The organism is Vibrio sp. Y20_XG_PY13, assembly GCF_024181925.1.
In the GTDB taxonomy this organism is placed as follows: domain Bacteria; phylum Pseudomonadota; class Gammaproteobacteria; order Enterobacterales; family Vibrionaceae; genus Vibrio; species Vibrio parahaemolyticus.
In genome coordinates this window covers 1-57,671 of the sequence record NZ_JAMZAL010000012.1, presented here as the reverse complement: position 1 = coordinate 57,671, position 57,671 = coordinate 1, and the positions used below count along the sequence as shown (strand labels likewise).

At 44.8% G+C, this 57,671-nt stretch carries 55 protein-coding genes; 44 read left to right on the top strand and 11 right to left on the bottom strand.

The annotated features are described in order from the left end of the window. Positions 1 to 468 precede the first annotated feature (468 nt). Positions 469 to 1,197 carry a redoxin family protein gene (locus NL646_RS20700; RefSeq protein WP_015297397.1) on the bottom strand — a complete coding sequence of 243 codons (729 nt, stop codon included), beginning with the start codon at positions 1,195 to 1,197 and terminating at the stop codon, positions 469 to 471. Positions 1,198 to 1,367: 170 nt separating this feature from the next. Between NL646_RS20700 and oxyR the strand changes: the two genes are divergently transcribed. Further along, positions 1,368 to 2,276: a DNA-binding transcriptional regulator OxyR gene (oxyR, locus tag NL646_RS20695; RefSeq protein ID WP_253664631.1), complete on the top strand. Its 909-nt coding sequence runs from the start codon at positions 1,368 to 1,370 to the stop codon at positions 2,274 to 2,276. A 56-nt stretch (positions 2,277 to 2,332) separates the two neighbouring features. Here oxyR and NL646_RS20690 read toward each other — a convergent pair whose 3' ends face one another. Then, the gene (locus tag NL646_RS20690; protein ID WP_005480476.1) at positions 2,333 to 4,903 is read right to left on the bottom strand and encodes a penicillin-binding protein 1A; all 2,571 of its coding nucleotides are present in this window, start codon (positions 4,901 to 4,903) and stop codon (positions 2,333 to 2,335) included. A gap of 142 nt (positions 4,904 to 5,045) precedes the next feature. On the opposite strand from NL646_RS20690, the gene pilM reads away from it, so the two are divergent. The 14 genes from pilM to rplI all read left to right on the top strand — a co-directional run bounded on the left by pilM (position 5,046) and on the right by rplI (position 16,260). Beyond that, positions 5,046 to 6,062 (top strand): type IV pilus biogenesis protein PilM, encoded by a 1,017-nt coding sequence (pilM, locus tag NL646_RS20685; RefSeq protein ID WP_140114780.1) that lies wholly within the window; start codon positions 5,046 to 5,048, stop codon positions 6,060 to 6,062. Then, the gene (locus tag NL646_RS20680; protein ID WP_005480484.1) at positions 6,046 to 6,624 is read left to right on the top strand and encodes a PilN domain-containing protein; all 579 of its coding nucleotides are present in this window, start codon (positions 6,046 to 6,048) and stop codon (positions 6,622 to 6,624) included. The genes pilM and NL646_RS20680 overlap by 17 nt, the downstream gene beginning before the upstream one ends. After that, a complete protein-coding gene (locus tag NL646_RS20675) occupies positions 6,617 to 7,210 on the top strand; it encodes a type 4a pilus biogenesis protein PilO (RefSeq protein ID WP_005480482.1) in 594 nt (197 codons plus the stop codon). Before NL646_RS20680 ends, NL646_RS20675 begins: the two co-directional genes overlap by 8 nt. After that, positions 7,200 to 7,715, top strand: a complete 516-nt coding sequence (locus tag NL646_RS20670; protein ID WP_025525190.1) for a pilus assembly protein PilP — start codon at positions 7,200 to 7,202, stop codon at positions 7,713 to 7,715. The genes NL646_RS20675 and NL646_RS20670 overlap by 11 nt, the downstream gene beginning before the upstream one ends. A gap of 31 nt (positions 7,716 to 7,746) precedes the next feature. Next, positions 7,747 to 9,495 (top strand): type IV pilus secretin PilQ, encoded by a 1,749-nt coding sequence (locus tag NL646_RS20665; RefSeq protein ID WP_253664630.1) that lies wholly within the window; start codon positions 7,747 to 7,749, stop codon positions 9,493 to 9,495. A gap of 188 nt (positions 9,496 to 9,683) precedes the next feature. Then, the gene (aroK, locus tag NL646_RS20660) at positions 9,684 to 10,202 is read left to right on the top strand and encodes a shikimate kinase AroK (RefSeq protein ID WP_005381319.1); all 519 of its coding nucleotides are present in this window, start codon (positions 9,684 to 9,686) and stop codon (positions 10,200 to 10,202) included. 31 nt (positions 10,203 to 10,233) lie between these two features. Further along, positions 10,234 to 11,334, top strand: coding sequence for a 3-dehydroquinate synthase (aroB, locus tag NL646_RS20655; RefSeq protein WP_253664629.1), 1,101 nt, complete (start codon positions 10,234 to 10,236; stop codon positions 11,332 to 11,334). Positions 11,335 to 11,386: 52 nt separating this feature from the next. Then, positions 11,387 to 12,904 carry an SPOR domain-containing protein gene (locus NL646_RS20650; RefSeq protein WP_029831593.1) on the top strand — a complete coding sequence of 506 codons (1,518 nt, stop codon included), beginning with the start codon at positions 11,387 to 11,389 and terminating at the stop codon, positions 12,902 to 12,904. Between the two features lie 69 nt (positions 12,905 to 12,973). Next, the gene (locus tag NL646_RS20645) at positions 12,974 to 13,813 is read left to right on the top strand and encodes a Dam family site-specific DNA-(adenine-N6)-methyltransferase (RefSeq protein WP_005486862.1); all 840 of its coding nucleotides are present in this window, start codon (positions 12,974 to 12,976) and stop codon (positions 13,811 to 13,813) included. Between the two features lie 101 nt (positions 13,814 to 13,914). After that, positions 13,915 to 14,586: a ribulose-phosphate 3-epimerase gene (gene rpe, locus NL646_RS20640; protein ID WP_005496581.1), complete on the top strand. Its 672-nt coding sequence runs from the start codon at positions 13,915 to 13,917 to the stop codon at positions 14,584 to 14,586. 243 nt (positions 14,587 to 14,829) lie between these two features. Beyond that, positions 14,830 to 15,219, top strand: coding sequence for a 30S ribosomal protein S6 (gene rpsF / locus NL646_RS20635; RefSeq protein ID WP_005381299.1), 390 nt, complete (start codon positions 14,830 to 14,832; stop codon positions 15,217 to 15,219). A gap of 8 nt (positions 15,220 to 15,227) precedes the next feature. Next, complete coding sequence (priB, locus tag NL646_RS20630; RefSeq protein ID WP_005467185.1) at positions 15,228 to 15,530, top strand: primosomal replication protein N; 303 nt, start codon at positions 15,228 to 15,230, stop codon at positions 15,528 to 15,530. A 16-nt stretch (positions 15,531 to 15,546) separates the two neighbouring features. Beyond that, positions 15,547 to 15,774: a 30S ribosomal protein S18 gene (gene rpsR / locus NL646_RS20625; protein ID WP_000090472.1), complete on the top strand. Its 228-nt coding sequence runs from the start codon at positions 15,547 to 15,549 to the stop codon at positions 15,772 to 15,774. A 33-nt stretch (positions 15,775 to 15,807) separates the two neighbouring features. Continuing rightward, a complete protein-coding gene (gene rplI, locus NL646_RS20620) occupies positions 15,808 to 16,260 on the top strand; it encodes a 50S ribosomal protein L9 (RefSeq protein WP_005480442.1) in 453 nt (150 codons plus the stop codon). Positions 16,261 to 16,344: 84 nt separating this feature from the next. On the opposite strand, the gene NL646_RS20615 is transcribed toward rplI, so the two are convergent. After that, entirely contained in the window at positions 16,345 to 17,109 is a 765-nt protein-coding gene (locus NL646_RS20615; RefSeq protein WP_005455861.1) for a DUF481 domain-containing protein, read from the bottom strand. A gap of 311 nt (positions 17,110 to 17,420) precedes the next feature. On the opposite strand from NL646_RS20615, the gene NL646_RS20610 reads away from it, so the two are divergent. From NL646_RS20610 to NL646_RS20600, 3 genes are read left to right on the top strand one after another with little or no spacing between them, the layout of a single operon-like run. Beyond that, a complete protein-coding gene (locus NL646_RS20610; protein ID WP_005455859.1) occupies positions 17,421 to 18,821 on the top strand; it encodes a replicative DNA helicase in 1,401 nt (466 codons plus the stop codon). A gap of 13 nt (positions 18,822 to 18,834) precedes the next feature. Beyond that, positions 18,835 to 19,911, top strand: coding sequence for an alanine racemase (gene alr, locus NL646_RS20605; RefSeq protein ID WP_021484673.1), 1,077 nt, complete (start codon positions 18,835 to 18,837; stop codon positions 19,909 to 19,911). A 3-nt stretch (positions 19,912 to 19,914) separates the two neighbouring features. Then, the gene (locus NL646_RS20600) at positions 19,915 to 21,111 is read left to right on the top strand and encodes a BamA/TamA family outer membrane protein (protein ID WP_229618633.1); all 1,197 of its coding nucleotides are present in this window, start codon (positions 19,915 to 19,917) and stop codon (positions 21,109 to 21,111) included. Positions 21,112 to 21,165: 54 nt separating this feature from the next. Here the strand turns inward: NL646_RS20600 and NL646_RS20595 are convergent, their stop codons facing one another. Next, positions 21,166 to 21,585, bottom strand: a complete 420-nt coding sequence (locus NL646_RS20595) for a secondary thiamine-phosphate synthase enzyme YjbQ (protein WP_005496585.1) — start codon at positions 21,583 to 21,585, stop codon at positions 21,166 to 21,168. A 306-nt stretch (positions 21,586 to 21,891) separates the two neighbouring features. On the opposite strand from NL646_RS20595, the gene pgi reads away from it, so the two are divergent. Continuing rightward, positions 21,892 to 23,544 carry a glucose-6-phosphate isomerase gene (pgi, locus tag NL646_RS20590; protein ID WP_029784682.1) on the top strand — a complete coding sequence of 551 codons (1,653 nt, stop codon included), beginning with the start codon at positions 21,892 to 21,894 and terminating at the stop codon, positions 23,542 to 23,544. Positions 23,545 to 23,650: 106 nt separating this feature from the next. On the opposite strand, the gene NL646_RS20585 is transcribed toward pgi, so the two are convergent. Further along, complete coding sequence (locus tag NL646_RS20585; RefSeq protein ID WP_253664628.1) at positions 23,651 to 24,112, bottom strand: chemotaxis protein CheX; 462 nt, start codon at positions 24,110 to 24,112, stop codon at positions 23,651 to 23,653. Between the two features lie 9 nt (positions 24,113 to 24,121). After that, on the bottom strand, positions 24,122 to 24,586 hold the full coding sequence (zur, locus tag NL646_RS20580; RefSeq protein ID WP_005381268.1) for a zinc uptake transcriptional repressor Zur: 465 nt from the start codon (positions 24,584 to 24,586) through the stop codon (positions 24,122 to 24,124). A 609-nt stretch (positions 24,587 to 25,195) separates the two neighbouring features. Here zur and repA point away from each other — a divergent pair. Together repA and NL646_RS20570 are read left to right on the top strand one after the other, a co-directional pair. Next, the gene (gene repA, locus NL646_RS20575) at positions 25,196 to 26,164 is read left to right on the top strand and encodes a plasmid replication initiator RepA (protein WP_253664627.1); all 969 of its coding nucleotides are present in this window, start codon (positions 25,196 to 25,198) and stop codon (positions 26,162 to 26,164) included. Between the two features lie 681 nt (positions 26,165 to 26,845). Next, complete coding sequence (locus NL646_RS20570) at positions 26,846 to 27,073, top strand: pyocin activator PrtN family protein (RefSeq protein WP_170826434.1); 228 nt, start codon at positions 26,846 to 26,848, stop codon at positions 27,071 to 27,073. Between the two features lie 1,201 nt (positions 27,074 to 28,274). Here the strand turns inward: NL646_RS20570 and NL646_RS20565 are convergent. Beyond that, positions 28,275 to 28,844 carry a competence protein CoiA family protein gene (locus NL646_RS20565; RefSeq protein ID WP_031841443.1) on the bottom strand — a complete coding sequence of 190 codons (570 nt, stop codon included), beginning with the start codon at positions 28,842 to 28,844 and terminating at the stop codon, positions 28,275 to 28,277. 764 nt (positions 28,845 to 29,608) lie between these two features. On the opposite strand from NL646_RS20565, the gene NL646_RS23375 reads away from it, so the two are divergent. Further along, the gene (locus tag NL646_RS23375; RefSeq protein WP_017788943.1) at positions 29,609 to 29,737 is read left to right on the top strand and encodes a hypothetical protein; all 129 of its coding nucleotides are present in this window, start codon (positions 29,609 to 29,611) and stop codon (positions 29,735 to 29,737) included. Between the two features lie 131 nt (positions 29,738 to 29,868). Continuing rightward, the gene (locus NL646_RS20560; protein ID WP_236615190.1) at positions 29,869 to 30,819 is read left to right on the top strand and encodes an integrase domain-containing protein; all 951 of its coding nucleotides are present in this window, start codon (positions 29,869 to 29,871) and stop codon (positions 30,817 to 30,819) included. A 299-nt stretch (positions 30,820 to 31,118) separates the two neighbouring features. Here the strand turns inward: NL646_RS20560 and NL646_RS20555 are convergent, their stop codons facing one another. After that, positions 31,119 to 31,595, bottom strand: a complete 477-nt coding sequence (locus NL646_RS20555; RefSeq protein WP_021823482.1) for a hypothetical protein — start codon at positions 31,593 to 31,595, stop codon at positions 31,119 to 31,121. A 363-nt stretch (positions 31,596 to 31,958) separates the two neighbouring features. On the opposite strand from NL646_RS20555, the gene NL646_RS20550 reads away from it, so the two are divergent. From NL646_RS20550 to NL646_RS20540, 3 genes are all read left to right on the top strand, one after another. Further along, complete coding sequence (locus tag NL646_RS20550) at positions 31,959 to 32,267, top strand: hypothetical protein (protein WP_017788947.1); 309 nt, start codon at positions 31,959 to 31,961, stop codon at positions 32,265 to 32,267. Next, on the top strand, positions 32,267 to 32,521 hold the full coding sequence (locus NL646_RS20545) for a hypothetical protein (protein WP_148534087.1): 255 nt from the start codon (positions 32,267 to 32,269) through the stop codon (positions 32,519 to 32,521). The genes NL646_RS20550 and NL646_RS20545 overlap by 1 nt, the downstream gene beginning before the upstream one ends. 68 nt (positions 32,522 to 32,589) lie before the next feature. Continuing rightward, positions 32,590 to 32,871 (top strand): hypothetical protein, encoded by a 282-nt coding sequence (locus NL646_RS20540; protein ID WP_017788949.1) that lies wholly within the window; start codon positions 32,590 to 32,592, stop codon positions 32,869 to 32,871. 42 nt (positions 32,872 to 32,913) lie between these two features. Here the strand turns inward: NL646_RS20540 and NL646_RS20535 are convergent, their stop codons facing one another. Together NL646_RS20535 and NL646_RS20530 are read right to left on the bottom strand one after the other, a co-directional pair. Continuing rightward, on the bottom strand, positions 32,914 to 33,627 hold the full coding sequence (locus NL646_RS20535; protein ID WP_253664626.1) for a hypothetical protein: 714 nt from the start codon (positions 33,625 to 33,627) through the stop codon (positions 32,914 to 32,916). Positions 33,628 to 33,690: 63 nt separating this feature from the next. Further along, positions 33,691 to 34,548, bottom strand: a complete 858-nt coding sequence (locus NL646_RS20530) for a hypothetical protein (RefSeq protein ID WP_148534088.1) — start codon at positions 34,546 to 34,548, stop codon at positions 33,691 to 33,693. Between the two features lie 222 nt (positions 34,549 to 34,770). Between NL646_RS20530 and NL646_RS20525 the strand changes: the two genes are divergently transcribed. From NL646_RS20525 to NL646_RS20475, 11 genes are all read left to right on the top strand, one after another. After that, on the top strand, positions 34,771 to 36,141 hold the full coding sequence (locus tag NL646_RS20525) for a conjugal transfer protein TraH (protein WP_029789951.1): 1,371 nt from the start codon (positions 34,771 to 34,773) through the stop codon (positions 36,139 to 36,141). Next, positions 36,142 to 39,597 (top strand): conjugal transfer protein TraG N-terminal domain-containing protein, encoded by a 3,456-nt coding sequence (locus NL646_RS20520; protein WP_253664625.1) that lies wholly within the window; start codon positions 36,142 to 36,144, stop codon positions 39,595 to 39,597. A 361-nt stretch (positions 39,598 to 39,958) separates the two neighbouring features. Next, a complete protein-coding gene (locus NL646_RS20515) occupies positions 39,959 to 40,300 on the top strand; it encodes a hypothetical protein (RefSeq protein WP_148534090.1) in 342 nt (113 codons plus the stop codon). Between the two features lie 89 nt (positions 40,301 to 40,389). Further along, positions 40,390 to 40,638, top strand: coding sequence for a hypothetical protein (locus NL646_RS20510; protein ID WP_077672958.1), 249 nt, complete (start codon positions 40,390 to 40,392; stop codon positions 40,636 to 40,638). Positions 40,639 to 40,788: 150 nt separating this feature from the next. Next, a complete protein-coding gene (locus tag NL646_RS20505) occupies positions 40,789 to 41,409 on the top strand; it encodes a hypothetical protein (RefSeq protein ID WP_000128321.1) in 621 nt (206 codons plus the stop codon). Further along, entirely contained in the window at positions 41,399 to 41,956 is a 558-nt protein-coding gene (locus tag NL646_RS20500; RefSeq protein ID WP_001277754.1) for a FlhC family transcriptional regulator, read from the top strand. Before NL646_RS20505 ends, NL646_RS20500 begins: the two co-directional genes overlap by 11 nt. 90 nt (positions 41,957 to 42,046) lie before the next feature. Further along, a complete protein-coding gene (gene traN / locus NL646_RS20495) occupies positions 42,047 to 44,827 on the top strand; it encodes a conjugal transfer mating pair stabilization protein TraN (protein WP_253664624.1) in 2,781 nt (926 codons plus the stop codon). Between the two features lie 624 nt (positions 44,828 to 45,451). Continuing rightward, positions 45,452 to 46,003: a recombinase family protein gene (locus NL646_RS20490; protein WP_029789943.1), complete on the top strand. Its 552-nt coding sequence runs from the start codon at positions 45,452 to 45,454 to the stop codon at positions 46,001 to 46,003. Positions 46,004 to 46,045: 42 nt separating this feature from the next. Further along, positions 46,046 to 46,867, top strand: coding sequence for an ABC-three component system protein (locus NL646_RS20485; RefSeq protein WP_029789942.1), 822 nt, complete (start codon positions 46,046 to 46,048; stop codon positions 46,865 to 46,867). Then, positions 46,864 to 47,091 (top strand): ABC-three component system middle component 6, encoded by a 228-nt coding sequence (locus NL646_RS20480; RefSeq protein ID WP_029789941.1) that lies wholly within the window; start codon positions 46,864 to 46,866, stop codon positions 47,089 to 47,091. Before NL646_RS20485 ends, NL646_RS20480 begins: the two co-directional genes overlap by 4 nt. After that, positions 47,082 to 48,800 (top strand): DUF2326 domain-containing protein, encoded by a 1,719-nt coding sequence (locus tag NL646_RS20475; protein WP_029789940.1) that lies wholly within the window; start codon positions 47,082 to 47,084, stop codon positions 48,798 to 48,800. The genes NL646_RS20480 and NL646_RS20475 overlap by 10 nt, the downstream gene beginning before the upstream one ends. Positions 48,801 to 48,901: 101 nt before the next feature. Here the strand turns inward: NL646_RS20475 and NL646_RS20470 are convergent, their stop codons facing one another. Further along, a complete protein-coding gene (locus NL646_RS20470; RefSeq protein ID WP_029789939.1) occupies positions 48,902 to 49,996 on the bottom strand; it encodes a site-specific integrase in 1,095 nt (364 codons plus the stop codon). A gap of 160 nt (positions 49,997 to 50,156) precedes the next feature. Here NL646_RS20470 and dusA point away from each other — a divergent pair, with 160 nt between their 5' ends. The 7 genes from dusA (at position 50,157) to NL646_RS20435 (ending at position 57,156) form a co-directional block, all read left to right on the top strand. Beyond that, the gene (dusA, locus tag NL646_RS20465) at positions 50,157 to 51,137 is read left to right on the top strand and encodes a tRNA dihydrouridine(20/20a) synthase DusA (protein WP_253664623.1); all 981 of its coding nucleotides are present in this window, start codon (positions 50,157 to 50,159) and stop codon (positions 51,135 to 51,137) included. 163 nt (positions 51,138 to 51,300) lie between these two features. Then, complete coding sequence (gene pspG, locus NL646_RS20460) at positions 51,301 to 51,516, top strand: envelope stress response protein PspG (protein WP_005496590.1); 216 nt, start codon at positions 51,301 to 51,303, stop codon at positions 51,514 to 51,516. A gap of 101 nt (positions 51,517 to 51,617) precedes the next feature. Then, a complete protein-coding gene (locus tag NL646_RS20455; RefSeq protein ID WP_005455819.1) occupies positions 51,618 to 52,277 on the top strand; it encodes a TIGR04219 family outer membrane beta-barrel protein in 660 nt (219 codons plus the stop codon). Positions 52,278 to 52,428: 151 nt separating this feature from the next. Further along, positions 52,429 to 52,659 carry a hypothetical protein gene (locus NL646_RS20450; RefSeq protein ID WP_005455817.1) on the top strand — a complete coding sequence of 77 codons (231 nt, stop codon included), beginning with the start codon at positions 52,429 to 52,431 and terminating at the stop codon, positions 52,657 to 52,659. 117 nt (positions 52,660 to 52,776) lie between these two features. Next, complete coding sequence (locus tag NL646_RS20445) at positions 52,777 to 54,648, top strand: assimilatory sulfite reductase (NADPH) flavoprotein subunit (protein WP_253664622.1); 1,872 nt, start codon at positions 52,777 to 52,779, stop codon at positions 54,646 to 54,648. Further along, on the top strand, positions 54,648 to 56,384 hold the full coding sequence (cysI, locus tag NL646_RS20440) for an assimilatory sulfite reductase (NADPH) hemoprotein subunit (RefSeq protein ID WP_253664621.1): 1,737 nt from the start codon (positions 54,648 to 54,650) through the stop codon (positions 56,382 to 56,384). Before NL646_RS20445 ends, cysI begins: the two co-directional genes overlap by 1 nt. Further along, positions 56,377 to 57,156 (top strand): phosphoadenylyl-sulfate reductase, encoded by a 780-nt coding sequence (locus tag NL646_RS20435; RefSeq protein WP_005477371.1) that lies wholly within the window; start codon positions 56,377 to 56,379, stop codon positions 57,154 to 57,156. The genes cysI and NL646_RS20435 overlap by 8 nt, the downstream gene beginning before the upstream one ends. The last annotated feature ends 515 nt before the right edge of the window (positions 57,157 to 57,671 follow it).

The window sequence follows — 57,671 nt, the reverse complement described above, 5'->3', positions numbered from 1 at the left end:
GCCCAAGATTAGCAGAAGATGAATAGGCTTTACCATGTGCGCTTGTTAGGTGGTACGGACCCAAAAATGGAAAATTAGCTTTGATGAAATTTTGTAGCACGTAACTGGTGTATGGTGCCGCGTCAGCCGAAAATAGGAAAAGATAATGTCGACAGAACTGAGAGTAGCACTAGGACTTGCCGGGGGATTTTTCACCATTGGGTTCACCGCGATTGTGCTAGTGAGTCGTTATGCGATGATGTAATCCATTAAACTCTAGTCCAGAAAAAAGCCTCGTATCTGCGAGGCTTTTTTGTATTTGGCTTGGGAATAGAAACAAGACGTTATGATGAACAAAAAGTGTTGTATTTAAAATCGTTGATTCAGGTAGTAGAACGATTTAAGAACGAAGGACTTAGATTTGAGCGGGAGAGACAGGGTGGCCTCCGAGTCAAAGACGCCGGAGACCGGGGGGAGGCTATGGACAGGTTAGCCTAGGTAAGTTTCTAGCTCTTCGCTACCACCGATGTGTTTACCGCCGATGAATACTTGCGGGACGGTCGTACGGCCTGTAATAGCACGAAGACTGACGGAAGTTGCATCTTTCCCCAAAATGACTTCTTCATATTGAAGACCGTGATCAATCAAGTTTTGTTTGGCTTTCATACAGAAAGGACAACCAGGCTTGGTAAATACAGTGATCGATTCCTGAGTTCTGTACTCTGGTGCGATGTAGTTCAGCATAGTGTCTGCATCCGAGACTTTGAACGGATCTCCTGGCTCATTTGGCTCGATGAACATCTTCTCAATCACGCCATCTTTTACCAACATGCTGTAACGCCAAGAACGTTTACCAAAACCGATGTCATTTTTGTCCACGAGCATGCCCATGCCATCGGTGAACTCGCCATTACCATCTGGAATAAAGGTGATGTGCTCGGCTTCTTGGTCGTGTTTCCAAGCGTTCATAACGAATGTGTCGTTTACCGAAATACACAAAATTTCATCAACACCGTGTTCTTTGAACACAGGGAATAGCTCGTTGTAACGAGGTAAGTGGCTAGAAGAACAAGTCGGTGTAAACGCTCCAGGCAAACTGAATACGATCACGGTTTTGCCTTTGAATAGATCATCCGAGGTAACGTTCACCCAAGTATCACCTTGGCGAGTCGGGAAAGTAACCTGTGGTACGTTTTGACCTTCTTTAGATACAAACATATTGATTCCTTTAAAATATTCGAGTGAAGCGTTTAGAGCGTGACTTGTCGTTTGGCTCTGATTCGTTTTGTTGAGCCCATTATTGTAAAAATCCTTTGATAGCTCTAATCGTTTGATGCTATGGTTTTGATAGACATTGACTATCATCAAATAGAAGCGAATCGTGTGTTATGAATATTCGGGATTTTGAGTACTTAGTCGCACTGGCGGAGCACAAGCATTTTCGCAAAGCGGCAGAGGCGTGTTTTGTCAGTCAGCCAACGCTTAGTGGTCAAATACGTAAGCTGGAAGATGAACTCGGCACGGCATTGTTAGAAAGAAGCAGCCGCCGAGTGTTATTCACCGACTCTGGCTTACAGCTGGTGGATCAAGCTAAATGCATTCTGAGTGAGGTGAAAACCTTTAAAGATATGGCCAGCGGACAGAGTGGGGCAATGACCGGTCCAATGCACATCGGTTTTATTCCGACGGTTGGGCCGTACTTATTGCCTAAAATTCTTCCACAGCTGAAAGAAGAGTTCCCTGAGCTTGAGCTGTTCCTGCATGAGGCTCAAACTCATCAGTTGGTTCGTCAGCTAGAGGAAGGGAAGCTGGACTGCTTGGTATTGGCTTCTGTGGCGGAAACTGCCCCATTTAAAGAGATTGAAGTGTACAACGAACCGCTTAGTGTTGCTGTACCATGTGGTCATGAATGGGCACAGCTCGACCAGGTTGATATGTTAGAGCTCAATGGGAAGACCGTGTTGGCTTTAGGTGATGGGCATTGCTTACGCGACCAAGCGTTAGGTTTCTGCTTTGCGGCAGGAGCAAAAGATGATGAGCGCTTTAAAGCCACCAGTTTAGAAACTTTGCGTAATATGGTTGCTGCGGGAGCGGGTATTACTTTGTTGCCTCAGCTTTCTATTCCAGCCGAAAAACAAAAAGATGGCGTTTGCTACATTCCTGCCGTCAACCCTACGCCTTCACGCAGCATTGTTTTGGCGTACCGCCCTGGCTCTCCGTTGCGTGCTCGTTTTGAAGCATTAGCAGCGAAAATCAAAGCAATTCTAGAGTCGCAGCCATCTTCTATGGCCGCGTAACGTTATAAAAAAGGGGGAGAGCCAACGCTCTCCCCTTATCTTTTCTTTCGTTTGGTTTAGAACAACTCTTCCGTTGTGCCACCAGAACCGCTTGAATAAATGCTGTCTTCGAGGCTGTTACCAACGTATTCGGTTGGCTCCGTGCCTTTCTCAAAGTATTCAAACATGGACGTGCTATCCACTTTATGAGTCAGCAGACCGCTGTTGCGATCGATGCGAACGCGCACGATGTCATCTGGAATATTCTTGCCTTGTTCTGGCTTGCCTTCCAATGCTACTTGCATAAAGTCAATCCATGCTGGCTCTGCTGTTTTCGCTCCTGATTCAGCACCAGATACTTGGCCTTGACCCAAATTGCTGTTCACCGTCGTGCGGCCTAACGCGCGTGAGTGATCATCGAAGCCCACCCATGCAATAGCAACCACGCCCGGACCATAACCGTTGTACCATGCATCTTTTGAATCGTTAGTCGTACCAGTTTTACCACCAATATCACGACGCTCAAGTTTTTGCGCACGCCAGCCGGTACCGTTCCAGCCAGTTCCTTCACGCCAGTTGCCGCCACCCCAGATGTTGCTGTACATCATTTCACGCATCAAGAATGCGTTTTGTTCAGAGATCACTTGTGGTGCGTATTTTGGTTCATCATTTTCTAGTGCGTTCTCTGGAGCTTGGCCATCAACGGCAACGTCTTGCTCACCGAACTCACTGGCAAAGCGATCCATTTCTGGTTGTGGGCTCATTTGTGGGCAATCTTGATGACAAACGCTCTTAGGGTTGGCTTTAAACAAAACTTCGCCAAATGCATCTTCAACGCGTTCTACGTAGAACGGCTCAACATAGTAACCGCCGTTTGCAAAAACCGAGTAACCTTGCGCCACTTTCATTGGCGTTAAGCTACCCGCACCCAAGGCGATAGTTTCTGAGCGAGGCACTTCGTTGATATCGAATCCAAAGCGAGTTAGGTACTGACGAGTTTCATCCAGACCTACTTCACGTAAGGTACGAACCGCCATTACGTTTTTCGATTGCGCTAAGCCAATGCGAAGGCGAGTTGGACCACCGTAAGTTGGAGGTGAGTTCTTTGGTCGCCATGCCGATCCTGAACCTGCGTCCCATTTGTTGATTGGCGCATCGTTGATCAGAGTTGCTAACGTTAGGCCTTTATCGATAGCGGCTGAGTAAATAAATGGTTTGATACTAGAACCAACCTGACGCACGGACATGGTTGCGCGGTTAAACTTGCTGTGAACAAAGTTAAAACCACCTACCAGTGACAAAATGCCGCCATTTTCAGGATTCATCGCGACAAATGCGGTGTTCGCGCTAGGCACTTGGCTTAGCTTCCAGCTGCTTTGAGTGTTGCCATCTTCATCGGTGGTCGTTAGCTCGCGAACCCAAATTTGTTCACCTGCAGCTAAAACCTCTTGTGCAGATTTTGGTGTTGAACCTTGACGGTTATCGGTGAGGAATTTGCGTGCCCAGTTTATGCCAGTCCAAGGGATGGTTTGTGCGTCGTTATTTTTCACAACAACTTGCGCCGTTTTGCCTTCCACTTTTGTCACGACAGCAGGGTAAAGATCGCCGTAAGTTGGCTGGCCTTTTAGATGCTTCTCAATTTGTTCTGCATCCCAAGCGGCTTCCCCTTCTTTCCACAACACTTTTTCTGCGCCGCGGTAACCATGACGCTCGTCATAAGCCATTAGGTTGTTTACCGCAGCCTTATTGGCAGCGTCTTGCAGTTTAGAGTCAACCGTCATGTAGATATTCAAACCCGACGTATAGGCTTTCTCTTCACCGTACTCTTTTACTGCCCATGCACGTGCAAGCTCGGCAACGTAAGGCGCAGACACTTCAATTTCTGCACTGTGGTAACGAGCAATGATTGGTTCGTTACGTGCTTCATCGAATTGTTCTTGCGTAATGTATTTTTCATCGAGCATACGCATTAGCACAACGTTACGACGTTTTGTTGCACGTTCTAGCGAGTAAATTGGGTTCATGGTTGAAGGGGCTTTTGGCATCCCCGCAAGTGTCGCAATTTCACTAAGCGAGAGCTCATTTAGGCTCTTACCAAAATACACCTGAGCTGCTGCACCAAAACCGTATGAGCGATAGCCAAGGAAGATCTTGTTAACGTAAAGTTCCATGATCTCTTGTTTGCTCAGCAGTTGCTCAATGTGAATGGCAATGAAGATCTCTTTGATCTTACGCATTAGTTTCTTCTCGTTGGATAAGAAGAAGTTACGCGCTAGCTGCTGAGTGATGGTACTCGCGCCTTGCTTTGCTGAGCCGGAAAGAGCAACCACGACAGCTGCACGAGTAATACCGATTGGATCGATACCAGGGTGCTCGTAAAAACGGCTGTCTTCGGTGGCGATCAGTGCGTGAATTAGATCTTGAGGAATTTCATCGTAAGTAACAGGAATACGACGCTTTTCACCAAACTGTGCGATCAGCTTCCCGTCTTGACTAAATACCTGCATAGGTGTTTGTAATTCAACGTCTTTTAGAGTTGCAACGTCTGGCAATTCAGGCTTCACGTACTGATAGAAGCCAAAAATTGTGGTGACTCCAAGAATTATGCAAATCAATGTTAAAAATAATAAACGCTTTATGAACTTCACCGGAGAATCCCTGATTGGTTGAGGCTGTGTAACGGCAAACCCTTGTACTCTTAGGTCAAAAATTTAGCACATAGAGATATTAACTCTTATTTGGGTGCTAATAACAACCTTTGCGCGAAGAAATTTCGGAGCGAGAGTAGAGATGGATAAGCTAATCGTTACCGGCATAGATATTGGCCATAACAGCCTCAAAGCCGTAGTACTTAAACCCATTGGCGATCAATACGCCTTATTGGGTTACAAAGAAATATTACTTAAGGAAGGTATTGTCGCTGAAAATAACACTATAAATCATCAAGAAATTGTAAAGACCCTAAAGCAGATGAAAAAAGAGCTGCCTTTTGGGGCCAAGCGAGTGGCAATTTCTGTTCCAGACAACTCAGTTATTAGCAAGAAACTGCAAATCGAACAAAGCCTTGATGAGAGCGAAATCGAGTTTGCGGTGGTACAAGCTTTTTCTCATCAATCTCCTTTTCCTGTGGAAGAATTGAGTTTGGATTTCGTACGCCTTCGTGCGGAAGAAGCGATGCGTGGAACGGACAGTTATCAAGTATTCGCTACGCGCAAAGATGTGGTTGAAAGCCGAGTTGAGGCGTTACAACAGTCTGGTTTAAAGCCTGTGTTGGTTGACGTGCACTCTCAAAGCCTAGGTCATATCTGGAAGCTTGCCGCAGAGCGTTTTCCTGAAAAAAACAAATACTGTTTGTTAGACATCGGCTCGCTAGCGAGTTCATTCACCATGTTTACCGAGCAAGGCGAACTGTTTCATAAGGAGTTTGCGTGCGGTACTCGTATTTCAATGGGGACGTCACAAGAAGACTTACTCTCTGATGATGCTCAAGCCAAAACGGAACAGTTCAATCGTCAAGTGGTTGAGCGCGTAAAACGTCAAATGCAGCTCTATACCTCGATCAATGGTTCGCAAAACATCAAAGGCATTTGGTTATCGGGCGAGGGGGCATCGACGCCAATGTTGGCAGAAGAGCTCTCGCATCAGTTGGCATTGGAGTGCGAGTTGCTAAACCCACTCGGACTGTTTGAAATGAAAGTGTCGAAACGCAAGCGACGAGCGGCTGATTGGCAACATTTTTCGACAGCTGCAGGGCTGGCGGTCCGTGGCATTCATTGGTTAGGAGGTGTGCGTGCTTTATCGCATTAACTTATTGCCTTGGCGCGAAAATCAAAGGGAAGAGCATCGTCGTCGATTTGTCGGTTTAGTGGTATTGGGCGTCATGGTGGCGTTGGGGATTCAGTGGGGCGTTGGCAAATATTATGAGTATCAACAAGATCTTCAACAAGAGCGACTCGACTATCTAACAACGTACATTTCCGATCTAGATAAGCGGATAGAAGCGATGAAGATCGCGGAGCTTGAACACAGCAAAATCTTGGAACGCTTGAAAGTTGTGGAAGCGTTGCAAAATGGTCGGAATAAAACCACTGATTTTATGAACCTCATGCCTGCTGTTATTCCAGAAGGCGTGTATGTCGACAAGATCAAAATGAACGATCTAGAAATTGAAATCTCAGGTATTTCAGACAGTACACCTCGGCTAGCAACCATGCTCGATAACATGGAGCGTTCTGCCAAGCTACTGGACGTTGAAATGCACTCTATCGTGCACGGAAAAGCCCGTTTCGGTAAAGAGTTTCAGACCTTTAAAGTGTCCTTCATGTTTAACACGGTAGAAGAGCAGAAAGAGGGAAAACAACATGGTTAATTGGCAAGATCTAGAAATGGATGAGATTGCTGAATGGCCATTACTGCCTCAGCTTGTAGTGATCTGCCTGCTTGTTCTTCTTATCCAAGGGTTTGGTTATTGGTTTTACTTAAAGCCAGAAGAGGCTCGCTTGAACAATTTGATTCAAGAGGAGCAAACATTAAAAGTGGCATTGCGCATAAAAGCTAACAAGGTAGCTGCATTGCCTCAGTTGCAATCTCAACTGGACGAGCTTACTACGCGTTATGAGTTGCTGTTGCAACAACTACCGGCACAAAAAGAGTTGGCCACAATGTTGGCGTCGGTAAACGAACTCGGTATCGACAACAAGTTAACGTTTACTCGCATCGATTGGGGAGAAAAGCAATCTGAAAACTTCCTGTATCGATTGCCACTAAATATCGAGCTAACAGGTGATTTCCACGATATCGGTCGTTTTTCACAGGCCATTGCCACACTGCCACGAATCATCACCTTTAAAGATGTGACTTGGCAGCGTGTCAGCCAAGAGAGTGAAACTTTGCACTTCCGAGTGAGAGCAAACACTTATCAGTTCAAGCCTGAGGAAAAGAAAGATGAGAAATAAATCTTTGCTGACGGTGTTGGTAAGCGCTCTATTGGTCGGGTGCCAGGCGAATGATGAATCATTAACGGATTTTATTCGCGGTGTTGAGAGCCAGGCCAGGCGAGATGTGGAGAAGCTCAAACCTTCTGACAAATACATCGCAGTGGCGTATGCCCCAGAAGTGATGCGTGCTCCTTTCGAATTGCCCAAAGAGGCGACCATCGCGACTCAACCTGTGGCGAGAAAAGATTGTTGGCAACCGCCGAACCGAGCGAGATCTGGCAAGTTAGAAAAATTCCCACTCAGCCAACTTCGTTTAAAAGGAGTGATGGGTATGGGGAACACCGTTTCTGGTTTAGTTCAAGCCCCGAATGGCACGGTTTACAAAGTGAAACCAGGTCAATACCTCGGGCGTAATAACGGTAAGGTCACCCATGTTACCCACTCCTATTTATTGATTAATGAAACCTTGCCCGATGGTTTGGGGTGCTGGCAAAAACGTAAAGTTAAGTTGGCTTTGAGATAGATATAGCTGCATTTATTTTTGATATTGAGTAATGAAAATGAGACAAGGATTAACACTTACACCAAGGATGCTTACTGGGCTCTTCTCCTTATGGTTGTTTTTACTTCTAGCCCCTTTAGCAGCAGCAGAAGATGTACAGTCTAATGCGCTCAAGAGCATCGACTTTCGCACTAACAAAAGCAAAGATGCCGTGATTGTGGTGGAGCTTGCATCCCCGGCGGCTATTGTTGATGTTAAACGTGTTCAAGAAGGATTAAGTATTGATTTAATGAACACGTCGGTAAAAGACGAACAGCTTTACCTTCTCGACGTGAAAGATTTCGCGACGGTGGTGGAAAGTGTGGAAGTGTTCCGCGATACCTCCACCACACGATTAGTTGCGTATATCGATGAAGAATACACGCATGACTATCGTTTGACGGGGCGTTATCTTGAAATCACTGTCAGCAAGCTTAAACCAAATGAAAAAGTGCCAGACAAGAGCATCTTAGAAAAAGAAGGCAAGCTGATCTCGATTAACTTCCAAGACATTCCTGTGCGTAACGTTTTGCAGCTGATTGCAGATTACAACCAGTTTAACTTGGTGGTTTCGGATTCAGTCGAAGGCAACCTTACACTGCGTCTTGATGGTGTGCCGTGGCAACAAGTGCTCGACATCATCTTGCAAGTGAAAGGGTTAGATAAGCGTGTTGATGGCAACGTGATTTTGGTCGCTCCAACCGATGAGCTGGATTTGCGCGAGAAGCAGCAGTTAGAAAAACAAAAGCTGACGGAAGAAATGGGGGAACTTTCATCAGAAATCATCAAAGTCAATTTTGCTAAAGCTTCGGATATTGCAGAGATGATCAATGGTGAAGGCAATATTAGCATGTTGTCAGAGCGTGGCAGTATGACCATTGATGAGCGAACCAATTCGCTATTAATCAGAGAATTGCCAGAGAACATCGCCGTTATTCGCGAAATCATTGAATCGCTCGATATCCCAGTCAAACAAGTACAAATTGAAGCCCGAATTGTGACCATCAGTGAAGGTAACATGGACGAGTTAGGTATTCGTTGGGGCTTCACATCTATTAATGGTAATAACACCGTTGGTGGCTCTATTGAGAACAACCTAGCGACAATCGGTTTGTACGAAGGTGGTGGTGATGGCGAAGGTGAAGAGGGTGGTGATGGTGTTGGTATCGATGATTTTCTTAATGTGAATTTAGCCGCGACCAACCCGAATGCGGCGAGCATTGCGTTCCAAGTGGCAAAGTTAGGTTCTGATACATTATTGGACTTAGAGCTGTCTGCATTGCAGCAAGAATCAAAAGCAGAAATCATTTCGAGCCCACGATTGATCACGACCAATAAGAAGCCCGCGTACATTGAACAAGGTACCGAAATTCCTTATCTAGAATCTTCATCGAGTGGTGCAACGTCAGTGACCTTTAAAAAAGCGGTGTTGAGCTTGAAGGTGACACCGCAGATCACACCTGACAATCGTTTAGTGTTGGATCTGAGTGTGACCCAAGACCGACCTGGTAAGGTAGTGAAAACGGGCACAGGAGAGGCAATGGCAATTGATACGCAGCGCATTGGTACCCAAGTTCTGGTGAATAATGGTGAGACGGTTGTGCTCGGTGGTATTTTTCAGCACAGCATTACTAACTCAGTGGATAAAGTGCCATTGTTGGGCGATCTTCCGCTATTAGGCGCACTTTTCCGCCGAAGTTACGAAAACGTTGGCAAAAGTGAGTTGCTAATTTTCGTTACGCCTAAGGTCGTTATTCAGTAGTGGCTATCAAGTAAATAGGCGATTAGATCAAAAATAAAGTTGCATTAGTGGCACCATGCTTGGATAATTTCGGGTCTTATCACGAATTATCTGTGAGGAACTGGTGCCACAAGCCTTGTAGAACAGCGGTTTAGCTGTGTTTTCTTGTGGCGATCTTATTGAATCAATGTTGTAAATTACTGCTAAACATGGCTGAGAAACGTAATATTTTCCTTGTTGGCCCAATGGGCGCCGGCAAAAGTACAATTGGTAGACATCTAGCACAGCAACTGCATATGGAGTTTGTTGACTCCGATACAGTGATTGAAGAACGCACTGGTGCAGACATCTCTTGGGTTTTTGATGTAGAAGGTGAAGAAGGCTTCCGTAAGCGTGAAGAAGCGGTACTTGAAGATCTGACTCAAGAACAAGGCATCGTGCTGGCAACTGGCGGCGGCTCTGTGAAAAGCAAAGAGAACCGTAACCGTCTTTCTGCTCGCGGTGTAGTTGTTTACCTAGAAACGACAATTGAAAAGCAACTTGCACGTACTAACCGTGACAAGAAGCGTCCTCTACTTCAAACGGACAACCCTCGTGAAGTATTGGAGCAATTAGCTGAAGAACGTAACCCGTTATACGAAGAAGTAGCGGATTACACTGTTCGCACTGACGATCAAAGTGCAAAAGTGGTAGCCAACCAGATCGTAAAAATGCTAGAAGAGAGATAAGTACTTATCTTCTTTTAATTGGAGCACACCGATGGAACGGATTACGGTCAATCTAGCAGAGCGTAGCTACCCAATCTCTATAGGCGCCGGGTTGTTTGAGGACCCGGCGTACCTTTCTCAAGTTCTCTCAAACAAAAATACCAATCAAAAAGTCGTTGTGATCAGTAATGTCACAGTGGCACCTTTGTATGCCGATAAAATCCTTCATCAACTAAAACAACTTGGTTGTGATGCTTCGTTACTTGAGTTGCCTGATGGCGAGCAGTACAAAAACCTGGATGTGTTTAACCAAGTCATGAATTTCCTGCTAGAGGGAAGTTATGCTCGTGATGTGGTCATTATCGCCCTCGGTGGTGGTGTAATCGGAGATCTCGTCGGTTTTGCTTCAGCCTGTTATCAGCGAGGTGTGGACTTTATCCAAATTCCAACGACGTTGTTGTCCCAAGTGGATTCTTCCGTTGGCGGCAAAACAGCAGTCAATCATCCGCTAGGTAAAAACATGATTGGTGCATTTTACCAACCGAAAGCGGTGATCATCGATACCAACTGTTTATCGACGCTACCTGAGCGTGAATTTTCTGCTGGTATAGCTGAAGTGATCAAATACGGCATTATTTATGATGGTGCATTCTTTGATTGGCTGGAAGAAAATTTAGACCGTTTATACACGTTGGATGAAGATGCGCTTACCTATGCCATTGCACGTTGCTGCCAAATTAAAGCTGAAGTGGTTGCACAAGACGAAAAAGAGTCTGGAATTCGTGCGTTGCTCAATTTGGGTCACACTTTCGGTCATGCGATAGAAGCTGAATTAGGCTACGGCAATTGGTTACATGGTGAGGCGGTGTCTTCTGGTACGGTGATGGCGGCCAAAACGTCACTTCTGCGTGGACTGATTTCTGAAGAGCAGTTTGAGCGTATTGTGGCATTGTTGCGCAGAGCGAAATTGCCAGTCCATACACCCGACAGCATGAGTTTTGATGACTTTATCAAGCATATGATGCGTGATAAAAAAGTGCTGTCAGGTCAATTGCGCTTAGTTCTACCAACCGGAATTGGCAGTGCGGAAGTGATAGCCGATACTTCACAAGAAGTGATTCAGCAGGCTATTGATTTCGGTCGCAATATTTAACCTTGTAATGACGCCATCTGGCGTCATTCTTGTTGTTTAAGAAGGTTATTAGATGAGTTTTGCTCACGTTCTGGAATTAGATTCTCAAACCGAGTTATTGGATAGATTGGAGTTGTTGACCAACTTTGGATCCAACCTTATTGCGATCAATGGCCCTGATGGGTATGGAAAATCTTGGCTGGCGCAACGATACCTTGAGCTGGGTGCGAGTAACAAAAATCAATGTTTGTTACTTTGTCATGCGACCCAAGATGACGTGCAGCGTCGCGTCCTCATCTTGAGTCAGCTGGTTTCCGATGCATTGTTTAATCAACAAGAGCCTTTACTCGACAGTCTAGAGCGTATTCTCGAAGGTGAGCCTTGCGATATTGCGATTGTTATTGATGATGCTCATTTACTTAGTGAAACGCTCATTTCGGAGTTATGGACGTTAGTCTTAGAGGCGCATGAAAAGCCGAACTGGACGATCAACGTGTTGCTTTTTACTCAGTCTGGGCGTTTGGAGTCGGTCTTGTCTCGGTTGAGTTATGGGCAAGAACTTAAGCCAGTTGAACTTGATATCGATATGCTATCCGAAGTGGAAGCGCGTCGTTTTTTCGAATCACTAGTGGTTAGGTATGTCGATGACGATGCGGAGAAACGTGTTCGAGATGCATTTAAGAAAGTCGACCCGATTCCGGGTGACATCATGGCATTAGGAGAGATGAAAGTGGAAAAAAGGATCATTATCCGTTCAATTGTCGGATCGCCACTCAACATCGCATTAGTGGTTTTGGTGCTACTGTTGCTGGCCGCTGGAGGCTATTGGTGGATGTTTAATCAGCCAAGCCCCGATGACAAAGCGCAGCAGATCACGGGAAGCATCGAGCAAACTGCCATTCCGACACTCACTGAGCCGACTCTTTCGCCATCAGAATCTAATTTAACCTCAGTGACTGACGGCTTGCCAAATGATGGCGATTTATCAGATGCGACTGACGATTCCAACTCATTGCCACCAACGGTGACAGAAGAAGTAGCAAGCGTCGGGAATGATGATACCCAGCAGCGTGTTGTGATTGAATCTGACGTGGTTGATGCTCTGTTAGAAGGTAAGCCTGAGCAAGCGAATACAGACAATATTAAAGCGTTAGTTGAAGGGGCTGAACCTCAAGCGAAAACCCAGTCAGAGACAAACTCTTCTTTGATTAAAGTGGTGAAGCCAAGCGATGCTGCATCAGAAGAGGTTGCGAAAACAGAGACGACATCAAGTAAACCTATCGTCAAATTCTCGTTTGCACGTGAAGAGCTAAAAGCGTTATCCCCAAGAGCGTACACTTTGCAGTTAGCAGCCATGACATCAATGGAAGATGTGCAAGCTTTTCTTGATGAGCATCAGCTGAATAACAAGGTACGCATTTATCCGACGGTTCGCAGTGGAACGGAATGGTACATCGTGACTTACCAAGATTATCCGACAATTCAAATGGCTCGAGACGCGGTAGAGAAGCTGCCAGATTCACTTAAGTCGGTGAGCCCATGGGCAAAATCGCTAGGCCAAGTTCATCGAGAAATTGATCGCGTGAAATAATCCTGAGCTTCGCTGAAAAATATGTTACATTCCGCAGCCTTAATTTTTGGTCGATAGATAGAGCAGTAGATGAAAAAGCAGCGAGCCTTTCTTAAATGGGCAGGAGGAAAATACGGACTGGTTGAAGACATCCAACGTCATTTGCCACCGGCTCGAAAGCTGGTTGAACCTTTTGTTGGTGCTGGCTCGGTTTTTCTTAATACCGACTATGACCACTATCTGTTGGCGGACATCAATCCCGACCTGATTAATCTCTACAACCTGCTTAAAGAGCGTCCTGAGGAATATATCTCAGAAGCGAAGCGCTGGTTTGTCGCCGAAAACAATCGCAAAGAAGCGTACTTAAGCATTCGTGCTGAGTTTAATAAAACCGATGACGTAATGTATCGCTCACTTGCATTCCTTTACATGAACCGCTTTGGTTTTAATGGTTTATGCCGCTACAACAAAAAAGGTGGCTTCAACGTGCCGTTTGGCTCTTACAAAAAACCTTATTTCCCAGAGGCGGAATTGGAGTTTTTTGCTGAGAAAGCCAAAAAAGCCACGTTTGTGTGCGAAGGTTATCCTGAAACATTTCGTCGTGCGCGCAAGGGCAGCGTTGTGTATTGCGATCCACCTTATGCGCCACTTTCAAACACGGCAAACTTCACTTCATACGCAGGTAATGGTTTCACGTTGGACGACCAAGCGGCATTAGCCGACATGGCAGAAAGAACGGCTACTGAGCGTGGGATTCCGGTGTTGATTTCAAATCATGACACAACACTAACGCGCCGCCTTTACCACGGTGCGGATTTAAGTGTGGTGAAAGTGAAACGCACCATTAGCCGAAACGGTAGTGGTCGTAACAAAGTTGACGAACTGCTCGCCTTGTTCAAAGCGCCGGAATCAGATAGCGCTGCTTCATAATTCTGACACTATTTTCTCTAAATAGTGGATCTCCCCACTGGCTTCGGTAGAATTGCGCGCAAATTGGTTTGCTGTTTTGCTCGTCACTACTGAGGTCAGGTATGAAAGATTTTCTTATTGCTCCATCCATTTTATCGGCTGATTTTGCACGTCTAGGTGAAGACGTAGAAAAAGTACTCGCAGCGGGTGCAGATGTGGTGCATTTCGATGTTATGGATAACCACTATGTACCAAACCTGACTTTTGGTGCTCCTGTGTGTAAAGCGCTACGCGATTACGGTATCACTGCGCCAATCGACGTTCATCTAATGGTGAAACCGGTAGATCGCATCATCCCTGATTTTGCAAAAGCTGGCGCATCAATGATCACTTTCCACGTTGAGGCCTCTGATCACGTAGACCGTACTCTTCAGCTTATCAAAGAACACGGCTGTAAAGCGGGTGTGGTATTAAACCCAGCAACACCGCTTGCGCATCTTGAGTTCATCATGGACAAAGTTGACCTGATTCTACTGATGTCGGTAAACCCAGGCTTTGGTGGCCAGTCATTCATTCCTCACACGCTAGATAAACTTCGCGCTGTTCGTAAGATGATCGATGAGTCTGGTCGCGATATCCGTCTGGAAATTGATGGTGGTGTGAAAGTCGACAACATTCGTGAAATTGCTGAAGCAGGTGCGGACATGTTTGTGGCGGGTTCTGCGATTTTTAGTCAGCCAGATTACAAACAAGTGATCGACCAAATGCGCACTGAGCTTGCTCAAGTAGAATAAGTGCTAAAAATAAGCGTTATAACGCTCTGATTTTAAAGGCTGCCACTTTGCTGGCAGCCTTTGTCGTTTCTGGCACGAGCCAAACAAAAATATCCCGCGCGCTGCGCAAATAATCACTTGCCTATTTTGCGGCCTTTCTGTACTATTCGTGCTCCTTAAACTCAGTCAATTTTCTTTAGTTCCTTGCTTCCTCTGGACGACTGAGCCATTTGTGGAAGCTGAATAATCCGTAAGGAGCAACCCATGCGTCATTACGAAATCGTATTCATGGTGCACCCAGATCAAAGCGAGCAAGTTGCTGGCATGATCGAGCGTTACACTGGTTCTATCACTGAAGCTGGCGGTAAAATCCACCGTCTAGAAGACTGGGGCCGCCGTCAACTGGCTTACCCAATCAACAAGCTTCACAAAGCTCACTACGTTCTAATGAACGTTGAAGCTGACCAAGCTGTAATCGATGAGCTAGAAACTGCTTTCCGTTTCAACGATGCAGTTCTACGTAACATGATCATGCGTACTAAAGCAGCGATCACTGAGCAATCTATCATGCTTAAGCAAAAAGAAGAGCGTGCTCCACGTCGTGAAGAGCGTTCTGAAGCTAAGCCTGAAGCTAAATCAGAAGCTGCTGAGTAAGTTTTGTTATGACCAACCGAATGGAGCTGAGCGGCACCATTGCCAAACCGCCCATTCGTAGCAAAAGCCCTGGTGGCATTGAACACTGTCGGTTTTGGTTAGAGCATCGCTCTACTGTTATCGAAGCTGATTTACCGAGACAAGTTTATTGTCGTATGCCGGTAGTCGTCAGCGGGCTTAGGTCACAAGCAATTACTCAGAATTTAGTACAAGGCAGTAACATTAAGGTAAGTGGTTTTGTCGCTTATCAGACCGGCCGAAATGGCGTTGGGAAATTAGTGTTACATGCCGACAATATTACTCAAATTTAAGATCAGGAGATAGCCCATGGCTCGTTTCTTCCGTCGTCGTAAATTCTGCCGTTTCACTGCAGAAGGCGTACAAGAGATTGATTACAAAGACGTAGCAACTCTTAAAAACTACATCACTGAAGCTGGTAAAATCGTACCTAGCCGTATCACTGGTACAAGCGCTAAGTACCAGCGTCAACTAGCACGTGCTATCAAGCGTTCACGCTACCTAGCTCTACTACCGTACACTGACAAGCATCAGTAATCGGTTCCGTTTATTAAGAAAGAGGATTAAGCAATGCAAGTTATTCTACTTGATAAAATCGGTAACCTAGGTGGTCTTGGCGATACAGTAAACGTTAAATCTGGCTACGCTCGTAACTTCCTTATCCCTCAGGGTAAAGCAGTTATGGCTACTAAAGGCAACGTTGAAATGTTCGAAGCTCGTCGTGCTGAACTAGAAGCTAAAGTTGCTGAGCAACTAGCTGCTGCAGAAGCTCGCGCTGAGAAAGTTAACGCTCTAGAAGCAGTTGTTATCGCTTCTAAAGCTGGTGACGAAGGCAAACTATTCGGTTCAATCGGTACTCGTGACATCGCTGAAGCTATCACAGCTGCAGGCGTTGAAGTTGCTAAGAGCGAAGTTCGCCTTCCTGAAGGTGCTCTACGTACAACTGGTGAGTTCGAGATCAGCGTTCAACTTCACTCTGAAGTTTTCGCTACTGCGAAAGTACAGGTTGTTGCTGCTGAGTAATTCAGTATTAAGACGAAATACTAAAAAGCACCTCTTCGGAGGTGCTTTTTTTTTGGTCTGAAATTGAGTGATAAAAATTGGAGATTAAAACGCGAAAAGCAGATTGACGGAGAACACACTGTCGGCTTTGCTTAATCCCTCTGGCACTTTATCGTGGTATTGACGCGAGTGAGCCAGTTTCAGGGCAATGTCTTCGGTAATGTCATTAGTGACACTGAGTTCGCTATCCACTCGCGTATTACTTTTACCCGTAACAAGCGTGATATCAGCGGCAAAGCTCAAGTTATCCAGAGCATGCCACGTGGTATTGAGGTTGCCACGGAAAATGCCTTCACGAACGATGTTAGGGAAGACGATATCGTCATCATCAATCTCATCCAAGTTCGGCTCCTGATAACGAAAACCAGGGCCAATCTCAGCTTCTAAGATAAAGTTTTCGGTGTAGGAAAACTGATAACCCAGACCGCCTGATAAGGTGTAATCTTTGAAATAGGCGCTATAGCGCGAATCAACGCCTTTAAAGCTACCATACAAGTAGGTTTTTGGTCCTAACTTGTAGTCACTTTGAACAGAATATGTCGATGAACGTTTGTCTTCTTCGCCGTCTTTGTACAGGTTGTAGTACTTCCATTCACCGTTTGAACGGTGCCTGCCAGACGTATATTCAGCACTCAAACGAGCATTCAGGGAACGAGAGTCCGTGTTACCTGTGTGAGCTTGATAGCCAAACTCTACCTCAGTTTGTAGAGGGTTGGGCACATCAATATTTTGCTCTGGCTGTACTGATTCTTCAGCGTACGATGCAGTCGTGCACAGTAAGCTCAAGCCAAGTAACCAGTATCGGGACACATCAACCTCGAACGTAATTAAAAAGGAGGGGCATGATACTGATACAGATATTTTGTTGGGTCAATGGTAGGTTAAATTTTATTAGAGCTGAATGGAATTCCCACTTATTGCTAAGGCGACACCTGCATCAAATCTTCCGCTTCAATCGTTTTATCTAAGGGTTATATGTTTTGATGAAAGGGGCGAATTTAAAACGTTTAGGCTAGCTATAGGCATGTTGATTTCTTAACAAGTAATTGTCGCTTCGGGGAAGCATCTTAGTTAACTTTAAGGTTATAATCGTGGGTCATTAGTAGTTATCGAGCAAAGTCATGGCGGAAAACAGAAATCGCAAACCTTCAGATAGTCAGGTCGACGCAATCAAAGTGCCACCTCACTCACTAGAAGCAGAGCAATCAGTGATTGGTGGTCTCTTACTGGACAATGAACGTTGGGATACCGTTGCTGAGCGAGTTGTCGCCAGTGATTTCTATAGCCGTCCGCACCGTCTTATTTTTGAAGGTGTGAAAACCATTCTTGAGTCGGGCAAACCGCTTGACCTTATCACTCTGTCTGAGCATCTAGAGCGACACGAGCAACTAGAAGATGTGGGTGGTTTTGCTTACCTTGCTGACTTAGCGAAAAACACGCCCAGTGCTGCCAACATTAATGCCTACGCAGATATCGTGGCTGAACGTGCGATCGTCCGTGGTTTGATTGGTGTTGCGAACGAAATTGCGGACGCGGGTTACGATCCTCAAGGTCGCAGTTCTGAAGATTTGATAGACATGGCGGAGAGTAAAGTTTTTGCTATCGCTGAGTCTCGCACCAGTGAAAACGAAGGTCCACAAAACGTCGACAACATCCTAGAAAAGACGCTAGAACGTATCGAACTGCTGTACAAAACGCCGCAAGATGGCGTGACAGGTGTCGATACTGGTTTTACTGACCTCAACAAAAAGACCGCGGGTCTCCAAGGTTCTGACTTAGTTATCGTGGCAGCGCGTCCATCGATGGGTAAAACCACCTTTGCGATGAACTTGTGTGAAAACGCGGCAATGCAGCAAGACAAGCCAGTCTTGATTTTCTCGTTAGAGATGCCGGCGGAACAATTGATGATGCGTATGTTGGCATCCTTGTCTCGCGTAGACCAAACCAAGATCCGTACGGGTCAGTTGGATGATGAAGACTGGGCACGTATTTCTTCTACCATGGGTATCCTGATGCAGAAGAAAAATATGTACATCGATGACAGTTCAGGCTTAACGCCAACCGAAGTGCGTTCACGTGCCCGTCGTGTTGCTCGTGAGCACGGAGGTCTGTCAATGATCATGGTCGACTACCTTCAGTTGATGCGCGTACCTTCGCTAACCGATAACCGTACTCTTGAGATTGCCGAGATTTCTCGCTCGCTTAAAGCACTGGCGAAAGAGTTGAACGTGCCTGTCGTTGCACTATCGCAGCTAAACCGTTCCCTAGAGCAACGTGCGGATAAACGACCTGTTAACTCGGACTTGCGTGAATCGGGTTCCATCGAGCAGGATGCCGACTTGATCATGTTCATCTACCGTGATGAGGTCTATCACCCAGATAGCCCATACAAAGGCACGGCGGAAATAATTATCGGTAAACAACGTAACGGTCCTATTGGCTCGGTGCGTTTAACATTCCAAGGACAACACTCGCGCTTTGATAATTACGCGGGTCCAGCATTCGATATTGATGATGAGTAATGCTATGAGCTACATGAAAGCCGCAAAAGCATGCATTGACTTGTCTGCGTTGCAGCACAACTTGCAGCGTGTGAAAGCGCAAGCACCAGAAAGTAAAGTGATGGCGGTAGTGAAAGCCAACGGTTATGGTCATGGTCTACGTCATGTGGCGAAACATGCTAACCATGCCGATGCCTTTGGTGTGGCTCGCATTGAAGAAGCGTTGCAACTGCGTGCTTGTGGTGTGGTAAAGCCGATTCTCTTGCTAGAAGGTTTTTATTCGCCGGGCGATCTGCCTGTGTTAGTGACGAACAACATCCAAACCGTGGTGCACTGTGAAGAGCAACTTATCGCGTTGGAACAGGCGGATTTAGAAACGCCAGTGGTCGTTTGGTTGAAGATCGACAGTGGTATGCATCGTTTGGGTGTTCGCCCTGAGCAGTATGATGAATTCATTTCTCGCTTAAAAACGTGCCCGAATGTGGCGAAGCCATTGCGATACATGAGTCATTTTGGTTGTGCGGATGAGCTTGATAGCAGCATCACGCCGCAACAAATTGAGCTGTTTATGTCATTAACCTCGGGCTGTCAGGGCGAGCGCTCGCTAGCGGCATCTGCGGGTTTATTGGCATGGCCTCAAAGCCAATTAGAGTGGGTTCGTCCGGGCATTATTATGTACGGCGTATCACCATTTAGCGACAAAACGGCTCAAGATTTGGGTTACCAACCAGTGATGACGTTGAAGTCTCATCTTATTGCGGTTCGTGAAGTCAAGAAAGGTGAAAGCGTGGGGTACGGTGGTATCTGGACAAGTGCACGCGACACAAAAGTCGGCGTTATCGCAGTGGGCTATGGCGATGGCTACCCAAGAAGTGCACCCAATGGTACACCGGTGTGGGTGAATGGTCGTACAGTACCGATCGCGGGTCGAGTATCAATGGATATGCTGACGGTAGATTTAGGTCCTGATGCCACAGATAAGGTCAGTGACGAAGCGATTCTTTGGGGTAAAGAATTACCTGTCGAAGAGGTTGCGAATCACATTGGTACGATAGCTTATGAGTTGGTGACCAAGTTGACGCCTCGCGTCGAAATGGAATATACCAAGTAATCCATGAATAAACGAATCACCTCAATGCTGGCACTTTCTGCCAGCATTTTTTTGTCTTCTACGGCGCTAAGTGCAGAGAAAGACTCAGCCTTTGTCCCGTTCTATTTCAGTACCGATACGTTGGGCAGTACCGTTGGAGTTGCGGGGGTTGCTAAAGGGGTTGGTCAGCCTCAAGCTGCACTATTTGGTATGGGGCTGTATTCGGAGAAAGACAGCTATATTGGTTTCCTCTCTGCATTTAATTATGCGCTCTCCCCCAATGTGCTGTTCAGTACTCAGATGTACCAAGCTCGTTTTAATGACAGTCCCTATTACTTAGGTGATCAAGGCGATAACAACTCGTCGTTTGAATCTCAGACGATCACAAACAGTGATGAGCAAAAGTATAAGTTCGAATTCAAATACCTGTTGCCGTGGGGCGCGGTGAAAGATCATGGTTTCAAAGGCGCGTTTCTACCCAGCCGTGACGTTCGCTATGCATCGCCTTTGGCGTCGGGCGTTAGCTCTATCCTGCTGACGCCTTTTTATTCATCACGAGCGTTGGATGTATACAATGATAAGAAAGAGCAAGCTTACGGTTTTACATTGGGTTTTGATTGGGACAACCGCGATAGCGCACGTAATACGACCCGAGGCTCGCATACCTCTTTGAATTTGACGACGGGCGCAGAAAGTGGGCAATCAGAGGATCTGTGGCTCAAGTGGGAATTCCAAAATAGCCAATATTACTCGCTGGGGCCTCTTGGTGATTGGTTTGATCAACAAGTACTGGCCTTGGATTTTTATACAGCCGACACACCAACTTGGAATCAATGTGATGGTGTTGTTTGTAGTCGTCCGCCAGAGCAAGAACAAGTTCGTTTGGGTGGGTTGTACCGTTTGAGAGGCTATACCGCGGGTCGTTACCATGGACGCTCTGCGATTCACTATTCTGCCGAATATCGGGTATTACCAGACTGGCAGCCTCTGGACGATATTCCCATTATCAATTACTACGATATGCCTTGGTGGCAATGGGTAGCGTTTGTTGAGGTGGGGCGAGTTGCCGACGAATACGATTTAAAAACACTCCATGAAGACATGAAATGGAGCGTCGGTGGCGCGGTTCGTTTCCAAGTTGAAGGTGTTGTGGTTCGCGCTGAAGTTGCCAAGGGTGCAGACGAAGGGACGTTCCGGGTGATGATCAATCAACCCTTCTAAGCAAGATGACAAAAACAAAGGCTAATCTTACGGTTCGCCTTTGTTTTATCCTTCTTACTCGCCATTGATGGTTGCAATGATGCGGCGGCTGCCGCCAAAGTCTCGGTGCTCACCCAAGTAAATACCTTGCCATGTTCCTAATGCTAATCGACCATTTTGGATTGGTATCGTCACACTACTGCCAAGCAGCGATGCTTTAATGTGTGCTGGCATGTCGTCATCACCTTCATAGGTGTGCTGATAATAAGGAGCTCGCTCCGGCACGAACTTGTTGAAATGCGCTTCCATGTCCATGCGCACAGTTGGGTCTGCATTCTCATTTAAGGTCAGACTGGCGGAGGTATGCTGAATAAATAGATGTAACAAACCTACTGAAAGCTCGTGTATTTGCGGTAATTGTTGTTCAATTTCATCAGTAATTAGATGAAAACCGCGACTTCTCGCTTTTAATTGCAGTGTTTTTTGTGCCCACATACGTGTTCCTTTGGAAATTTATAAATTGGCGTCTATCCTATTCCAATTAGAGCCTGTCATAAGTAAATGATATGATTCTTGCCACCATAAATGAATTGTTCAAATTCAGGGCAGGGAACGTGACCTAACTCAATGTGAGTGTAAAAGCACTCGGTCATAATTGGCGCCTGAAAAAAAATTACAAAGACTTGTTTTGTGGCAATTCGCCCAAACATCTAATTAATATTCTATTTGCTAAATCGGGGATTCCACAGTTTTCGCTAGACTGTAAGGAATGGAACCTACTGTAACATCGGGATAAAGACCATGTTGAAAAATATCAATCCAACGCAAACACAAGCTTGGAAAGCGCTAACGGCGCATTTCGAATCTGCACAAGATATGGATCTTAAAGAGTTATTTGCTCAAGACGCAGCGCGTTTCGACAAATACTCTGCACGTTTCGGCTCAGACATCCTAGTCGATTACTCAAAGAACCTCATCAATGAGGAAACTCTGAAGCACCTGTTCGCTCTTGCGAACGAGACTGAGCTGAAATCTGCAATTGAAGCGATGTTCAGTGGCGAAGCGATCAACCAAACAGAAGGTCGCGCTGTTCTTCACACTGCACTACGTAACCGCGCGAACACACCAGTAATGGTAGACGGCGAAGACGTAATGCCAGCAGTGAACGCGGTTCTAGAAAAAATGAAATCATTCACTGACCGCGTTATCGGCGGTGAGTGGAAAGGTTACACTGGTAAAGCAATTACAGATATCGTGAACATCGGTATCGGTGGTTCTGACCTTGGCCCTTACATGGTGACGGAAGCACTAGCACCGTACAAAAATCATCTAAACCTTCACTTCGTATCTAACGTTGATGGTACTCACATCGTTGAAACGTTGAAGAAAGTTAACCCAGAAACGACGTTATTCTTGATCGCGTCTAAGACGTTCACAACGCAAGAAACCATGACTAACGCGCACACAGCACGTGATTGGTTCTTAGAGTCAGCAGGCGATCAGGCTCACGTGGCTAAGCACTTTGCTGCGCTTTCAACGAATGCGACAGCCGTGTCTGAATTCGGTATCGATACAGCGAACATGTTCGAATTCTGGGACTGGGTTGGTGGTCGTTACTCACTATGGTCTGCGATCGGTCTATCAATCGCATTAGCGGTAGGCTACGACAACTTCGTTGAGCTGCTTGATGGCGCTCACGAGATGGACAAGCACTTTGTATCAACAGATCTAGAAAGCAACATCCCAGTGATCCTTGCGCTTATCGGTATTTGGTACAACAACTTCCACGGTGCGGAATCAGAAGCTATTCTGCCTTACGATCAGTACATGCACCGTTTCGCGGCGTACTTCCAGCAAGGCAACATGGAATCAAACGGTAAATACGTTGACCGTGAAGGCAATGCTGTGACTTACCAAACAGGCCCAATCATTTGGGGTGAACCAGGTACCAACGGTCAGCACGCTTTCTATCAGCTCATTCACCAAGGCACGAAGCTGATCCCATGTGACTTCATTGCACCTGCAATCAGCCACAACCCTGCGGGTGACCACCACCAAAAACTGATGTCGAATTTCTTTGCGCAAACTGAAGCACTAGCGTTTGGTAAGAGTGAAGAAACGGTGAAAGAAGAGTTGGTGAAAGCAGGTAAGAACGCTGAAGAAGTGGCAGCGATTGCGCCATTCAAAGTGTTTGAAGGTAACCGTCCAACAAACTCTATCCTAGTGAAGCAAATCACGCCTCGTACGCTAGGTAACTTGATTGCGATGTACGAACACAAAATCTTCGTACAAGGTGTTATCTGGAACATCTTCAGCTTTGACCAATGGGGCGTAGAGCTAGGTAAACAACTGGCTAACCAAATCCTACCTGAGCTTGCCGATGCGTCTCAAATCAACTCGCACGACAGCTCAACAAACGGTCTAATCAACGCATTTAAAGCGTTCAAAGCTTAGTGAATGTTTGAGTAGAAGAAAAAGAAAAGGTCAGCAAATGCTGACCTTTTTATTGCCTGAGGCAGAAACAAAATAGGTTGGCACTGGCCAACCTATTTTTTCTCTTTTATTCGAAGCAGATTTCGATAAAGGCATTTCCCCACTGGGAAGAGAAAGGCATGATGATGATTGAGCCTTTACACTTGTGGCGAATCGTATGGCCTCGGCCAGATACCACAACGGGTGTTGCCATATCAAAATCAAAACCGCTTTCAGCCAAAATGCGCTTCGCACCACCAGTAACCATGTTGGTGATCTCACCCACCATATCGGTCACTTCTTCGTTGAGTCCGTTTGGACGCTCACCAAGCATGTTCTGCATGATTTCTAGCGCTAACGCTTCATCAAAGGTAATTGACATTGAACCACGTGTTTGTGGGCCAACCATGCCAATCAAACCAGAAACGTCACCTCGTGCGATCTCATCCTTCTTGATTCGCGGTTTTTGTGGCTTCAGCTCAAGAGAAGCCATGGTTTTTAGCACGTTCATTAAAGAAGCTAAAAACGGGTTTACAAATTCAGCGCGCATAACGTTCTTCTATACTTTTTCTTTCGTCTCGGAGGAACAGGCCTGGCATTCACCATGAGTTTCAATAACTTGGTTGGTCAGTTTGAATCCATGCTTCTCGGCGTTTTCAGCTAACAAGGATATCAGTGTCTCATCTTCGAGTTCAACGACATCACCACATTTATCGCAAATTAGTAATTGGAAAAAGTGCTGTTGAGTATTGAAAGAACAACAAGTAATAAAGCTATTTGTCGATTCCACTCGGTGGATAAAACCTTGCTCTAAGAGAAAATCTAACGCTCGATAAACAGTTGGAGGCTTGGCCTGAGGCTCACTCTCTTTTAATTGCTCCAATAGCTCATACGCACTTGAGGCGCGGCGATTAGAACAAATGAGTTCAAACACGCGTCGGCGTTGCGGAGTCAATCTTACTCCACGCTCTGCGCAGATACTTTCAATTTGTTCAATGATTGTTGGGTTCAAACCTTTCACCATAACTATCGGACGTGCTCTATGATAAATCATTTCTATACGAAGTTCGTTTAGAAATGCTTCATTTTACCCACTATCAGAACGAAAATCATGAATTAAAGCAAGTCGCACAGGGTCTGAAGCCGGAATAGCCATCACAGAACGAGATAACCGTGCCGGAATTGTCCCTGTTCACTTTTCTTTGATTGATGGACAAGGCTCGCATCCGCTGGACACTGGGTATACAATACCCGACTTATTTTTTGAGCGTACTGCTGCGCTCGACCTTAGCAACATAAAAACGGGTGTTTAAATCATGACTCATTCTTGCAGGCTCTCCGTAGCACCAATGTTGGATGGGAGTGATTGTTTACTTAAGGCTCTGAAATAATTGTGTTTTTTCTTTTTAAGGGACACGTAAGGGGGCACGTTCACTTTCACATGTGAAAGTGGGACAGATAGCTACGCTAATCAAAAACTTGATGACAGATAAAACAAAACCCGCTGATAACGGAGTTGGCGCTCCTCGCGGGTTTAGTCTTTCATTCGAGGATTAGTGTAGCAAAATGTGGATTTTTAACAAGTCAAATTTGTTGAGGTTGCACTACTTCTCCAGAGCGGAGAAGTGCCAAGGTGTATTCTAATAACGTAAAATTAGCAGGAAGGGGAGCGAGCTCTCACTCCAATGGCTTGTGTTGTAAAAGTACCAAACGCAAGAGAGGAACTCACAGCACCTGTTGCTTAAACCCAAAGCCCGTTTACGTCCGTCCTGCATCTTGGAAGAATTTACCGGGTGAGCTGGGTAAAACGTTCAACTTCTGTCGTAAGCGCGACATTTCCCGTGATCCTCACTTTGTCCACTTGCGTCAGGCCGCAGGCCGTCAGCGTGACTTCAAAGACGTGCGTCGTAATCTCATCAACCCGATGTTTCAAATGCTGCTTTCACGCCATGATCTGGCTACAGGTATCGTGGAACTCGATCTGGAAGATATGGCCGCCGAACTATCCAAAATGTGGGTAACAGACCCGGAAACAGGTGAGCAATATATCACTGAAAGCAAAGTAACCGTAAGTCGGATCAGCCGCTTCATTGATGAAGTTATGATCCCGTTTGGCCTTTGTTACGTTCACGCTGATGGTGATGAAGCCAACCCGAAAAGCGGCATGGTATGGGATCAGGCTAATGGCTTTTGGTTCCCTAAAGTTCTGGTGCTTACTAGCGAGTTTTACCGCCTTGCGGGGGCTGATTTAGATAAACTTTACACTCAGGCTGATGAGCAACTGGCTTTGCGTAATAGTGGACTCACTGAGGCGGGCGAGGTTATCACCCTAAGAGAAGCGCGTAACCGTAAGCGTAAACAAATTTTCAAACGTGCATGGGATGCCCGCAAGCAGAACGCTGGCGCTCAACGCCGCCGCAACAAGCTGGCATCCAAGAGCTTGGACGAACGCAAGCATGAAGTGGCTACGGCAGTCACCAAGTCTATGCCTGCCCATGAGCTTGCCCAGCTAAGCAGTGAGCAGTTCAATAAGCTAGTTTGGGAACGCCTGAACAGCATGGATATAGGCATTAGTCACCCGCCACCTGATACCATTCAATAAATCCAATCGGATTAAACCTAACCGGGCACATGCCCGGCGTTTGTCGTTCCTGTAAGCGAAGATCCGGCAAGATCTCCCCACCTTTTAACCTTACCCCCTCTGATTATTGATGCGTTCAGGGGATTTCTGCGGCCTTACTTGTGGATTATTTTTATTATCCACTCTTATCTGCAAGCGGGTAGATTAGTTTATCTGCGACCATAACGAAGTTATGCGCAAAACCCGCTCTTTCATATCTTTCTAATAAATACATATATATTTCTATATCTCACTTTCTGTGAGTTATGAGGAAAAGAAAATAATGCCTGGCCATTTCCTAGCTAAAGCTAGGGGCCAGTGATACCCCCCTCCGCCCCCCAAGGGGGGAACCCCTCGCCGCCGGGGACTCAGGAGGATGGCGCGGCCTTCGGCCTAAAGCCAACCTCCTAAGTCAAGGCTATTACGTTCCAATCCAGTCAAGGGGTGGCCGCTTTAGCTCATAGAGCGCGTTTAGTTCATTTTTCCATAGCAGGGCAAGGCTGGCGCTTTAAAGCCCGGAGAACGGCCACTGGAACCCTTGACAGGCTTTCCACTTAAAAAACGTCTCTAAGTGCCTAGAAAGGGCAGATCCGCGGTATGTCTCGCATGTTGAAATAAACGAAAATGATGGCGTTTAGTTGAGGAATGGATATTGGTCTTTCTATGAATACACTTTTTTTACTGATGGCGGAATTTAATACACCAGTTGTACCTTTAGGACAAATATGTGAGAAATATTTTGGCTTAGCGCCACGTACTGCGAAAGATCGCGCAACGGCAAATCGATTACCTATCCCAGCTTGGCGTGAGTCGCAAAAGGCGGAGTATTTAGTTAGCTTAATTGACTTAGCTAATTACATCGATGAAAAACGGAAAGAGGTAAACATGTGAATACGAAAACTAGATTGAAATTTTCTTTGATTACGAGGGATGAGGCTATTACAGAGACTCCAAATAAACAGTATTTTTCAACAAGCTTTAGTTCACTTTAAGAACTAGATATGTAGTACTTTTGTAAAGTGGTGCTGAATAATGTTGAAATATGCTCCTGTATTGCATTTTGTTATCGAGAAGAAAAGCCACTCTTAGATGCTCCACATCACAGGTAGTTAGAATCGATCGTAGCCAACCAGCAAGCGAAGTATCTAATAGAGCGTCGCAGTTGGTAAACCAAACCCAAGTCGGTTGTTCATTGTTCCTGATGATATTTAAGATTTGTGACGCATTTCTATAATTCACCCCTAAGGTAAGAAGGTCAATGTAAACCGTATTTACACCTATTCTATGATTAATTTCATTGTACGTTTCCTGGAGCGTTTCGCCACACTCATTGGTGAACGTATGGAGCCTCATAATGTTCAACAGCCAGCATCCATGTATTAAGCGTTCTGCCGAACCTACAGGCCACATATCAAGGTTAGGGGGAAAAGACTGTCGAGTTGCGTTGTATTTCAAGCTATCACCTCTATCAATCATAGCCTGTGTAATAAATAACAAATGGCTTCAAGGTTTCAATGACCTAAATTTTTATAAAATAGCTCATAATTGAGCTACTTGATTTGCTCTCTAGCTCAAGCTTTACCGTTAAAGAGTAAAGTCTGCGGCTTCATAAGTTATTTTCTTTAAGCATACAGCCCTTATTTTGACTGCATTCAGATTTATGCCCAATGGTATGTTTCTTAGTATTCTTTGGTAGCACTGTTTTCGTTGCTCATTTGTGGCTCCTGGCCAATTTCCTGCCTTATAGCCATCAACTATCTTGTACGATGCTGTTTTTCCTTTTCCTTCTTTCGTTAAAAATCCAACACCTTCCCAAGCTCCTAATAGGGCTGCTGCTTGCGCTTGGCTTTTAGGGGTTCCTATCCCATTCATTAATCGCGATTTTTCTATTGACGATGTTGTAGCCCAGCATTGAAGTGTAGCAAATAGTAAGCGGTGAATGAGTGTATAAGAGAGCATTGTTTGATTCGGCATTCTTTGTCTATCCGCAGGGAGCATTGGGTAATTAAATTCGCTAGAATTTTCAATCGATAGCGACCACCAAAAGGAGGTGAAAAATTTAGGCTCAGAGCTTCCATATTTCACAGCTTTTTCACTTGGCTGAATGTTCGACCAGCTTTTCGTAATCAATGGTGTGGCACTCACCCAGTTTTTCGTAGCACCATTGGCGATTTTTTTGGGTATTTGCCTGCTTCCCAAGCCACCAAGTAACGTCAATTCCTGCTTTTCTGTAATCATTCGTTCTCTCCTCTAACTCATTGGGTGTGATCGCACTTAACTGAACTTCATGGGCAACAACCCATCCATTAGGGAAGATAAAAGCAACATCAATGATTCGCTTTATGGATTCAACAGGACATTCGAGCTCTACACGTGCATTGCTATACTCATCAAGATCTTTGGCTAAGTCCCTTGAAAGGAGCTCTTTAAAGAATAAGTGTTCGGGACTTTCTGGATGATGTTTGTATTCTCCTTTGCACTCATTTGATAGGTGCATGAAGTGTATTTTGGGTACGCTTATTCTAGAGTTTCCTCTGATCACCAATTCCTCTTTACAGTATCGACATACTATTTGACCTCGTTTAAATATTGCTCTCGGGTCTTCGTAGTTAAGGATGTTGACACGTTTATCATTAACCGTGTCATGTCCAATAAACGGCATATGTATTTTCCTTCGCAGCGTAGATTCATGTTTCTCATGTCAAAATACTATCTCAAGATAGTATTTTGATTACGGCAACAGGTATGTTTGTATGTGTATGTTTGAGAGCCCTCGAAAAGTTGCTTTTGGATTAACAGTTGTGACGATAGGACTGAAAATTACGTCGAAAAGCAACCTAAAAAGCCTCTTTTGATAGCAGTTGACACACAGACTAACGAAACTATCATAAAAGATGGAATACCGCTCAAAGTCGGTCGTTGATAGCTAGTCATCGTTACCAAGAAATAGCATAAACCACTTCAAAATACTTACAGCCGAATGGCTCTACATAGTTAACCCATCTGGGGGATGTGACCCCTGATAGGGCACTCCTCCGCCTGAAATCTAACAGAACGGAGGAAACATCATGTTTCTATTCTTATTGTTTGCAGCGTTGTGCTGCTGCATTGCTGTATGCGTTTTGCGCTGCACAATGCTTCTTACCTGCGATCAGCCAAAGGTCTCAGCTTCTAGGCTCCCTCCTGAGCCAGTCAAAAGTGCTCGATCTCCTCCTAAGCAACAACCTGTAACTGATGTTGCTATTGCTGTGGAGCTGATGCTTCGCCCCCGTCTCTGTCTACCGTCAGGGAACAGAGACGGGGGGCTAGCCACCCGACGAAAGCCTTGCGCCTCAACGGCGCTAGGCTTTCGACCCGCGCGGGAAAACGCGCGAAAAATCCCGGCTTCGCCGGGTCCTTTCCAGTATTGGGAAGGAATCAGAGACGATGACATCAGCCGGATCTGCCGTCAGTTTGCCATTTCAGGCAGGCCAGACGGTTGAGAGCAGAGCCCCTGCCATAGCAATGTTTGGTCGTAATAAAGTAGACGTGGGCATCGTCTTATCTGCCCTTTGAAGCGGCGAGAACCGCTTAGCCAGCAGCACGCAGAGCTGCCATCAAAAACTGCATATCACTTAACACCAGTTAGGGGCATGGCTAATGAGGACAGAACAACTAAGAGGGGAGCATCAGTGCGATGTGAACGAATGAATCCGGATGCCAAAAACTTTGGCCTTAAAAGTCGTGACATGGGCTATGCCGGGTTAAATGCGCTGAAAGAAGAGTACAAGTCATTTGAGTCTATTAGCACGATCCATGACCGCTGGAATGTATTTTGCTCCTGGGTCAAAGCTGAACAGGGAATTAAAGATCTTAGAAAAGTTGAAGTTTCACACTTAATGCAGTACGCGGATCATTTAAGAGATCGTTTTGAAAATGGTGAGATAAAAGCATCAACGGCACAAAACTATTTAAGTGCGGTTAATAGAGTAATGGAAATCGCTCGTGGAGATAATAAGGTTCGTGTTGATCCAGTAAAACAAGGTGATTTACCTAAGCGGAGTGGCATTAGTGAAGGGGACAAAAGTATTTCTCAGGAGCGTCACGATAAAGCAACTTACATTGCAACTGAGCGAACTGGAGCATTGTTAAATTTGCAACGAGAACTAGGTCTCAGGTTTGAAGAGTCTGCAAAATTGAATGCAGATAAAGCTCTGGCTCAAGCCCAGAGTAAAGGATGTGTAGAAATAAGAGACGGAACGAAAGGAGGTCGCCCTCGTTTTGTTCCTATTTTTGAGCAATCACAAATTAAAGCGCTAGAGCATGCTAGGGATATTCAAAATGGTCGCAGTATGATCCCAGCCGAACAGAGCTATAAAGAGTTTCGGCAGGATGCTTACAAAGAAGCGGCAAGATTGGGTGTTAAATTCCACGGTGAGCGTCATGCGTATGCTCAAAATAGGTATGAGAAATTATCTGGTGTGAAATGTCCAGTCAAAGCGGGAATAAAACATGGCAACGCACATCATAAATATATTTCCAGAGAAAAGGGAATTAGCGTTGAAACAGCAAAGTCTCTTGATCGTGAGGTCAGGATGCAAATAGCAAAAGAACTGGGTCACGGTCGTGTCGACGTGACAAATTCGTACTTGGGGTGAGCGGATATGGAAAAATGGATTAAAGAACGGTCGCATTCATATCTACGCCACGGTGGTAAGCAGACAAGGAGAGCTCAGATCCGGCTGCTGGTAAATGCGTGCAATGACATTGCGGCCAATGAACCAGGGGTGAGTACACCACCTCAAATCGGTCGGGCACATATCCACCGATACTATGCCAGAAAGTCAGATCTGACACAGAAAACACTGGCGACTCACTTTTATGCTTTTCGTGTGCTCTGGCAGGTGCTGCTAAAGCGCCCCGGAGATCCACCGAGACCTCCGGAACTGTGAATTCATTACATGAAGTATATGTCACGCTCACGGTTAAATTCACGAAGGATAGATGATGCTTCGGAAGGGTGTTCCATCGGCGTGATCAGAGTTTTCCAGAACTCTTCGTCAAACGAACGCTCCAGGTACAAGTAACGGCAAATCTTGATGAGATCGACGCGATCCCATTCACTACCATAGCCACCGCGAACGCCTAGCTCATCTTCCAGGGCATAGAAAGTCAGTTCTTCTTTGGCGTCCCATGCTGTACATAAGCGATCAAATAGCCGTTGCACTTTGTCTTTTGGGGTCTTGAAGAACTCGGCATAGGGTTCATGAGGCATCCTGATCACACTACCATCGGTGTCTTGTAGGAGCGGATAGGTGCCAGACTCCCAAGCGTGCAGGTAAGAGTCAGAAAACTCGTTATGATGCACGCCCAGATTCATGATTTGCAGGCGCTGCTGGATGAATAGTGCTTCCATTGCTGTATTGTCGGTCATAGGTACTCCAGAGGTTAATTATCCCTATGTTATATGGAGGGTAAAGTTGCTGATTTCAATGACGGACTGGATTCACTTTCACATGTGAAAGTCGCTGTTCTGACTGAGCTGAGACGTAATTGGTGTTCAAATGGGGTTAATCGCTTTCTTGGGGGGAGGGATGCTGAACAGTTTGTCGCCCCAAAAGGGCAGTTGGAGCGATTTGTCTAAGTAGAACAGCCTGTTATCTTGGAAGCTCATTCAGCTCTTGTAGCTGATAAGTGCGATAGCTGGTCGCCAAAAACAAACAGCAAATTAACTTTAAACCCACTCGGGAGCGAATCCCATGTGGGGATAGCTCCCTCAACAATATGAGGTGAAGCTATGTCTGCAACCACTTTCTTCTTAGTCATGATCGTTACCGTCGCACTATTTGCGGCTTCAGCAACCTTGCTTGCTCGCGGAATGCTGTATCTGCTCAAAACTGCGTTAGGTCTTTCTAAGAAGCGGCCTGTAAAGGCCGTAATGCCTACCCAAGTGAGTGACAACTCGGTTGTTGGTGAGTGGCTCAGCCGCGAGCCTAAAACTCACAAAACGCCTAGTGCTTTCATCGAGTCTGCGCCAATCGACGGCCAGATTGGTCGTGAGCCACGCCGCTTATCAGCGTTTAACCGCTGCCTAGAGGTGTGCTAATGAGCCTGTTCGATGTGATCACTGAGGAAACTGCTCTGGATATGATGAAAACCACCTATCAACAAGCAACTGGAGACGAGATTGGCGCTTTGTTCAATCAAGTCTCTCCGTTTCCTGATAGTGATGGATGTCTATTCTTGGGGATTTATGAAGATGAGTACGGCCTGCGTAAGCAGGTCACTGACCGTACTTATGACTCGTATATTGATGCAACGGCCGCTTTTGGCGCGTTGGTCGATAAAGTAATTTATTAAATCAAACAGCACCCTTGCCGGGAAAATCCCGGTGGGGATTCCCGGCCTAACCGTATTAGGAGACTGTTATGTCGGTACAAACTCAATGCGCTACGCGCAACTACGATGTTGTTGGCACCATATTTTACGCTTTCAACACTCACAAACATCAGGAACTGTTCTCAGAGACGATTTCAGCGACATCTCACGATGAAGCTGAAAACCGTTACCGAGAGCTGGTTGCTGAACAATGTGAAATGCGGTCGCTGGAACTGGATCGCATCGAGCTGGAATTCGTTATCGACCTAGATGCTGCTGAAAGTGGTGAATCCTGGGAGAAAGCGTTCGGTGTCGATGAAACTGTTCATTGATCTTGAAAAAGCCGGGGAAACCCGGCTTTTTTCGTTTCTGGTCTAGCGTTTGTAGGCGGTAACGAGTGTTCTGGTGCCCTGATCGTTCAGTACTAGGAAGTGGAACTCACTGCTCGGGTGCCCCCACTCCTCCACGTTATCAGCAGTGCCATATTTCTTGGCTTTACGACGGCGCTCTCGTTCCGCAAGAGGGTAAATGCGAAGCTCCGGGTTCTGGATGCGTTTGACCAGTGACAGCCACGGGGCTTTGGGTTTACCTGAGGTGATCCGTTGATTGTATCGTGATACAGCGTGATCTGTTACCAAGACCGTGCCCATTGCAGGTGTTTCGGTAGCATCAAAGGTGCCTGCGTAGCGTTTACGTTCAGCAAGCAGTTGCTCTGTTGCCTCCTTTTCGGTGTCGGCCATGAAATCCGTTTTAGTAGAGACCTCGATCAGCACTCCAGCCAGGCGAGATTGCAGGAAGGCGGCAAACTTTTGGGCGTACTTCTTGTCGGATCTTCCTCGTGCCAGCTTTTTAATTGCACCTTTTGATACAACCAGTTTATAGCCCTTTCCTGTACCTGGCACACGGCCAAACACTTGGCTCTCAATTAGTAAGTGGCGGATAGCACATAGCTCGCAGAGTAAGGCGCTATCGTCGTTTTCAAAATCGAGGGTGACATTGAGTATGCCTTTTCGTTGGGTACCCACACGCCAAAATACTCGGCTCTGGGTACTACTTAGTTGTTCTGATACGGTCGTTAATGTCATCATAGTTTTGTTTCCATCGAGGAACTGGTATGCATCGTCGCTAGTTCCGCCCTTATATGGTTTCAGTTAGCTTTGAGGAGTTACGAACATAAGCTGTTGACCATGTTCATAAAGCACCGGGTAAGGTAGTGTTTGCCCATCCTTAAAGACGGTATTGGGAGGAAAGTACATAGCTGACCATACAGGGAGGCTGGCACTTAACTGCCGATAGAATTCATCGACCGGAAAGGAAACCTTTTCAGTTGTCTGCTGGAAAATAATTCGGCTGTATTGACTAGGGTGATTAGAATCTAGAATAAAACTTGCACCTGGCCCAGAAGTGATAAATTCAGGTGTTTGCCAATCATTTATCCGAGCCACGTGAGTTGCAATTACGCAATGCTCAGGTTTGCAGCCGAACTGAGGCGCATCCACTGTCCATATATTGATATCCCAGCCATTCAGTTTTGGCATTGTAATACCTTTGTCGGCCAGTTTTTCAACGATTATTCCCATATTCTGGGCTGTATTTATTAGGCTTGCATCCACAAGTTCCTCGAATTTGATACGTGCATTATCTTTATTAGTAGCTTCTGTTTTGGGCATCCAGGCCATTAACGATGGGCGAGCGGACGGGTTATCAGGTGTCGCCATGATATTTCCTGCATTGAATGCTAGAGTCTGAGCGCCAGTCATCCCAGACAATGGCGCATCGAGTGAAGTTAGCAGGGCTGTTGCATTTAGTGCGCGAAGCAAAAGTGATTTTTTGTAGGAGTTAGTACCATCTGAGGAGTCTTGTAAGTCTTGATCGTAAATCCCGCCAGCTCTAGCAATGTTTAGTGCTCTACTCTGTTGTGTATCATATTGCTTTGGTGATACAGCGCAGCCGTTTAAAAAGAGGCTGCAAATGATAGTTGATAATAACAGTGTCAATTTGTGGTTCATTCGTCATTCTCCATTTGGTGAGATTTGTTTCATATATAACATCTCATGGAAAACCATAAACGCAAGTCTAAGAAAGTGGCTTTTTCAAATGTTTTTAACCTGTCACGAAAGAACAATTTAAAGTTAATCCCGATTGCTCCCAAAGTGGGCAATTAGAGCGCTAAGGAATAGCCCTAATGATTGAGAAAATAGAAACTCAAAGTCGGATGGAGAGTTTCTATTATGCGGAAAACAATTTTGGCGGCGATTATCGCTGCATTGACAGTAACCGCCCCGGTTTCCGCCGGGGGGCTACAGTCTGAAATGGATCGCTTATTCAATGAAATGAGCAATACCACTTTGCCTGGTGTCCATGAGTCACAGCGTCGGGGGGTCTTCACTGGGGGGCGCTATACCGTTAAGTCACGCATCTATGAGCAGAACCTTGTTTCCTTTACTCCGCCATCCTGGAAGGCAGGATGTGGTGGGGTTGATATGTTTGGCGGGTCGTTCTCATTTATTAACGCAGAGCAGCTAGTCACGATGATGCGAGCAGTTGCGGCCAACGCAAAAGGTTATGCGTTCCAGTTGGCTCTGGATAACGTTTTCCCGGATGGGGCGAAGTGGATGGAGAACTTTCAGAAAAAGGTTCAAGCATTAAACCAGCACTTAGCGAATAGCTGCCAATTGGCGCAAGGGATTGTTAATGACGCGACATCGGCATTTGATATTCAGCATAAAACCAAGGCATCTATTAAGGCAACGGGGGCTGGGCTTTATGACGATATGTTCGGTTCGGTACAAGAACAAGACGGGGAAACTCCACTACGGAAATTGAAGAATAACGATCCAGCCAAATATCAAGAAATGATCGGTAATATTGTTTGGAAGCAACTGAAAGTTAACTCCGTAAGTACCTGGTTTCAATATGGTGACACTGCCCTGCTTGAGGCGATGCTTTCACTTACTGGTTCGGTGATCGTTGGCGATTTGGTGGCAGATGCCAGTGGAGGTGATACTAACCCTGTATCGCGCCTGCCTGGGGGATTAGTTTCCCTTTCGGATCTTGTAGGAGGTGGTCAAGTCAAAATCTATGATTGTGATGATGACTGCTTAGCGCCAGCGAGACAAACTGTCACCATAACCAGCGTTCGTCAAAAAATTTATGAAGCGTTCACAGGAACAAATTCTCGACCGGGAATTGTTTTCAAGTACAGGAGTAATATTGGTTCGATCACTTCAGATGAGCAAGCACTGATCACAAACCTTCCAGCCTCGGTAGGCACAATCATTCGTAACTTGGCAGTTCTCTCTGACAGTGTTGCTACTTCATTTGCAGATGAAAGTGCTACTGTTATTGCCAATGCGATGGTGTACGACCTAGCGACACAGATGATTTCGGCGGCAGAATTAGCGGTATCCAATGCCGACTCACCGCATAAAAATGAGGTGATGGATCAGTTAGAGCGAGCGCGTAAAAACATCGAGAACGAACATCGGCAGATGGTCGAGCAGTACGGTTCAGTCAGTGACATTGTGACTCGCTACAACCAAATCATCAAAAATGTTCAGGCGCAACGTCTCAGCCTCACCAGTTCTAGGGGAGGTGCGTAGATGCCTGAGTTTACGATTTATAGCATCGGTGATTCAGAGCTACTAGAGCAGGTACTGATTGCTGTTGCGATGATCACTGGTACGAATGACTTCACTAAAATGGCTTCCATCGGGCTCTTGGTCTCCGTGGTTATTGTGTGCGTCAAGGGGGTGGTACAGGGAGGGCGTGGTATTGAGATCCAGCAGGTGCTTATCGGCTGGATTGTATATGCAATGTTTTTCGGGGCATCATCTCTGGTCAAAATCGAGGATGCCTACACTGGTGATGTCCGTGTTGTTGCCAACGTACCCATGGGACCTGCGGCGATTGGGGGAATGATCTCGAATATCGGCTATGTCCTGACCGACAAGTTCGAGACCGGGTTTGCGACTATTACACCTCAGATAACGCGGAAAGGGTTTCTGTCCTCATTAGAGTTGATCAGTGCGCAACGCCAGCTTGCGGGAAATGCCGCACTCTGGGCTAGCTGGGATAGTGCTGTCGGAGGTGGCTCAGCGGACATGCAGCGTAGCTGGCGAAACTACGTTGCTGACTGTACCGCTATCCGTTATCAGTTGGCTGACGTATCCGAATCGAATTTGAAGAATCTGACCTGGCGCGAGGCATTGCGCTTTTCGTCAACGGTCTATGGTACTGAGATTTTTGTGTCACCTAGTGGGTCGACAACTCCAAATTGTACTGACGCCTGGACTGATCTAATGGTTGCCACGGATACGGCATTCGACTCTGGAACTTCTCATGAATCGATCAATTACCTACTGGGTCTGACTGTCGCTGGTACAAGTGGCGTTAATCCTGTGGCGGAAACAAACAACGCGCTTAATGACCTGTCGGCAACAGGAATCATTAGCTCTGACATGCTCAAGGCAGCGATCCTAACCCCGGTGCTAACCGAGGGCATGGGGCAATATTACGAGTCCATACAGCAAGGCACTGCCTCACTGATGATTGAGCAGGCGGTGCAGCAGCGAAATACTCAGTGGACTGCGGAGCAATCGGTATTTGCTACTGTTGTCAGGCCGATGCTGACATTTATAGAAGCTCTGGTATACGCCATTGTGCCGCTAATGGGGCTGCTCATCGTGCTGGGAATGATGGGGATTCAACTGGTCTTTAAATACTTTATGACGTTGATCTGGATTCAGCTATGGATGCCAGTTTTGGCTGTGGTGAATCTCTTTATCTATAATCGCAGCACTGCCTCCTTACAGGACTACATCACTTCTGGCGGTGATCCAACAAGCTTCGAGGGGATTCTTCACGTAACGGATATGATGAGCAATGATCTTGCTGTCGGTGGAATGATGGCTTCTGCCATACCAGTCCTTACTTTGTTCATTGTTTCTGGGTCAATTTACTCACTGAACTCTCTGGCTGGCCGCATGAGTGGTGGTGATCATATCAATGAGAAGATCTCTTCCCCTGACTTACTGCAACCTGCGCCGTTAGCCCAACAAATGCCAGCCCACGCTTTCAATGCTCTTCAGGGCGGCTTACAGGGAGGTGCTAATGGCCTAATTGATAAAATGAATTTCTCTAAAATGTCTTCTGAAATGGTAAGCAGTGGACATGCAAGAGCGGCGGTTGCCCAAGACGCTTTTCAGAATCAGCTCTCGAACTCATTCTTCTCTGGGAATAGTGCTGACAAGTCCTATCAACGACTCCAGAGCTTTGGGCAGATGCTGAGGGCATCTGATAGCAGTCAAGCCAAAGCGATAGTGAATGCTGGTCAACAGTACGCTAAAGAGCATGGCCTTGATGGATCTCAGACCAACGCAGTTATTGGTGCGATTGGTGCCAGAATTAGTGCTGGCGTGGATGCAGGAAAGTTGGTTTCTAGTTTAATGGGGCCAGCTGGTTCGGTTGCCAGAAAAGCTGCTAAAGCGGCTGGAGCAGAAAATCCTGTAGATATGAGAGGAGACCTCAGTGCAAATGCTGAAACCCGCTCAACTGCCGCAAGAACTCAAATGACGAAGGATTTGGATCGAATTGCTAATGACATTGGGTTCTCCAAGGATGATACAGCAGCACTGACCAATGATGTTGCTAATCAGATTAGTGACGATAAAACGCAGCGGTTTACTGAGTCTGTTGGTGAGGATCAGCGTCGTGGACTGACTCATACTGCCTCCCAGATGCTGACTGCTCAGGATACCTATCAGCGGTTAGCAAGTGCTCAAGAAGTGCTGGGCAGTGTGACGTCAGCAGACATGCAAGCTATTGCTGGATCGGTTTTGAGTGATCAGGCGTCAATGGCGAATTTGAGCCAATACATGCGGCAGGCTCCTAGTGAGTTACGCCAGGCCGCAACTAATCGAGCACGACATTATAAAGGTCTTGGTATGGACGGAGACCGGGCTTCAGTGGGTGGGGCTCTGTATGCGATGCTTAACTCAGAAGATTTGCAACATAGAACTCAGGCAGCGGAAATTGTTGCAGGAACAATTGGAGCTAAAAAACCGATTGCAAATGCCAGTGAGGCGCAAAGGCACAGCCATTTCGATAGCGGGGCTCCCCAAATAGATAGCACACTAATCACCCAAGGGGAGAAAAACTTGAACGCCCCTAAATTGATGACAGCTGAGCAGAAAGCCAAACCTAAAACGGATCTTCCCGGAGGAGATAGCGATGTTTATGCCGCTCACGGTGAGAACCTGGATAACGTAAACGCGCAACACGGTCAAAATCGGAGCGATTTTACAGGGCAACGTTTAGGGGAGCTACGCAACCGCATTATGGCTAATGATGTTGCTCCCTCAACTTCATCTCAGGTTTTCGCTACAGCCGAAGGAGCTGGCCGATTTATCGAGAAATTATTTGGTGGAGCAGGAGCTGCTGTAGATGGCTTCTCTGATAATTTTGGAAGCTCAATGGGTCGTCTTGCCAGTATGACCTCTGAGCAGCGTGATCAATTCATTGAAGATGCTAAGCGTGGTGATGAATACGTTGAGCAGGAATGGGGGGGTGCAGGTAAGGCATTAACAGGAATGGCTTCCCTTGGTCGCGGTATTATGGGAGCGGGCGTATCAGGATACAACGCAGCTAAAGAGTGGCTGACTGGTGAATCGGATCTCTCCGAAGCAGCGAAAGGAATGAGTCTCCAGGAGAGAGGGATGTTTTTTGCGTCAGCATTGGCTGCTGCTAGTGAACACAGTGTTGAAGCTGCGGAACAGTTTGTTGAGCAATATGGTGATGAGTTTAGGAGTATGGCTACGGTTGCCGGGGCCGAAGCCGGGCTCAATCAAACAGGTGCTCAGTTGTTCGCAGCTGCATTGACAGGGGATGAACAGCAAGTCACCAACTTGAGGGAGCAGATGCGAACTGAGGTTGGCGACACTGAACTTGCTGACCGTATGAGCAACATCATCCAGACTTCCGCAGATGCGGGTAAAGATCAAGCTGCTGGGTATCTTAATCCAGTGGCGCGATATATGAGTGTAAGCAGAGGTCAGTAGGTTCTTTCAACTGAGCTAATGTGCGGATCGTATGGGTGCTCATTCGATCCGTAACAGTAGCTTGATGACCAAGATTGAGTGTCTCTGAGACTGTTTGTTGTGTATTTATTTTCAATATCATTAACATTCAGTATTGAAGATGCTGAGCGGCCATTGAGCCATTGGGCATAGAAGCACACGGCAATGATTAAAACAATCAGACCCAAAATACCGGCTACTTTGACACAAAAGAACAAAGCAGCCATGAAGGCTGAAAACTTAATTGTTTCTCTGAACATTACTGATCCTCTATTAATTTAGATGTCCCTAATTGACATTTAACATGGAATTTATTTTTGTCAATGCGAGTGGAGGAATTTAGATGATAAATAAAAATAGAGATTTAGGTTATTTACTTGAAGAACTTAAAATACAAATTATCAGGGGGAGAGGTCCCTGGCTTGTAGGAAGAGTATCGCTTGAATATGAGGGAAAAGTGATTGTGGTAAGCGGGAAAGCCCTAGAGCTTATGTTGGAAAAAACAGAGTCTATATTGTCGATGATACATGTTCGGGCGACTATCATCGCTGGACAAAGACGGAATCCTTTTCTCTTGTATTCAAAGGAGTATGAGAAATTATTTCTCATCATAGTGAAAGAGAATGAAGAATGCTTAGTTTTAAGAGACAAAATATGGTCGGACTATAAAATTAAAAGACCATAAAATGATTTCATAAAAAAATATCATGTGTGTTTTTTGATCTCCCACTTGACCCTCAAACGGGAAAGTATAAATTTATATCTAGGTTATTTATGAAACATGTTGATTTATTAAAAATGTTCCGTCAGAACAAAGTTGAAATTGTAATTCTGAGGGAAGTCAGAAAAAACTATTTTCAGATTGAAGTTAACGCTGAGATTCTTATTTCAAAAAGAGGAGGTAGGCGCGAATTGAAAATTGAGACAGCTAAAAAATATTTGGAACAGCTAGGGTGTGAAAAATTTGTCGTATTACTAAAGGATGAAAATAATGAAGAGGTTAATTTATTGGGTAGGAGTTAGCTATACGCTGGGTGTAGCAGCAACTGTAACATTCAGCGGTATTGAGACAAAGCAATGGTTATATGCACTAGCGTTTCCGGCCGTTGTTACAGCACTGTTTATTGCTCGTCCTAGCTTAGTCAGAAAAAACTGATAGAGGAGAGCGTTTCAATGACATGTAATAGCAGCTCCTTGATTCCGAAAATGATAGATCATGCTCAAAAGAGTTTTGGTGTAGCCCGATTTAATGAAAACGTATTTGAATTTGATCTGTGCCTATGGACGCTTTTGAAAAGCCTGTCCAGCCTTTATCCGAAAGAAGTCTCCGAGCAATTTTCTCTTCCATTGGATACTGTGGCCGCTTTGGCTTCGGCAAGCGAAAGTCAACTCAAACTGTTGTCATCTGGTGCCATAATCTCCTTCAAACTCTCTGGTTGTGAAAAGGACTACATCGAGTACCTAGAAGGTCACTATGATCACGTCAGTCTTATAAATAATCAGGATGCTGGGCTCAGCTCCGCCTATTGGCTGCTCATGGGCCGAATAGCACATGACAATACGGACATAGCAGCCCAGATATTTGATGTAACTACATCCCTAACCAAATCGGTGGCCGCAGCCACCGACAACCAGCTTCGTAGCTTAGCCTGTGACAAGGATATGCCATTTGTAATCCGTTTCTCTCCCGAACTGGTGAAAGAAATTCTGGAGAGTGACGAATGCCACGTTACTCATCTCATCTTAAAAAAACATCAACAATCTTTAAGCACTGGAGGCAGATATGAGCTGTAACAGTAACTTGTCACGATGGGGCATAGCTAGGAATATGGCACTCATAGGCTACATAAGCCAAATTATCATGATCGAAACCGGGCTCACTTATAAGCAGATTCGCAGATTATACAAAGAACTCAAAGATGAAGGACTTACGATCCGTAGGAAGAGCCACAAAGTTCGTGGTGGTGCAACAATTATCCATAGTCACACCTCAAAGATAGAAGCATCACTGCTAATGCAGCTCTATTTTAATATCACAGGAAAAGCAGCATTGCGATCTATCAACATCAATACTCTTCATTCTGCGTATAAACTTTACAGCGCAGTCAGAAGTGAAACGCTTGGTATGCATGGAGCGCGCTGGCAGATGCTAGATATTACAGACGCATGGTGTTTAGCCCAAGAGCTGCGGTCTGGTGAAGCGATGATAGAGACATGTCCTAGCTGTAAGTGCAATTACTTTACATCAGTGAATCAACGAACATCTGTGAATTGCCCTTTCTGCTTAAGCTCACCACAAGCTAGTAGCACAAAAAAAGAAGCAACGATTACGACAGTTTGATGCCAAATACACCCCAAATGGGCAATTACAGGTGCGTAAGAATTTTAAATACTGAAATAGCATGAACCATTGAAAACGGAGGTATCGTCTATGGTTCATCACCCCACATCAAGGTTTATCTCGTGTGTGCTTATTGTCACAATGTCACTGTTGCCAACCCACGGATATACAAATCAACCAACAAATCCTGCTAAGACTGGTCGAGAAGCTCAAAATTTTGGTCTTGAAATGGCCGCAGAGTTTGAGCAGCCCTCATATGAGGCTGGCAATGTTCACTTTAGCGGCGGTGAAGCCATCAATGTGAATGATCTTTTCCCTGGCACATCAGGCCAGAACGATGATCCGTTAAGTGACTATTTTGCAGACGGTACACAACCTAATGTGGACGTCCTGAAAAATATCTGGGACTCCAGTGATGGGATGGATGATGTAGGGAGCAACACTAAAAGCTCCCTGTGGCATGATGCTAACAGCGATAACCCTTCGGTTTCTGGAGCTGCTTATAAGGTTCTCCTCGATGCCACGAACCAGTCCAAGCCCGATTTCAGCAATGATCCGTTGATGAATCTTAGCCGAGAGACCTACGACAATATCGACATAATAGCCGAGGGGTTTGGGGATTGTTCGGCTGAAACCATTATCAAAGATAAAACCATTAAGTCACATGTGCCTGATTATTATTCATGTGACCGACTGTATAAGCCTAAAGGTAACTGTGCTATCACTCATACGATAGAGATTGCCGCAGAGCCAGCTGATATTGTCTTTCTTATTGATAATTCGGGTTCAATGGGTGGGGTCATTCACGATTTAAGGAACAACGTAGGGGCTTTTGCTCAATTGCTAACACAAGATGGTAGTGATGATTTAAGGCTTGGAGGTGCTGTTTACAGGCACAGTGATTATATCTTTAATCGTGTGGAATTGACTCCGGATTTTAACGCTTTTAAAACTTGGCTAGATGGCGTGAATGCAGCTAGCGCACCTACTTACCCATTTGATGCTATTACATGGGCTGCGAATCATTACCAATGGCGTGGAGGGGATATTCGAAAGGTTCTTGTGTTAGTGGGGAACGATGATTCCGCTGGAAATAAGTCAGCAGCAATCTCTGCACTAGCTTCAAATCAAGTAGAGCTTTTTTCTTTTCACAACAGTGGGGAAGTAAAGAGCATTGGTACACCATTAGCTGATTACTTCTCAGGGCCTTTACTCTTAAAGTTTGCGCAGAATCTTACCGTTGTCTCCGATAGATGGACGCCTCAAAGTTGCATTGAGAATGGGATTGCTTCATTAGAGGAGTTCTGTACGGGTTCTTATAGTGCTTCACCATCTAATGATGATACGTGCGTAATGCTTTCTGGCTTCCAAGTATGTAAAGGCGATCCTGTTTATAATTTACTTGGTGAACCGCCTTTGCCCAATGTACCGAAGTTAGCTGCACGAGTAGATGTCTCACAATTAGAATGTTCATTTAACCAGGGGCAAGGAACTTGTTGGTTCGATAAAGATGGCAACGAGCAATGTCTGGAAAATTACCAAGATATTGAGCAGTGTAAAAAATATGAAGATAACCCCCAATGTGGTTTCATTAGCTCAGAGTGTGTTGATGGAGCGAGAGGCTCACAAGGTAACTGTTATGTACATGAAGAGAAATATGATTGTGGTTACGATGTAGAAGTACCTAGCTTAGAAAAAGAAACCGAGTATTCATGTGGTGGGCCAATCCGATGTATGGGGGATGATTGCCTTGATATAAACAAAACTCAGAGTGCTGATTTTGCAAGAGCTTCTGCATTGTTAAATGCGGCACAGTTCATGACTCAGGATATGAGCTGTGAAGATATTACAGGAGAGAACAACACATATTGTAAAGCGTTTAGCGGTGATCAAGGCGAGTGTAAGGTAGCGGTTGGCGGCGCTCAGGATTGTTGTGAAAAGCCTAGCGGCTTATCGATGGGGGATTATCTCACACTTATCATGTCAGTGCCGAAACTGGACGGTGCAATTCTTTCTCTTCAAGATGGCAGTGCAATAAAAGGTGCATATCAGGCTATCCGTGATCCTGCTATAAGTGGGTGGACAGAGATAACGAAACCTTTCACGTCTTATATGGAAAATATTACAGGTGCTATTGATAACTTTACTAAGCCAATAACCGACTTAGCTAAAGAGGCTATCCAAGCGTTAAAGGATGAAATCGCCAAAATTACAGGTAAGGCTCTTGGTAATGCATCTGCTACGGGGAGCACAGGTGTTGCTGTTGATGCACCCGAGGGGATGATGGAACAAATAGTCGGAGAACAAGCGGCGAGTATGCTCAGCGGCATTATGGCCGCATATACCGCTTACGTCGTGGCAATGATGATCATTCAGATTGTGTGGAAATGTGAAGAAGAAGAATTTGAGCTTAATGCAAAAAGAGCTTTGAATAGTTGCCATCAGGTTGGGTCATATTGCAAAACAAAAGTGCTTGGTGCTTGTATCGAGAAGCGTCAAACTTACTGTTGTTTCAGTTCGCCATTATCAAAAATTATCCAGCAACAAATCAGACCGCAGTTGGGGCTGAGTTGGGGGTCTGCGAAGGCACCTCAATGTGACGGCATTCCTTTGAACCGTTTGGCTGAGGTTGACTGGGAGCAAGTAAACCTCGATGAATGGTTAGGATTGTTACAGGCGAATGGTAAGTTTCCAGAGTCATCTGCGATTGACCTTGATGGCTTAACTGGTGCTGGGAGTATTTTTAATACCGATGGCACTCGTTTGAATGCTGAGGATAGAGTTCATGCTCGCCTGGAGGGAGTTGATCTGGAAAAGGTTCGTAAGGATGCAGCGGATTCAATCTTACTGGACAAAGGAGCTGGGAACTAACAATTATAGATATGCGTCTGTGTTACTCTGAAATGACTAGTGCAGGCAAAGGGGGAACTATGGAATTATGGATTTGGTTGATTGGTCTTATCGCCACGATCGCCAGTGTCGGAGGGGTGTTTTGGTACGCAGGGCACTACCAACGTAAGCCGAAACGGGATGTTTCTAAATGATCTCTAGAGTTAGGTATCGTGTTGTTTTCGGCAACCCTACTCGATACCTTTTCAAGCGGTAAGTTAATAAGTTCAGTTGCTTATAGTTAATTAGGGGCAAGTATCGAGTGTACCGTTTTTAACTGTACCGTCTGGCTGGTACAGTTTTCAGCATTTACTTGTGGCTGGAATTCATACTACCCCTTGTAGCTTAAGCAACTTCGAGATATTTGGACTTACACCTAGTTTGGTGAAACTGTACCGATTCGCGACAAAACGGTACACCAACTCCTTGGAGTAACTGTACCGTTCGCTGATTCATTTGAGTCAACAATGCTGACTTGCAAAACAAACGAGCGTTTATTTTACGTGGCGGTGGTCGAGATTTTCATGCCAATAGATTGCATTTTTGTGTAAAATAATCTGTAAATAAATCTATGTAAAATATACCTACGATTGTTTCAAGTTGCATATGAAAATTGGTTATGCTCGTGTTAGTTCTGACGAACAGTCAGAAACCCCTCAAGTAGACGAACTTGTCGCTGTTGGTTGTGAAAGAGTTTATCGAGAAAAGCTCAGTGGCAAATCGAAGAAACGTCCGGAGTTAGAACGTATGTGCGATTCACTTAGAGAGGGGGATGTGGTGGTCGTGCAACGTTTAGATCGTTTAGGACGAAGCTTAAAGGACTTGATTGAGCTTTTAGATAGTTTTAAAGCTAAACATGTCCAGTTCGTAAGTTTGAATGAAAGCATTGATACAACCACAGCGGTAGGTGAGCTAGCCTTCCATATGATAGGTTCTATTGCTCAGTTCGAACGAAAACTCATATCTGAGAGAACAAAAGCAGGATTGGCAGCCGCTAGAGCTAGAGGTAGAAAAGGTGGAAGAAAGGAAAAGCTATCACCTTCTGACATTAGAAAAGCTAAAGCTATGCTGCTAGATCCCGAAGTAACTAAGACTGAAGTGGCACGTCACTTTAGTGTAAGTAGGCCAACACTGAACAAAGCATTATCTAGAGCTTAAGAATGATTAATTTCGCAATGGTAGAAAGCAAGGACATAAAAGATGGCAGGGCCTAGAAGTTATACAGATAAAACATTGAAACGACTATTCGGGCTTGCTTGTAATCGTTGTTCTTTTCCTGGTTGTGAGGAAATCATGAGCGATGAGTTTTCTGCCAAAAACTCGAACATATGCCATATCGAAGCGGCCAATGAGGGAGGGGAGCGTTGGAACAAGGATATGACGGATGAGCAGCGGGCAGATTACGATAACTTAATACTTCTATGCGTTCGCCATCACGATATAACTGATGATGTCAACAAGTATACTGTACCAATTTTGAAGAGTATGAAAAAGTCGCACGAACAAGATATGGAAAGGCGAACATCAAGTAAGCGCCCTCTGAATAAGCGACCATCTTTACTAACAGATGTAATAAACAAAATTGTCAGTGTTGATATTGATGGTATAGAGGATACGCCCGTAAAAAATGGCTTTTCAATCGAAGATAAAATCAAACATAACCATGTTGTTACAAATCAACCTTTGATGACAGAGTATAAAATTTATCAAGGTAAAATTAATGCGTTATATGGTGAGTTTGAAAAAGCTGGAAGTGCTAAAAAAGAAGGGGTTTTACGTGCTATAAAACACGTGTACCTAAATGCTAAGGGAGAGGTTTTGGGAATAGATCAATCTCTGGAAAATATTAGAAAACATGCAGATCAACTGATTGATACAGTGAGAAGAAACTTGCATGAGATAATCGATGATAGCGCGAACAACGATTTGTCGGTTGCATATGAAGATGTTGAGTTTGCGGTGTCAATTCTTGTGGTTGATGGTTTTCTCCGTTGTAAGATACTGGAGGAACCCATAACGTGATTATTAATCCAAATAAGCATCCACAAAGGCAGCTCTATTATCTCGGGGCAAAGACCCTTGGTATATTGAAAAAACATGGTGGCAATTCGGACTTTTTTGAAGCTTACCAAGAGCTGAAAGAAGAAGAAGATATTTCTGTTATGCTATTTATATTAACATTGGACTGGTTGTACTTGTTAGGAGCAATCAAATCTGAGGATGGCTGGATTAAACTATGTTCTTAAAGTCCTTACTAATAGAGTGTGATACACACATCATCCGAAACATCCCTTTCCATAAAGGGATGAACTTTATTGTTGATGAAACTAAAGCATCAAATAGTAGTGCGGTAAATACGGGTAATAACATAGGAAAAACCACAGTTATTCGTCTTATAAACTATTGTTTAGGTGGAAATGAAAAAAATATTTATCAGAGTAAGGAGTTTAAAAATAACATAAATGAAACAGTTAAAAGCTTCCTTCATGATAAAAATGTTAAACTGACACTTAGGCTGCAAGAAAACTTAGAGGATCCGTTATCTAAGCAAGTCGAGATCTGTAGAAATTTTCTCTCAGGTTCAAAAAGAATCCTGGAAGTTGATGGTAAGCCTGTTCTGTCAAAAAATTTAGATATGGAGCTCAAAAAGAAAATTTTCTCTTATGAAGAAAAAAAACCAACTTTTAAACAACTAAAAGCGAAAAATATAAGAGATGAGGCAGAGCGATTAGAAAATACGGTTAGGGTACTTGGTAACTTTGGTAAGTTAGAAGAGTACGAAGCGTTATATCTTTTTTGGTTAGGCATTGATTACCCTGACGCAGAGAAGAAAAGATTACTTCTTGAAGAGAGAAGTATTGAAGATAAGCTGTATACTCGTCTATTTAACGAAAATAGTGAATCTAAATTAAAGCAATTTCTCACTATCATTCAGCGTGACATTGATAATTTAGAAATAAAGAAGAATAGCTTCAACATTAACGATGAGTATGAATCTGACTTGGAGCTTTTAAATGAAACAAGGGCTAACTTAAATTCATTTTATTCAAAGCAAAGTCAACTTGAACTAAGAAAAGATCTGATCGAGGAAAGCTGTACAGAGCTAATGAATAACTTAGCAAGTACTCAGACTTCGCTTTTGTCAGAATTATATGAGCAAGCTAATTTGCTTCTTCCTGAATTGAAAAAAACTTATAGTGAGACTGTAGCATTCCACAATAAAATGATTGAGGAGAAAATACACTTTGTTTCTGGTGAGATTCCAAATATAGATGCTCAGTTATCGAAGCTAAACTCAGATATTCAAGATAGTTTGGTTAAAGAAAAACAGCTGGTAGATAACCTTAATAAATCAGATGCAATTGATGATTTACAAGAAATAATTTCACAGTTAAATTCTAAATATGAGCAAAAAGGTCGATTAGAAGAGAAGCTTGAGCAACTCGTATCTTCGAGAGAAACGTTGGAGGGTATTGATAAAAAACTTTCTGATATAGATAAATCTATTTACGCATTAGACGACTTAGTACAAGAAAGAGTTTCTAAGTTTAACCAATTCTTCTCTGAGATATCAAACAACCTGTATGGTGAAAAGTTTGCATTGAGTGCAACTTTTGAACAAAAGAAAAATACAGATCAGCATTTCTATAAGCTATATATTGACTCACTAGATGGGCAGACTGGTACAGGTAAGAAAAAAGGCGAGATTGCCGCTTTTGATATTGCTTATGTGAAGTTTGCTGAATCAATTGGAATTGATTGCCTTCATTTTATAATGCATGATCAAATGGAAGTCGTTGACGATAATCAAATCGAGGGGCTTGTACAAGAAGTAATCAATTCTAATTGCCAGTTCATTGTCCCGATATTGAGAGATAAGCTCCCTGTTGCTATAGATAAACCTGAGTATCAGGCTCTATCATTGTCTCAAGATGATAAATTATTTAAGATTTGAATTAAAAAAGCGTAGATATGATGACACTTTAACGTTTCAAGTGTCATCATTATCAGCTAAATCTACAATTATCTTTGGTGGCAATAAATAAGATAAATAAATTATGACCTTTCAATTTCATTTTGCCTCTTAAGCAGATTAAATTTCTCATGTACGCGATTTGGGAAAAGCTCAGTGTAAATTTGCCAAAGGGTGTTTAGATTTCTATGACCAGTTACTTGAGCTACTTCTTCAATTGAAAAGCCTTGTTCAAATAAACGGCTTGCTCCTTCTCTCCTAAGATCATGGTATCTAAGGTCTTTGATCCCTAGTGAGCTTCTTACACGTTGAAAGCCAGCGGAAACACTTTTGCTGTTGTAGGGGAAGATACGGTCGCAGGTCTTAGGTTGTCTATTCAGGATTTCCCAGGCTTCTCCTAAAAGTGGAACCCACATATGATTCCCTTCTTTTTTACGAGGGTCTTTACGATCTCGTACCTTAACAGCTCTAGTTCCTTCGTCTACGTCTTCCCATAGAATTTTGCATACTTCACCAATCCGCATACAGCTCAAAATAGAAAAATCCAGAATATCTAAAAACGGGATATGAGCAGCACGATGTTCTTGTCTTCTCCGAAGTTCTACCTTGATTCTGTTCAGCTCTGACGTTTCAGGGCGTCGGCTTCTTCGGTTTGATTTAGCAATTAGATTGTGTTGATAAAGAGTATAGTAAGCTTCCTGTACGACAGAATCGTTAATATCTATACCAAAAATTGGCTTTGCAGCTCTAAGAACACTGCGAAGATATGAAATATCACCGGACACTGTTTGAGGGCTTGTTCCCGCATCATTACGATCTTTACAGTGCTGAACAAGGTTGGCTACGGTCAACTTGTTCGCTTGTATTTTCGCTAATTCTGTATCGACTAGCATGTTGAGGCCATAACGTTTTGAACGACCTATGCTTTTCGCAATGTGAGGTTCATTTAAGTACATGATGATCAGCTCTCTAAGAGTAACTTCCGGGCTTTTACCAGGTAGGCCGTGTGTTTCGAGTTTGGATACAAGCGCCGTGCCCCATACTTTTGCATCGGCTTTTTTCCCGAAAGTACGAGATTCACGATATACTACGTCATTACCTTTTTTTAATCGAACAACACATCTATATCGCAGCACCCCTTTGCTGGTTTTACGTTTCTCCAATGTAAAGCTGGCCATCTATGGTTCCTTGATAGTTGTTCGAATGCGTGCCCCATATGATACTGGGATACATATGGGGCACGCAATAGCGAAAAATGATTGAGAATAATTGAAAATGAACCGAGAACAGAAAATAGATAATTCTTTGCAAAATATGGACTTGTCTAGTAATATTGACGTGTCAAAGAGTGGAAGATTTAGCGTGGCACCCATGTTAGATTGGACCGATCGTCATTGTCGCTACTTCCATCGCTTAATGACCAAAGAAACCCTGCTGTACACTGAAATGGTGACGACAGGTGCGATCATTCATGGAAAAGGAGATTTCCTCGCTTACAACGAAGAGGAGCATCCGTTAGCCCTTCAGTTAGGTGGTTCAAACCCAGAAGATTTGGCCAAGTGTGCCAAGTTGGCGCAAGAACGTGGCTACGATGAGATCAACCTAAATGTGGGTTGTCCATCTGATCGTGTGCAAAACGGTCGCTTTGGTGCTTGCCTGATGGCGGAGCCGCAATTGGTCGCGGAGTGTGTCGCTGCAATGAAAGAGGTGATTGATGTTCCTGTTACGGTTAAAACACGTATCGGTATTGACGATCAAGATTCTTATGAGTTCCTAACGGACTTCGTATCGATCGTCTCTGAGAAAGGCGGCTGTGAGCAGTTCACTATTCACGCGCGTAAAGCGTGGCTAAGTGGTCTGAGCCCGAAAGAAAACCGCGAGATTCCGCCGCTGGACTACCCACGTGCTTACCAATTGAAGCAAGATTTTTCTCACTTAACTATTGCTATTAATGGAGGTGTGAAATCTCTGGAAGAAGCAAAAGTGCACCTCCAGCACCTAGATGGTGTGATGATTGGCCGTGAAGCTTACCAAAGCCCTTACTTGCTTGCCTCGGTAGATCAAGAACTATTTGGTTCTAATGCCCCAGTGAAGAAGCGCAGTGAAATTGTTGAAGAGATGTACCCATACATTGAAGCGCAGCTTGCGAAAGGTGCGTATCTTGGTCATATCACGCGTCATATGTTGGGTTTGTTCCAAAATATGCCGGGTGCTCGCCAATGGCGTCGTCACATCAGTGAAAATGCGCACAAGCCAGGTTCTGGCCTAGAAGTGCTGCAGGATGCGTTAGCGAAGATTCCAAAAGAGCTGAATGTGTAAAATTCACCAGTGGTTGGCTAAAAATACCAACTTACGGACAGCGAAGCCAGAGCGCAGAAATGCCTCTGGCTTTATTTTTATTTAAAAATCATAACCTTAATTTGTTTTGGATAAGTTGGTATGGAAACTGCTCTAGTCGTTTAAAACAAATGGAGAAGTGATTATGTTGGAGCTGATCTTTATTTTAGTATTTGCCGCGACCTTATTAGTAACAGGCATCACGATGATGACAGTGTTCGCAGCAACAGGTATTGCGTTGGTTGTGATGTTTTTACTTGGCATGATCGGCGCGGTACTCAAACTATTGCCATGGCTGATAGTCATCGCATTGGGTATTTGGTTCTTTAAAAACTTCGTTGCCCAACCGCGTTATAAATAGTTGGGTATAGACGATTTAGTTGATAGCGAGGCGTGAGAGTATGGTATATTTCCCCTCACGCCCTCATTGTTGAATATCAGCTATCTCGGAGTACACATTCCATGACAAATAAAGCGACCATCGCTTTAACAGCATTATCATTAGCCGCATCTCTTCCTACATTCGCAGAATCTTCTTTTTCCGCAAAAGTGGGGGCAGAAGTATGGGGTGCAGATACAAAAGTTAATGAAGTAAGAAGAGATAGCAGTACAACGGGTACTTTTTACGCTGCCATTGAGCACGATGTGAAATACGTACCGAATGCACGTCTACGTTACTCAAGTGTTGATGCCGATTACATGGGCTTTGATAAACTCGATTTAACCATGTACTACCAAGTGCTAGACCATGATCTATTGCATTTTGATGCGGGTGTTACATTCAGCAATCTAAGCGATACGAAATACATTGATGCTGGTACAAATAAGCGTACTGAAGAGTTTGATGAGCTTATCTGGGCTTGGTACGGCTACGCAGAGATCCAAGTGCCTAATACGAACTTTGATGTGATTGGTGAGATGAACTTTGGTGACAACAAAGGCATCAAGAGCACGGACTTAATGGCTGGCATTCAATACCATGTGCCACTACAAGACGCTCAGTTGGCTTTTCGTGGTGGATACCGCGTGATCGATTTAGAGTCGGAAGTGTTTCTTTCAAGCTTAGGTAAAGAGTTTATCTTCGCAAATGGCTTCTTTGTTAGCGCGGAATACTCATTTTAATTCGATTCCTTTCTTCAGTTTTAAAAACGCCACGATATAAGTGGCGTTTTTTTATACCACTTCATTATATCTATTCGAATTTCTCTCCCTATTTTGTTCAGGTAGACCATGCTTATTTAGGAGCAATGGGAAAGTTAGAGCAGGGATAGCGATGACAATAAATGAACTAAGACATCTATTTCGTGAAAACCAGCTTGTTGAAGCCATTATTGAGCCAGCAATCCAAGAAGGTGGATGGGTTGTTGAGTTTAGGCATGCGCGAGGTGGTTTCGTGTTTCTGACCGACAGTCACGGTGAAGAATGTTTGTATGAAGATTTAGATGCCGCCTCAAAATCAGCCATGGCGGTGGGCTTTCAACAAGTCCGCATCGAAGATCGCTGAGCAAAAAGTAAGCCGTTCTTACTTCCAAAAAGTTATAAAACATTCACTTCTATTCTTTCTTGTTATTAAGGAGAGTGGGTACTCTATCGTCACGCAATGAATAGGGATGTCGTGATAATGTCTTTTCAAAAGAATGAGTATTCTCACAAGAATGTGTCTGAAGATAATAATGGGCAAGGCGGAAATCCTCCGATCGCAAGCCCTCTGAATGACCAACAATTTAATTCACTCCAACAAACTGTCTCTGAGTTGTCTTCGCAGCAACTTGCTTGGGTCAGTGGGTACTTTTGGGGTTTAGCTCAACATCAACCAAGTGCGGCGGCAACACCAATCGCCCAAGCAGCTGCCGCAGTATCAGCAAAGCCTGCCGGTAAGTTGACCATCATTTTTGCTTCTCAAACCGGTAACGCAAAAGGTGTTGCCGAAGCGTTGGAACAAGAAGCAAAAGCAGAAGGAATTGCAGTAGAGTTGTTTGATGCAAGCGACTACAAAGGCAAAAACTTAGCCAAAGAAACGCACGTCATCATTGTTGCTTCTACCAACGGTGAAGGTGAAGCGCCAGACAATGCCATTGAGTTGCACGAGTTCTTACAATCTAAGAAAGCGCCTAAGCTATCAAACCTTCAATATGGTGTGATTGCATTGGGTGATTCTAGTTATGAGTTCTTCTGCCAAACTGGTAAAGACTTTGACACGTACTTAGCAAAACTGGGCGCGACGTCTTTTATTGACCGTATTGACTGCGATGTGGATTACGAAGCGGCAGCGGAAGAATGGCGCAAGAATGCGCTAGGTAAAGTTAAAGAGACACTATCTTCTGGCAATGAAGCGGAAATTGTTCAACTTCCTGTAGGGCAAGCGGCAGCTTCACATTCTCAGTACAACAAACAAAATCCATACACAGCGACGTTACTCACCAGCCAAAAGATCACGGGTCGAGACTCGGGTAAAGATGTTCGCCATATCGAAATCGATCTAGATGGTTCGGGTCTGACATACCAACCAGGTGATGCTTTGGGTGTGTGGTACGAAAACAGCTCTGAGCTTGCTAATGACATTCTAGGTAAAGTTGGCTTGTCTGGTGTTGAAACAGTTGACGTTGATGGCGAAAGCTTATCGATTCACAGTGCTTTAGTAAGTAAGTTCGAGATCACGACATCTAACCCGCAGCTAGTGGCTAAGTTTGCCGAGTTATCTGGTAGCAAGAAACTACAAAAACTGGTGGAAGATAAAGACAAGCTTCGTGAGTACTCAGCCAACACTCAAATTGTTGATGTATTCGCAGAGAAGAAAACCAAACTGACCGCAGATGAGTTGGTTGGTTTATTGCGCCGTTTGACGCCTCGTCTTTACTCTATTGCTTCTAGCCAAGCCGAAGTGGATGAAGAAGTGCACCTTACCGTCGGGTTGGTTGAATATGACCACAATGATGAAAAACGTTACGGTGGCGCATCGAGCTTCTTAGCTCAACGTCTAGAAGAAGGCGGTGACGTAAAAGTATTTGTCGAGCACAACAATAACTTTAAACTGCCAGAAGATGATAATACACCGATCATTATGGTTGGGCCGGGCACTGGTATTGCGCCATTCCGCAGCTTTATTCAAGAGCGTGAAAACCGCGATGCTGAAGGTAAAAACTGGTTGTTCTTTGGTGATCGCACGTTCACACAAGATTTCTTGTACCAAGTGGAATGGCAAAAATACCTTAAGTCGGGAGTGTTAAGCCGCTTAGATGTTGCTTTCAGTCGTGACCAAGTAGAAAAGGTTTATGTACAGCACCGCATTTTAGAAAACGCCGCGCAAGTATGGCAGTGGATTCAAGATGGCGCTTACATCTATGTATGTGGTGATGCGACTCGTATGGCGAAAGACGTACATGACGCATTGGTCATTGTTGCGGAGCAAGAAGGCAAGATGCCGCGTGACGGTGCAGAACAATTTATTAATGATTTACGTAAAGCGAAACGTTATCAGAGGGATGTGTACTAATGACTTTTTCTACTGAAAATAACAAGCAGATTGTATTAGGCGAAGAGCTAGGGCCACTATCTGATAACGAACGCCTAAAAAAACAAAGCAATCTATTACGTGGAACCATCGCCGAAGATTTGCAAGACCGAATCACTGGCGGCTTTACAGCGGATAACTTCCAACTTATTCGTTTCCACGGTATGTATCAGCAAGACGATCGCGATATCCGTAACGAGCGTACCAAGCAAAAGCTTGAACCTCTTCATAACGTGATGCTTCGTGCTCGTATGCCTGGCGGTATTATTACGCCAACACAATGGCTGGCGATCGACAAGTTTGCTACAGAACACTCGTTATATGGAAGTATTCGCCTGACGACGCGTCAAACGTTTCAGTTCCATGGCGTACTAAAACCAAACATCAAGTTGATGCACCAAACGCTAAACAGCATCGGTATTGATTCAATCGCGACAGCAGGAGACGTTAACCGTAACGTACTGTGTACCACGAACCCGGTAGAGTCTGAATTGCATCAAGAAGCTTACGAGTGGGCGAAGAAGATCAGTGAACACCTTCTACCTAAAACTCGCGCGTATGCTGAAATTTGGTTAGACGGAGAAAAAGTCGAATCGACTGAAGAAGATGAGCCGATCCTGGGCAAAACTTACTTACCACGTAAGTTCAAAACAACCGTAGTCATTCCTCCACAAAATGATGTGGATGTCCACGCGAATGATTTGAACTTCGTTGCGATTGCCGATAACGGCAAATTGGTTGGCTTTAATGTGCTAGTGGGTGGTGGTTTGGCGATGACGCATGGCGATACGTCGACTTACCCACGTCGAGCTGATGACTTTGGTTTCATTCCTCTAGAAAAAACCTTAGATGTCGCGGCTGCAGTTGTAACAACTCAGCGTGACTGGGGTAACCGTTCAAACCGTAAAAACGCTAAAACCAAATACACACTCGACCGCGTCGGTACAGATGTCTTTAAAGCAGAAGTAGAAAAACGTGCGGGCATTCAGTTTGAAGCTAGCTGCCCGTATGAGTTCACTGAACGTGGTGACCGTATTGGTTGGGTAGAAGGTATCGATGGTAAATTCCACTTGGCGTTATTTATCGAGAATGGTCGATTGCTGGATTATCCGGAGAAGCCGCTGAAAACGGGCGTCGCTGAAATCGCGAAGATCCACAAAGGCGACTTCCGTATGACCGCCAACCAAAACCTAATTGTTGCGGGTGTACCTAAAAGCGAAAAAGCGAAGATTGAAAAGATCGCTCGTGAACATGGCTTAATGGATGACAATGTCAGCGAGCAGCGTAAAAACTCAATGGCGTGTGTGGCATTCCCAACTTGTCCTCTAGCGATGGCAGAAGCTGAACGCTTCCTCCCTCAGTTTGTCACGGATGTTGAAGGCATTCTGGAAAAACACGGATTGCCAGAAAATGACAATATCATTCTGCGCGTGACCGGGTGCCCAAATGGTTGTGGCCGTGCGATGTTGGCTGAAATTGGTCTGGTAGGTAAAGCGCCGGGTCGTTACAACTTACATTTGGGGGGGAATCGTGCTGGTACACGTGTACCTAAAATGTATAAAGAGAACATCACGGATAAACAAATCCTAGAAGAGATTGATCTGCTGGTGGCTCGATGGTCGAAAGAGCGTGAGGAAGGCGAAGCCTTTGGCGATTTCACCATTCGTGCAGGCATCATTCAAGAAGTGTTCGTATCAAAGAGGGACTTCTATGCTTGATTCTGTGGCTTCCAAACCGGAGCTGGCGGAGTTACTGACATTAACAAAGACGGAGCAAATTCTCCGTCTTGCGCAAATCAATGTCGAACTTGAACCGCTGTCGGCACAAGAGCGAGTAAAGTGGGCTTTGGAAAATCTGGATGGAGAGTTTGCGGTATCCTCAAGCTTTGGTATCCAAGCCGCTGTCATGCTTCATCTTGTGACTCAAGAAAAACCTGATATCCCAATTATTCTTACGGATACCGGATATCTGTTTGCAGAAACGTACCGCTTTATTGATGAGTTGACAGAAAAACTCAACCTTAATCTAAAAGTTTATCGAGCGGAGCAAAGTGCTCAATGGCAAGAAGCACGTTATGGCAAATTATGGGAGCAGGGCGTTGAGGGGATCGAGAAGTACAACAAAATAAATAAAGTCGAACCAATGCGTCGTGCATTGAAAGAACTTAATGTTGGAACATGGTTTTCAGGTTTACGTAGAGAGCAAAGTAAATCACGAGCGGGTTTACCGATACTGTCGATTCAAAATGGCGTGTTTAAGTTTCTGCCCGTAATCGATTGGACTAATAAAGATGTTCACTACTACCTCGAGCAACATGGTCTTACCTATCACCCACTTTGGGAAGAAGGTTACTTGTCTGTTGGGGATACACATACGACACGTAAATGGGAGCCAGGAATGTCAGAGGAAGAGACTCGCTTCTTTGGTTTAAAGCGTGAATGTGGACTTCATGAAGATGATGGTAATGAACAAGATGGTTCAGGTATCTAGTTACAGATATATCTATCTATCTATAGAAGAAAGCTGCGATCATGCAGCTTTCTTTATTTATAGGCATAAGTAATGGGATTAAAAATACACATTTTAGGATAACTCTGTGGATAAGTTGTTTGATAGTTTTGGGTAAAGTTGGATAAATAAAGCTTTGGGCGAAAAGTCGTCGTTTAATCATTATTTTTGCAATTTTTGCAAAATAACACTTGCCAATGTGAGCGCGATCTCTATAATGCCACCTCGTCGACAGGGCAAGGGCTCGCAAGGGTTTCAGCAAGGTTGGCAAGGCTAAAAAGAAAAACGAAATAATTTTAAAAAAGTGTTTGACACAATAAATTATCTCGCTAGAATGGCCGCCTCTTCCGAAGTGGTGTGAATCACAAAGAAGAATAGCTCTTTAACAATATAGACCTATCAATCTGTGTGGGCACTCGTTGATGATAATCCAATTCGATACTTCGGTATCAAATTAGGTTTCAATGAAACGAAGTGACCATTGAATCTTCGGATTC

Bases quoted from the DNA above. Each gene is read 5' to 3' on its own strand.
- NL646_RS20700 (WP_015297397.1), bottom strand. From the start codon at position 1,197: ATGTTTGTATCTAAAGAAGGTCAAAACGTACCACAGGTTACTTTCCCG.
- oxyR (WP_253664631.1), top strand. From the start codon at position 1,368: ATGAATATTCGGGATTTTGAGTACTTAGTCGCACTGGCGGAGCACAAG.
- pilM (WP_140114780.1), top strand. From the start codon at position 5,046: ATGGATAAGCTAATCGTTACCGGCATAGATATTGGCCATAACAGCCTC.
- NL646_RS20675 (WP_005480482.1), top strand. From the start codon at position 6,617: ATGGTTAATTGGCAAGATCTAGAAATGGATGAGATTGCTGAATGGCCA.
- NL646_RS20670 (WP_025525190.1), top strand. From the start codon at position 7,200: ATGAGAAATAAATCTTTGCTGACGGTGTTGGTAAGCGCTCTATTGGTC.
- NL646_RS20665 (WP_253664630.1), top strand. From the start codon at position 7,747: ATGAAAATGAGACAAGGATTAACACTTACACCAAGGATGCTTACTGGG.
- aroK (WP_005381319.1), top strand. From the start codon at position 9,684: ATGGCTGAGAAACGTAATATTTTCCTTGTTGGCCCAATGGGCGCCGGC.
- aroB (WP_253664629.1), top strand. From the start codon at position 10,234: ATGGAACGGATTACGGTCAATCTAGCAGAGCGTAGCTACCCAATCTCT.
- NL646_RS20650 (WP_029831593.1), top strand. From the start codon at position 11,387: ATGAGTTTTGCTCACGTTCTGGAATTAGATTCTCAAACCGAGTTATTG.
- NL646_RS20645 (WP_005486862.1), top strand. From the start codon at position 12,974: ATGAAAAAGCAGCGAGCCTTTCTTAAATGGGCAGGAGGAAAATACGGA.
- rpe (WP_005496581.1), top strand. From the start codon at position 13,915: ATGAAAGATTTTCTTATTGCTCCATCCATTTTATCGGCTGATTTTGCA.
- rpsF (WP_005381299.1), top strand. From the start codon at position 14,830: ATGCGTCATTACGAAATCGTATTCATGGTGCACCCAGATCAAAGCGAG.
- priB (WP_005467185.1), top strand. From the start codon at position 15,228: ATGACCAACCGAATGGAGCTGAGCGGCACCATTGCCAAACCGCCCATT.
- rpsR (WP_000090472.1), top strand. From the start codon at position 15,547: ATGGCTCGTTTCTTCCGTCGTCGTAAATTCTGCCGTTTCACTGCAGAA.
- rplI (WP_005480442.1), top strand. From the start codon at position 15,808: ATGCAAGTTATTCTACTTGATAAAATCGGTAACCTAGGTGGTCTTGGC.
- NL646_RS20610 (WP_005455859.1), top strand. From the start codon at position 17,421: ATGGCGGAAAACAGAAATCGCAAACCTTCAGATAGTCAGGTCGACGCA.
- alr (WP_021484673.1), top strand. From the start codon at position 18,835: ATGAAAGCCGCAAAAGCATGCATTGACTTGTCTGCGTTGCAGCACAAC.
- NL646_RS20600 (WP_229618633.1), top strand. From the start codon at position 19,915: ATGAATAAACGAATCACCTCAATGCTGGCACTTTCTGCCAGCATTTTT.
- NL646_RS20595 (WP_005496585.1), bottom strand. From the start codon at position 21,585: ATGTGGGCACAAAAAACACTGCAATTAAAAGCGAGAAGTCGCGGTTTT.
- pgi (WP_029784682.1), top strand. From the start codon at position 21,892: ATGTTGAAAAATATCAATCCAACGCAAACACAAGCTTGGAAAGCGCTA.
- NL646_RS20585 (WP_253664628.1), bottom strand. From the start codon at position 24,112: ATGCGCGCTGAATTTGTAAACCCGTTTTTAGCTTCTTTAATGAACGTG.
- zur (WP_005381268.1), bottom strand. From the start codon at position 24,586: ATGGTGAAAGGTTTGAACCCAACAATCATTGAACAAATTGAAAGTATC.
- NL646_RS20570 (WP_170826434.1), top strand. From the start codon at position 26,846: ATGAATACACTTTTTTTACTGATGGCGGAATTTAATACACCAGTTGTA.
- NL646_RS20565 (WP_031841443.1), bottom strand. From the start codon at position 28,844: ATGCCGTTTATTGGACATGACACGGTTAATGATAAACGTGTCAACATC.
- NL646_RS23375 (WP_017788943.1), top strand. From the start codon at position 29,609: ATGACATCAGCCGGATCTGCCGTCAGTTTGCCATTTCAGGCAGGCCAG.
- NL646_RS20560 (WP_236615190.1), top strand. From the start codon at position 29,869: ATGAATCCGGATGCCAAAAACTTTGGCCTTAAAAGTCGTGACATGGGC.
- NL646_RS20555 (WP_021823482.1), bottom strand. From the start codon at position 31,595: ATGACCGACAATACAGCAATGGAAGCACTATTCATCCAGCAGCGCCTG.
- NL646_RS20550 (WP_017788947.1), top strand. From the start codon at position 31,959: ATGTCTGCAACCACTTTCTTCTTAGTCATGATCGTTACCGTCGCACTA.
- NL646_RS20545 (WP_148534087.1), top strand. From the start codon at position 32,267: ATGAGCCTGTTCGATGTGATCACTGAGGAAACTGCTCTGGATATGATG.
- NL646_RS20540 (WP_017788949.1), top strand. From the start codon at position 32,590: ATGTCGGTACAAACTCAATGCGCTACGCGCAACTACGATGTTGTTGGC.
- NL646_RS20535 (WP_253664626.1), bottom strand. From the start codon at position 33,627: ATGATGACATTAACGACCGTATCAGAACAACTAAGTAGTACCCAGAGC.
- NL646_RS20530 (WP_148534088.1), bottom strand. From the start codon at position 34,548: ATGAACCACAAATTGACACTGTTATTATCAACTATCATTTGCAGCCTC.
- NL646_RS20525 (WP_029789951.1), top strand. From the start codon at position 34,771: ATGCGGAAAACAATTTTGGCGGCGATTATCGCTGCATTGACAGTAACC.
- NL646_RS20520 (WP_253664625.1), top strand. From the start codon at position 36,142: ATGCCTGAGTTTACGATTTATAGCATCGGTGATTCAGAGCTACTAGAG.
- NL646_RS20515 (WP_148534090.1), top strand. From the start codon at position 39,959: ATGATAAATAAAAATAGAGATTTAGGTTATTTACTTGAAGAACTTAAA.
- NL646_RS20510 (WP_077672958.1), top strand. From the start codon at position 40,390: ATGAAACATGTTGATTTATTAAAAATGTTCCGTCAGAACAAAGTTGAA.
- NL646_RS20505 (WP_000128321.1), top strand. From the start codon at position 40,789: ATGACATGTAATAGCAGCTCCTTGATTCCGAAAATGATAGATCATGCT.
- NL646_RS20500 (WP_001277754.1), top strand. From the start codon at position 41,399: ATGAGCTGTAACAGTAACTTGTCACGATGGGGCATAGCTAGGAATATG.
- traN (WP_253664624.1), top strand. From the start codon at position 42,047: ATGGTTCATCACCCCACATCAAGGTTTATCTCGTGTGTGCTTATTGTC.
- NL646_RS20490 (WP_029789943.1), top strand. From the start codon at position 45,452: ATGAAAATTGGTTATGCTCGTGTTAGTTCTGACGAACAGTCAGAAACC.
- NL646_RS20485 (WP_029789942.1), top strand. From the start codon at position 46,046: ATGGCAGGGCCTAGAAGTTATACAGATAAAACATTGAAACGACTATTC.
- NL646_RS20475 (WP_029789940.1), top strand. From the start codon at position 47,082: ATGTTCTTAAAGTCCTTACTAATAGAGTGTGATACACACATCATCCGA.
- NL646_RS20470 (WP_029789939.1), bottom strand. From the start codon at position 49,996: ATGGCCAGCTTTACATTGGAGAAACGTAAAACCAGCAAAGGGGTGCTG.
- pspG (WP_005496590.1), top strand. From the start codon at position 51,301: ATGTTGGAGCTGATCTTTATTTTAGTATTTGCCGCGACCTTATTAGTA.
- NL646_RS20455 (WP_005455819.1), top strand. From the start codon at position 51,618: ATGACAAATAAAGCGACCATCGCTTTAACAGCATTATCATTAGCCGCA.
- NL646_RS20450 (WP_005455817.1), top strand. From the start codon at position 52,429: ATGACAATAAATGAACTAAGACATCTATTTCGTGAAAACCAGCTTGTT.
- NL646_RS20445 (WP_253664622.1), top strand. From the start codon at position 52,777: ATGTCTTTTCAAAAGAATGAGTATTCTCACAAGAATGTGTCTGAAGAT.
- cysI (WP_253664621.1), top strand. From the start codon at position 54,648: ATGACTTTTTCTACTGAAAATAACAAGCAGATTGTATTAGGCGAAGAG.
- NL646_RS20435 (WP_005477371.1), top strand. From the start codon at position 56,377: ATGCTTGATTCTGTGGCTTCCAAACCGGAGCTGGCGGAGTTACTGACA.